The sequence below is a fragment of the Acetobacter sp. DsW_059 genome, from assembly GCF_002153695.1.
In the GTDB taxonomy this organism is placed as follows: domain Bacteria; phylum Pseudomonadota; class Alphaproteobacteria; order Acetobacterales; family Acetobacteraceae; genus Acetobacter; species Acetobacter thailandicus.
Genome location: NZ_JOPI01000036.1, coordinates 1 through 54071, shown reverse-complemented (window position 1 = coordinate 54071; position 54071 = coordinate 1). Strand labels below are relative to the sequence as shown.

The 54071-nt window shown below is 52.4% G+C and carries 45 protein-coding genes, 2 tRNA genes and 1 pseudogene; 21 read left to right on the top strand and 27 right to left on the bottom strand.

The genetic code is table 11. The annotated features are described in order from the left end of the window. Window positions 1-286: 286 nt before the first annotated feature. From tsaE to HK25_RS08705, 6 genes are all read left to right on the top strand, one after another. Window positions 287-757, top strand: coding sequence for a tRNA (adenosine(37)-N6)-threonylcarbamoyltransferase complex ATPase subunit type 1 TsaE (tsaE, locus tag HK25_RS08730; RefSeq protein WP_086635955.1), 471 nt, complete (start codon window positions 287-289; stop codon window positions 755-757). A gap of 3 nt (window positions 758-760) precedes the next feature. Beyond that, window positions 761-3904, top strand: a complete 3144-nt coding sequence (addB, locus tag HK25_RS08725) for a double-strand break repair protein AddB (protein ID WP_086635954.1) — start codon at window positions 761-763, stop codon at window positions 3902-3904. Beyond that, window positions 3901-7467, top strand: a complete 3567-nt coding sequence (gene addA / locus HK25_RS08720) for a double-strand break repair helicase AddA (RefSeq protein WP_086635953.1) — start codon at window positions 3901-3903, stop codon at window positions 7465-7467. Before addB ends, addA begins: the two co-directional genes overlap by 4 nt. A gap of 252 nt (window positions 7468-7719) precedes the next feature. Continuing rightward, on the top strand, window positions 7720-8046 hold the full coding sequence (trxA, locus tag HK25_RS08715; protein ID WP_086553825.1) for a thioredoxin TrxA: 327 nt from the start codon (window positions 7720-7722) through the stop codon (window positions 8044-8046). A 297-nt stretch (window positions 8047-8343) separates the two neighbouring features. Further along, window positions 8344-9279 (top strand): acetyl-CoA carboxylase, carboxyltransferase subunit beta, encoded by a 936-nt coding sequence (accD, locus tag HK25_RS08710; RefSeq protein ID WP_086553826.1) that lies wholly within the window; start codon window positions 8344-8346, stop codon window positions 9277-9279. A gap of 44 nt (window positions 9280-9323) precedes the next feature. Then, the gene (locus HK25_RS08705) at window positions 9324-10631 is read left to right on the top strand and encodes a folylpolyglutamate synthase/dihydrofolate synthase family protein (RefSeq protein WP_086635952.1); all 1308 of its coding nucleotides are present in this window, start codon (window positions 9324-9326) and stop codon (window positions 10629-10631) included. 64 nt (window positions 10632-10695) lie between these two features. On the opposite strand, the gene HK25_RS08700 is transcribed toward HK25_RS08705, so the two are convergent. The 6 genes from HK25_RS08700 to HK25_RS08675 form a co-directional block, all read right to left on the bottom strand. Beyond that, complete coding sequence (locus tag HK25_RS08700) at window positions 10696-11787, bottom strand: glycosyltransferase family 4 protein (protein WP_233127761.1); 1092 nt, start codon at window positions 11785-11787, stop codon at window positions 10696-10698. Window positions 11788-11808: 21 nt separating this feature from the next. After that, window positions 11809-12480: a glutathione S-transferase family protein gene (locus HK25_RS08695; protein ID WP_086553828.1), complete on the bottom strand. Its 672-nt coding sequence runs from the start codon at window positions 12478-12480 to the stop codon at window positions 11809-11811. A gap of 12 nt (window positions 12481-12492) precedes the next feature. After that, complete coding sequence (mnmA, locus tag HK25_RS08690; protein WP_086553829.1) at window positions 12493-13575, bottom strand: tRNA 2-thiouridine(34) synthase MnmA; 1083 nt, start codon at window positions 13573-13575, stop codon at window positions 12493-12495. A 36-nt stretch (window positions 13576-13611) separates the two neighbouring features. Beyond that, on the bottom strand, window positions 13612-13926 hold the full coding sequence (locus HK25_RS08685) for a ferredoxin family 2Fe-2S iron-sulfur cluster binding protein (protein WP_086553830.1): 315 nt from the start codon (window positions 13924-13926) through the stop codon (window positions 13612-13614). 66 nt (window positions 13927-13992) lie between these two features. Further along, complete coding sequence (locus HK25_RS08680) at window positions 13993-15159, bottom strand: cysteine desulfurase family protein (protein ID WP_086635951.1); 1167 nt, start codon at window positions 15157-15159, stop codon at window positions 13993-13995. A gap of 35 nt (window positions 15160-15194) precedes the next feature. Continuing rightward, entirely contained in the window at window positions 15195-16352 is a 1158-nt protein-coding gene (locus tag HK25_RS08675; protein ID WP_086635950.1) for a cysteine desulfurase family protein, read from the bottom strand. A gap of 206 nt (window positions 16353-16558) precedes the next feature. Here HK25_RS08675 and HK25_RS12965 point away from each other — a divergent pair, with 206 nt between their 5' ends. Both HK25_RS12965 and HK25_RS08670 read left to right on the top strand, forming a co-directional pair. Further along, on the top strand, window positions 16559-16729 hold the full coding sequence (locus HK25_RS12965; RefSeq protein ID WP_158092939.1) for a hypothetical protein: 171 nt from the start codon (window positions 16559-16561) through the stop codon (window positions 16727-16729). 85 nt (window positions 16730-16814) lie between these two features. Further along, window positions 16815-17480, top strand: coding sequence for an alpha/beta hydrolase (locus tag HK25_RS08670; RefSeq protein ID WP_086553833.1), 666 nt, complete (start codon window positions 16815-16817; stop codon window positions 17478-17480). Window positions 17481-17533: 53 nt separating this feature from the next. Here the strand turns inward: HK25_RS08670 and HK25_RS08665 are convergent, their stop codons facing one another. Together HK25_RS08665 and cysS are read right to left on the bottom strand one after the other, a co-directional pair. Next, entirely contained in the window at window positions 17534-18310 is a 777-nt protein-coding gene (locus tag HK25_RS08665; RefSeq protein WP_198945969.1) for an RNA methyltransferase, read from the bottom strand. Further along, on the bottom strand, window positions 18307-19653 hold the full coding sequence (cysS, locus tag HK25_RS08660; protein ID WP_233127760.1) for a cysteine--tRNA ligase: 1347 nt from the start codon (window positions 19651-19653) through the stop codon (window positions 18307-18309). The genes HK25_RS08665 and cysS overlap by 4 nt, the downstream gene beginning before the upstream one ends. A 155-nt stretch (window positions 19654-19808) precedes the next feature. On the opposite strand from cysS, the gene HK25_RS08655 reads away from it, so the two are divergent. Next, a tRNA-Thr gene (locus HK25_RS08655) sits at window positions 19809-19883 on the top strand. Between the two features lie 214 nt (window positions 19884-20097). Here HK25_RS08655 and HK25_RS13390 read toward each other — a convergent pair. The 17 genes and pseudogenes from HK25_RS13390 to HK25_RS13500 form a co-directional block, all read right to left on the bottom strand. After that, a pseudogene (locus HK25_RS13390) lies at window positions 20098-20294 on the bottom strand (transposase); the annotation flags it as partial. Window positions 20295-20398: 104 nt separating this feature from the next. Further along, complete coding sequence (locus tag HK25_RS08645) at window positions 20399-21211, bottom strand: glycosyltransferase family A protein (RefSeq protein ID WP_086635947.1); 813 nt, start codon at window positions 21209-21211, stop codon at window positions 20399-20401. Window positions 21212-21575: 364 nt separating this feature from the next. Next, on the bottom strand, window positions 21576-22253 hold the full coding sequence (locus tag HK25_RS08640) for an RluA family pseudouridine synthase (RefSeq protein WP_086635946.1): 678 nt from the start codon (window positions 22251-22253) through the stop codon (window positions 21576-21578). After that, window positions 22250-24844: a DNA translocase FtsK gene (locus HK25_RS08635; protein ID WP_198945968.1), complete on the bottom strand. Its 2595-nt coding sequence runs from the start codon at window positions 24842-24844 to the stop codon at window positions 22250-22252. The genes HK25_RS08640 and HK25_RS08635 overlap by 4 nt, the downstream gene beginning before the upstream one ends. A 122-nt stretch (window positions 24845-24966) precedes the next feature. After that, a complete protein-coding gene (locus HK25_RS08630) occupies window positions 24967-25974 on the bottom strand; it encodes a glycosyltransferase family 2 protein (protein ID WP_086635945.1) in 1008 nt (335 codons plus the stop codon). 96 nt (window positions 25975-26070) lie between these two features. Further along, window positions 26071-26970, bottom strand: a complete 900-nt coding sequence (gene rfbD, locus HK25_RS08625; RefSeq protein ID WP_086635944.1) for a dTDP-4-dehydrorhamnose reductase — start codon at window positions 26968-26970, stop codon at window positions 26071-26073. An 11-nt stretch (window positions 26971-26981) separates the two neighbouring features. After that, on the bottom strand, window positions 26982-27539 hold the full coding sequence (gene rfbC / locus HK25_RS08620; protein ID WP_086635943.1) for a dTDP-4-dehydrorhamnose 3,5-epimerase: 558 nt from the start codon (window positions 27537-27539) through the stop codon (window positions 26982-26984). 43 nt (window positions 27540-27582) lie between these two features. Continuing rightward, window positions 27583-28464 (bottom strand): glucose-1-phosphate thymidylyltransferase RfbA, encoded by an 882-nt coding sequence (gene rfbA / locus HK25_RS08615; RefSeq protein WP_173559278.1) that lies wholly within the window; start codon window positions 28462-28464, stop codon window positions 27583-27585. A gap of 23 nt (window positions 28465-28487) precedes the next feature. Further along, entirely contained in the window at window positions 28488-29543 is a 1056-nt protein-coding gene (gene rfbB, locus HK25_RS08610; protein ID WP_086553841.1) for a dTDP-glucose 4,6-dehydratase, read from the bottom strand. Window positions 29544-29827: 284 nt separating this feature from the next. Next, window positions 29828-29902, bottom strand: a tRNA-Thr gene (locus HK25_RS08605). Window positions 29903-29968: 66 nt separating this feature from the next. Continuing rightward, the gene (gene dksA, locus HK25_RS08600) at window positions 29969-30382 is read right to left on the bottom strand and encodes an RNA polymerase-binding protein DksA (RefSeq protein WP_086553842.1); all 414 of its coding nucleotides are present in this window, start codon (window positions 30380-30382) and stop codon (window positions 29969-29971) included. A 178-nt stretch (window positions 30383-30560) separates the two neighbouring features. Beyond that, a complete protein-coding gene (locus HK25_RS08595; protein ID WP_086553843.1) occupies window positions 30561-31868 on the bottom strand; it encodes an O-antigen ligase in 1308 nt (435 codons plus the stop codon). Window positions 31869-31921: 53 nt separating this feature from the next. Next, on the bottom strand, window positions 31922-32458 hold the full coding sequence (gene ssb / locus HK25_RS08590; RefSeq protein ID WP_086553844.1) for a single-stranded DNA-binding protein: 537 nt from the start codon (window positions 32456-32458) through the stop codon (window positions 31922-31924). A gap of 117 nt (window positions 32459-32575) precedes the next feature. Next, window positions 32576-33175 (bottom strand): 16S rRNA (guanine(966)-N(2))-methyltransferase RsmD, encoded by a 600-nt coding sequence (gene rsmD / locus HK25_RS08585; RefSeq protein WP_086635942.1) that lies wholly within the window; start codon window positions 33173-33175, stop codon window positions 32576-32578. A gap of 2 nt (window positions 33176-33177) precedes the next feature. Beyond that, entirely contained in the window at window positions 33178-33948 is a 771-nt protein-coding gene (locus tag HK25_RS08580) for a pseudouridine synthase (RefSeq protein ID WP_086635941.1), read from the bottom strand. Window positions 33949-34075: 127 nt separating this feature from the next. Then, window positions 34076-35002, bottom strand: a complete 927-nt coding sequence (gene yddG, locus HK25_RS08575; protein WP_086635959.1) for an aromatic amino acid DMT transporter YddG — start codon at window positions 35000-35002, stop codon at window positions 34076-34078. A 400-nt stretch (window positions 35003-35402) separates the two neighbouring features. After that, a complete protein-coding gene (locus HK25_RS13500; protein ID WP_255375959.1) occupies window positions 35403-35537 on the bottom strand; it encodes a hypothetical protein in 135 nt (44 codons plus the stop codon). Window positions 35538-35783: 246 nt separating this feature from the next. Here HK25_RS13500 and HK25_RS08565 point away from each other — a divergent pair, with 246 nt between their 5' ends. From HK25_RS08565 to HK25_RS08540, 5 genes are all read left to right on the top strand, one after another. After that, the gene (locus HK25_RS08565; protein ID WP_086635958.1) at window positions 35784-36218 is read left to right on the top strand and encodes a nucleoside deaminase; all 435 of its coding nucleotides are present in this window, start codon (window positions 35784-35786) and stop codon (window positions 36216-36218) included. 192 nt (window positions 36219-36410) lie between these two features. Further along, entirely contained in the window at window positions 36411-37979 is a 1569-nt protein-coding gene (locus tag HK25_RS08560) for a Do family serine endopeptidase (RefSeq protein ID WP_086553848.1), read from the top strand. Between the two features lie 263 nt (window positions 37980-38242). Then, entirely contained in the window at window positions 38243-39355 is a 1113-nt protein-coding gene (locus HK25_RS08550; RefSeq protein WP_086635938.1) for an efflux RND transporter periplasmic adaptor subunit, read from the top strand. Continuing rightward, window positions 39348-42437, top strand: a complete 3090-nt coding sequence (locus HK25_RS08545) for an efflux RND transporter permease subunit (protein WP_086635937.1) — start codon at window positions 39348-39350, stop codon at window positions 42435-42437. The genes HK25_RS08550 and HK25_RS08545 overlap by 8 nt, the downstream gene beginning before the upstream one ends. Next, a complete protein-coding gene (locus tag HK25_RS08540) occupies window positions 42434-43975 on the top strand; it encodes an efflux transporter outer membrane subunit (RefSeq protein ID WP_233127759.1) in 1542 nt (513 codons plus the stop codon). Before HK25_RS08545 ends, HK25_RS08540 begins: the two co-directional genes overlap by 4 nt. On the opposite strand, the gene HK25_RS08535 is transcribed toward HK25_RS08540, so the two are convergent. Beyond that, complete coding sequence (locus HK25_RS08535) at window positions 43955-44722, bottom strand: Crp/Fnr family transcriptional regulator (protein ID WP_233127758.1); 768 nt, start codon at window positions 44720-44722, stop codon at window positions 43955-43957. The genes HK25_RS08540 and HK25_RS08535 overlap by 21 nt on opposite strands. A gap of 262 nt (window positions 44723-44984) precedes the next feature. On the opposite strand from HK25_RS08535, the gene HK25_RS08530 reads away from it, so the two are divergent. From HK25_RS08530 to HK25_RS08505, 6 genes are all read left to right on the top strand, one after another. Further along, complete coding sequence (locus HK25_RS08530) at window positions 44985-45812, top strand: OmpW family protein (RefSeq protein ID WP_086553851.1); 828 nt, start codon at window positions 44985-44987, stop codon at window positions 45810-45812. A gap of 5 nt (window positions 45813-45817) precedes the next feature. After that, window positions 45818-47200 carry an oxygen-independent coproporphyrinogen III oxidase gene (gene hemN / locus HK25_RS08525; RefSeq protein WP_086635936.1) on the top strand — a complete coding sequence of 461 codons (1383 nt, stop codon included), beginning with the start codon at window positions 45818-45820 and terminating at the stop codon, window positions 47198-47200. A 137-nt stretch (window positions 47201-47337) separates the two neighbouring features. Beyond that, window positions 47338-48015 (top strand): 2OG-Fe(II) oxygenase, encoded by a 678-nt coding sequence (locus HK25_RS08520; RefSeq protein ID WP_086553853.1) that lies wholly within the window; start codon window positions 47338-47340, stop codon window positions 48013-48015. Window positions 48016-48142: 127 nt separating this feature from the next. After that, window positions 48143-49780 carry an electron transfer flavoprotein-ubiquinone oxidoreductase gene (locus HK25_RS08515; RefSeq protein WP_086635935.1) on the top strand — a complete coding sequence of 546 codons (1638 nt, stop codon included), beginning with the start codon at window positions 48143-48145 and terminating at the stop codon, window positions 49778-49780. Window positions 49781-49844: 64 nt separating this feature from the next. After that, window positions 49845-50594, top strand: coding sequence for an electron transfer flavoprotein subunit beta/FixA family protein (locus HK25_RS08510; protein WP_086635934.1), 750 nt, complete (start codon window positions 49845-49847; stop codon window positions 50592-50594). Between the two features lie 2 nt (window positions 50595-50596). Then, window positions 50597-51520, top strand: a complete 924-nt coding sequence (locus tag HK25_RS08505) for an electron transfer flavoprotein subunit alpha/FixB family protein (protein WP_086635933.1) — start codon at window positions 50597-50599, stop codon at window positions 51518-51520. 84 nt (window positions 51521-51604) lie between these two features. Here HK25_RS08505 and HK25_RS08500 read toward each other — a convergent pair whose 3' ends face one another. Then, entirely contained in the window at window positions 51605-52270 is a 666-nt protein-coding gene (locus HK25_RS08500) for a TetR/AcrR family transcriptional regulator (RefSeq protein ID WP_086553857.1), read from the bottom strand. 151 nt (window positions 52271-52421) lie between these two features. On the opposite strand from HK25_RS08500, the gene HK25_RS08495 reads away from it, so the two are divergent. After that, a complete protein-coding gene (locus HK25_RS08495) occupies window positions 52422-53909 on the top strand; it encodes an efflux transporter outer membrane subunit (RefSeq protein WP_086635932.1) in 1488 nt (495 codons plus the stop codon). Window positions 53910-54071: the final 162 nt, after the last annotated feature.

Here is a 54071-nt window from a genome sequence, read left to right as displayed (position 1 = left end):
ATTATTAAGTATTTAATTATTTTACTTTAATTTGATATTTAATGGTATTTTAATATGATTATTATTTTATTAAAACAATATCTATTGTACATTTTTCTTTAGATAATTCAGTGGGTTCACATTGTATGTGCGTAGTTAGCAGGGGGTATAATTTTACCTTTGTTATTGGTAATATGCTCATTTTAATATTATATTTTAGTAAATTGTGTAATTGCTGTGTGCCTTGCAATATCTTCTTAGATATCAGACCTTAAAACAGAAGACTGTCAGAGAAAGCGATTGCAGAATGAGTGCTCAGACTGGCCTTATTACTCTTGGCGATGAAAATGCTACCGGCCGTCTGGCGTGCATTCTGGCTGCTCAGGCACGCCCAGGCGACGCTCTTTTACTGTCTGGTCCACTCGGCGCCGGAAAAAGTGTGTTCTCCAGAGCGTTTTTGCGGGCTGCCTGCCGTGATGAGGCGCTTGAGGTGCCGAGTCCTACCTACACTCTTGTTCAGGCCTATCAGGCCCCTGATTATGTTGTGTCGCATTTTGATCTCTGGCGACTGGGGAGCGCTGATGAGCTTGAAGAGCTCGGCTGGGATGATGCGCGTGAGGGTGTTGTTCTTGTCGAGTGGCCCGATAAGCTTGAAGAGTTTCTGCCAGATAATGCCTTGCATCTGACGTTGTCTGTTCAGGCTGACGGTACGCGAATGGTGTCTGTGCAGGGGTGGGAAGAGCGTCTTTCTCCAGGCTGGCACAGGGCAGGAGGCTGAAACATGGTGCAGGGGAATGTGTCAGGTCAGGCGCGGCTGGCAACGGTTCCGGCGCATCTGCCCTTTCTTGATCAGGTAGCATTACGCTGGTTGCACACTGCGCAGTGGGACCCTGAAAAAATGGGAGAGGGCACTATCGTGCTGCCCGGTCGTCGTGCTGCCCGTGGGCTGACAGAAGCTTTTATGCGTCATATGGACGGCAAGCCGATGTTGCTGCCACGTATTTTGCCAGTTAGTGCGCTTGATGAGGCAGAACTTGGTTTGTCTGGCGGTGTTGGCGGCGGCGAGGGGCTTCTTCTTCCTCCGGCTGTTGATGGCATGACACGCCTCACGGTTCTGACACGTCTTATTTTGCAGGCTGATCAGGCTTTTGGCACCCGCCCGTTGCTTGATCAGGCCTGGCCGCTCGCAAAAGCCCTGGCCGAGCTGATGGATGAAGCTGAGTGGGCTGATGTTAACCTGACTGAGCGCCTGCCGGATGCCGTGCAGGAGGGTTTTGCCGAGCACTGGCAGAAGATACTGCAATTTCTCGATATTGTTACGGCTGCCTGGCCTGCATGGTTGCAGGCGCAGGGGGTTATGAACCCGGTTGCCCGTCAGGTTGCTTTGCTGCGTGCACAGGCGGCATTATGGCGAAAAAAAGCAGCGGCTGATGAGCAGACGCCTTTATGGGCAGCGGGCTTTACAAATATTATGCCCGCAACAGCTGAGGCGTTGCAGGCTATTCTCGCCAGCCCTCAGGGGCGTGTGGTTGTGTCTGGCCTTGATACAGATATGCCTGATGAAATTTTTGCGACCTTACCTGATAGCCACCCGCAGGCCGGGCTGAGTTGTCTGCTGAAAGATCTGGAGGTCAGGCGGAGTGATGTGCAGATCTGGCAGGGTGAGGGAGGGTATCCTGAACGAACGCAGACTCTGGCCCGTGCGCTGTTACCTGCCGCAGCTCTGGAGGACTGGGTTAAGCCTGGACCATCAGCTTTACAGCAGGTTGTTCGTCTTGAAACAGCCGGGCAGCAGGAGGAAGCAGTCGCTGTCGCCATGATTATGCGTGACGTTGTTGCTCAGCCCGGCAAACGTGCCGCCCTTATCACGCCAGACCGCGCTCTGGCTGCCCGTGTCGTGACGGAGCTGAGCAGATGGGGTATTCTGGCGGATGACAGTGCCGGGGCGTCTCTTATCGGTACACCGGGCGGCGTGCTTTTGCGTCACATTGCCCGCCTGGTTGAGAGCCGCTATTCCCCCGTGGCGCTTCTGACACTTCTCAAGCACCCTCTGGTTGCCTGCGGTCTTCCGCCCGGGGTGTGTCGCGCATCGGCCCGTTTACTCGAGCGTTCTGTGCTGCGCGGGCCCGCACCTCCTCCCGGTTTTGCAGCTTTGCGCCATGCTGTTGAGGTCTCCGTTGCTGACTGGGAGCGTAAGGAGCAAAAAGCTGGCAAAATCAGTGCCGGTAATGATGCCGACCGTCCCTTTGGTCCCGAACCTCTGCTGAAATTTATGGATCGGCTGGCCCGTTGTCTTGAACCTGTTATGGCCTGGCCGGACGAAAATGCGGAAGAAACACAGTCTGATGGCCCTGCGCCTGCTCCTTCCTACGGGTTTAAGGCATCTGTTCCTGACCTGCTGACAGCTCTGGTGCAAACAGTGGAGCGTCTGGTCGCAACGGACACGGAGGAGGCCCCCCAGCGTTTGTGGCGCGGAGAGGAAGGAAATCTTCTGGCGCGTAAGCTCACAGATCTGATTATGGCGAGTGATATTTTGCCGCATCAGCCTCCGGCTGTGCTTGACGGTCTGTTGTGTGCCGTGCTGGCCGAAGAGCGTGTTGCCAGTCGTTACGGGGGTGACCCTGCAGCGTTGCATCCGCGTGTGCTGATATGGGGTTTGTTTGAAGCGCGTTTGCAAACGGCTGATACAGTCATTCTGGGCAGCCTGGTGGAAGGGGTCTGGCCCCCTGTGCCTGATGCCGGCCCGTGGATGAGCCGTCCGATGCGACAAAAAGCTGGCCTGCCTTCACCTGAGCAGGAAATCGGGCAGGCGGCACATGACTTTTTCTCCTGTGTTGCTGCGGGGGGAGAGGTAATTTTATCCTGTCCCCGGCGGCGTGAAGGCGTGCCGGTTGTTCCTGCTCGCTGGCTCACCAGGCTGAATGCGTTTCTGGCAGGGCGTCAGATGCACCTGCCTTTTCACCCGGCGGCCCGCTGGCTCGAAGCACTTGATCAGCCCGAAGGTGCTGCTCGCCCTGTGCGTCCACCCGAGCCAAAGCCACCTGTTGCATTGCGCCCGCGTCGTCTGAGTGTGACAGAAATTGAGACATGGAACCGTGACCCTTATGCTATTTATGCCCGCCATGTTCTGAAGCTGGACGTGTTGCCTGAGCTTGAAGAGGCTGCCGATGCTTCAGATTATGGTGTCATTGTGCATGCTGCTCTTGAGCAATGGTTCAGAAAATATGGGGTATCCTGGCCTGTAAACGCTGAAGCCGGGCTTAAGGCGATTTTTCGTGATGTGTTGTATGCGCATATTTTGCGCCCGGCGTTGCGCGCCTGGTGGGAGCCGCGTCTGATGCGTATTGCCTCCTGGGTGGTGCAGGCTGAGGAAGCTCGCCGTGAAGCGGAGGGGAACCCGCAGCGCATCAGTACAGAGCTGCGTGGTAAGGTTGTCATCCCTGATGCGCCGGCCGGTGCTTTCTCGCTCGTGGGGCGTGCTGACCGTATTGACCTTGATGCGCAGGGCCGGGTGCTGGTGAGTGATTATAAAACCGGTACACTTCCAACTAAAAATGAGGTGTTGTCAGGCTGGAGCCCTCAGCTCCCCCTTGAGGCAGCAATGGTGCTGCGCGGTGGTTTTTCTGGTTTTGCACTGGAAGCTGATAAGGCCTCTCCTGAAATAGGCGGGCTGGTGTACTGGCAGCTGACCGGTGGTGCCGAGCCAGGCAAAGAAGTTCTGGTTACAGCCCCTAAAGATGAGTCTCTGACAGATGTTGCTGAGCAGATATGGGAAAAACTGCGTGAGCGCGTTTTTGCCTATGATGACCCTGAACAGCCTTATCTCTCGCACCCGCACCCGGGTAAGGAACCACGTTTTGCTGATTATGCCCGCCTGGCCAGAGTGCCGGAATGGGGGGTTGCCAGCCTGGATGAAGAAGAATGAGTGGCTCTTATAGTATCGCAGAGGTTATCGCTCAGGCAAATGCCCAGCAGGGGCTGGCCTCTGACCCGGCGGCTTCAGTCTTTGTGTCTGCTTCTGCAGGGAGTGGTAAAACAAAACTACTGATCGACCGCCTGTTGCGTCTCATGTTGCCGCGCGAGCTGGAGACTGGTGAGATCGTACCTGGTAGCCCTCCTGCCCGTATTTTGTGCCTGACTTTCACCAGGGCTGCGGCGGCTGAAATGGCTATTCGTCTGCAGCATCGTCTCGGGCAGTGGGTCACGTATTCTGACGAGGCTCTTAATAAAGACCTTGCCGCTCTTTTTGTGCCGTGCACACAGCAGACACGTCAGCAGGCCCGTGCGTTATTTGCTGAGGTGCTTGACCTGCCTGGTGGAATGCGCATTGGCACCATTCATGCGTTTTGCCAGTCGCTGCTCAGGTCGTTTCCGCTCGAAGCCGCGATGAACCCTTATTTTACCGTCCTGGAGGAGACTGATGCCGCCCTGGCGCTGAACGGATGTGTGGAAACTGTGCTGAGTGGACAGAATACCGCCCTGCTTGCCCCGCTGGCCGGAATTATGCGCGCAACAGATTTTGTCGGGCTGGCAGCGTCTTTACGCCGGGATGAAAAAAGCAAAAATCTTTTTCAGTGGGTCTCAAAAAATCCTGACGGTATCCGGTCTGTTTTTGCACGGGTTTTGCGGCTGCCGCCTGAGGCTGTGCAGGGTTCTGATACCGATCAGCTGGAAAAAGCCTGCACCGGTTTTGCCGGTGAAGAAAACCTGCGCTCTTTTCTTGGTGTTTTGTCTGAGGAGGGTACAGAGGCTGTCAGACGTAATACTGTGCAGCTGCTTGACTGGCTTTCACTTTCTGCCAGGCAGAGGGCAGAGCAGTGGGATGTATGGCGTAATGGTTTTCTGACCAGGCAAAATAAGCCGCGTAGTACCGGGCTGATTACGAAAAAGCTGAGTGAAAAATATCCGCAGCAGGCTGAATATCTGTTGCGTGAGGCAGAGCGTATCCTCGCTGTTGATGATGTTATGCTCGGCCGTGAGCTGGTGTCGCTGGGGGCGGCTCTCGTGCAGATGGTCGCTCCGGTTTCTGCCCTTTATACCGAGCGTAAAACCCGTCGTGGACTGGTTGAATATGAAGACCTGATTCATAACACATTGCAGTTGCTGCGTGAGCCCGGCGCCGCATGGGTTATGTATAAGCTTGATGGTGGTATCGACCATCTTCTGCTTGATGAGGTACAGGACACCTCAGCTGAGCAATGGCGTATAGCCGGTGATCTGACAGAGGAGTTTTTTGCAGGTCAGGGCGCGCGTGAGGAGGAGGCTGGCCCGCGTACCGTGTTTGCCGTGGGGGATTATAAACAGTCAATTTATGGGTTTCAGGGGGCTGACCCCGAATCTTTTCGTACCTGGCGTGAGCGGTTTCAGCAGCGGGCTGAAGGAGCAGGACAAACCTGGTATGACCCGGCACTGACGGTTTCTTTTCGTTCAACCTTGCCGGTATTAAAGCTGGTTGACGCTGTTTTTTCTGTGCCAGAGGCTGCTCGTGGCGTGGTTGATGAGGGTGCGCCTCCCATGCAGCATCTGAGCGCCCGGGTGGGGCAGCCTGGGCGTGTGGAGTTATGGCCGCTGACTGAATCCGTGCGTGAAGATGAGGATGAGGTCACCACCCCCTGGGATAAGGTGGACAGAAATACGACACGCCAGAACGCCCGGCAGAAGCTGGCTGATACCCTGGCTCGTCATATTGCTCATGAGCTGGCATCTCCCCCCGCGCCAGGTGAAGAACCTCTGACACCAGGGGATATTCTTATTCTTGTCCCGCGCCGTTCGCCTTTTGTGACAGCACTGATCCGCGCACTGAAAATTCAGAACATTCCGGTCATGACCCTGGTGAGTACAGGACTGGCTGATCAGCTGGCGGTGCAGGACCTTGTTGCGCTGTGTTCGGCGCTGCTTTTGCCGCAGGATGATCTGACGCTGGCATGTGTGCTGACATCTCCTCTTGGCGGTGTGTCAGATGACAGCCTGATGGCTCTGGCTACCGGGCGTAAACCGGGGGAGCCTTTATGGTCTGCCCTGCGTGAGCGCCATGCGCAAAGACCAGACTGGTCACGGGCATGGGCGTTACTCGACAGCCTTTTTCACCGGGTTGATTATCTGACACCGCATGAGCTGCTGTCTGAAGCGCTCGGTCGTGGCGGAGGGCGGGCGCGTCTGCTTGCACGCCTGGGGCCTGAAGCGGCTGAAGCGATTGACGAGCTGCTCTCTGCGGCCCTGCGTTATCAGGAGATGCACCCGCCGTCCTTACAGGGCTTTGTGTTCTGGATTCAGAATTCGCAGGAGAGTGTTAAGCGCATTGCTGAGGCCGGTAGTCAGTCCGTCAGGGTAATGACGGCACATGGTGCGAAAGGGTTACAGGCGCGCCTGGTGATTTTGCCTGATACTGTGAGTAAGCCACGTTATGAAGAGCGGGTTTTGTGGAGCAAAGACAAGCAGACAGGTGTCGATGTGCCGCTTTATGTGCCGCGTAGTGCTCTCTCTACAACTGTGACTCGGTCATTGCGCGCCCGTGCTCAGGCTAAGGCCATTGAGGAATATAACCGCCTTTTATATGTGGCACTGACCCGTGCGGCTGAGAGGCTGATTGTCTGTGGCTGGATGCCTGCACATTCCGTCCCTGCTGAAAGCTGGTATGAGCGGTGTCGCCAGGGGTTTGAAGCTGCCGGAGCCATTTCTCTCCCCTGTGAAACAGGCGACCAGGGCGGTGAAATGCTTGTGATAGAAGAGAACAGAGCAAAGGGTCAGGAAGATTCTTCAGCTGTCGTTTCCGTTCCCCCCTCTCTGCCGCACAAAGCTGAGGCTCCGGTTTTGCCTGGCTGGATGGGCAGTGCCCCTGACTGGAAGCCAGTTTTGCCTGAGGCAGAATCAGCTTTGTCACGACCATTAGCACCCAGCCGTCCTGATGATGTCATGCTGGGGCCGTTGCCAGCGACAACCTCGCCTCTGGATATCACTGGTATTACTCCCGCACAGGCGCGTGAGGCTGCTTTTGCCCGTGGGCGATTAGTACATTCTTTACTGCAGTATCTGCCTGAGCATCCGCAGGAGCAGTGGATGGCTCTGGCGATGAAATGGCTGAAGCGTCCTGTTGCAGCCGGCGGGCAGCCGGATGAGGCCGATACGCTTGCTCGTCAGGTGATAGAGGTGCTGTCTATGCCGGAGCTTGCCCCTTTATTTTCCGGGCAGGCCCGTGTTGAGCAGAGGCTTGCCGGTGTGGCCGGTGGTCAGGTGATTGTAGGGCAGGTGGACCGGATGTGTGTCTTGCCTGACCGTGTTTTGCTGTGTGATTTTAAAAGTGGCCGGCATGTTCCACGTTCTGTTTCAGCGGTGCCTGTGTTGTATCTGCGGCAGATGGCAGCTTACCGGCTTTTGTTGCAGGGGCTTTACCCTGACCGGCCGGTGACCTGTGTCCTTGTCTGGACAGAAGGTCCGCGTGCTGATGTTCTGCCAGACGAACTACTTGATGAGAATATTATTTATAAGTAAAATTTTTTATAACGAATTACGGGATTAAATTTTATTTTATAGTGTGGGATGTTATTATTTGAATAGTTATTTTCTTTTATAATTTTTGCAGGACTGCATGGAAGTATTTTATTTTTCTGGCGGAAGTGTGTGCGGGACGTGAGCACCTTGAACCTTGCCTTAAGCATCCCTAGTGTTAATGAGATGTGAAACTGAAAGTTCAGAATGCTCTGTCTTTTACAGGGCATGGGCGGGGACATACGGGAGAAGATTATGAGCGAACATACTGTTGCAGTGAACGATTCTGATTTTGCCACAAACGTGCTTGGCGCTTCAGGTCTGGTTCTGGTCGATTTCTGGGCTGAATGGTGCGGCCCCTGTAAAATGATTGGTCCGGCTCTTGAGGAAATTGGCAAAGAATATGCCGGTAAAGTCACCGTTGCCAAAATTAATATTGATGAAAACCCTGAAACTCCAACGAACTATGGCGTTCGCAGCATTCCGACACTGATGCTGGTACGCGACGGGAAAGTTGTTGAGACTAAAGTTGGTGCTTTGCCAAAAAGCCAGCTTAAGGCATGGGTTGAAGGCGCTCTCTGAGCAGATTGCTCTTTGCTGAAAGGCTGAGGGTAGTGTTAGCAAACAGGAGGCAGGCAGTTTGTACATGCCTTCTGTTTTGCTTTACCTCTCAGAAGTAAAGATGCTACGATCAGCCCTCTGACGTAGCCTGCAAGACGAAGAATTTTTAAGACAGATTAACGCTGGATCCTGCCGGTGTAACCGGTTTTTTGCCTTCAAAAGCTTGGCAGGGGAGCATAAACGGCGTAATGCTGCGCGCCTGATCTGGTGTACCAGACGAATCATTTAATTTTCACTTTTAAAGTTGCAAGGGTCAATATGAGCTGGATCACTGAATACGTCCGTCCTAAAATTCGTGGCCTTTTGCGACGTGAAGTGCCGGATAATCTGTGGACCAACTGTGACTCCTGCAGCCAGATGATTTTGAGTAAAGAGCTGCACAAAAATTATAATGTGTGTCCGCACTGTGGTCATCATATGAAGGTTCTGGTTGCTGATCGTTTTGCCTGGACATTTGATAACGGAGAGAGCGCACGTATTGATCTGCCTTCTGCTCCGGTTGATCCGCTCGGTTTTCGTGATCAGAAGCGCTATACTGACCGCCTGAAAGATGCCCGTGCCAAAAGCCAGGTTGATGAGTCTTTTGTTGCCGCGCATGGTTTAATTGGTGGTCACCCGGCGGTTGTAGCCGTGATGGCGTTTGAGTTTATGGCAGGCACAATGGGTGCAGCTTTTGGTGAACGTTTTGTCGCCGCTGCCCGCCTGGCTATTTTACAAAAATCTCCTCTGGTTATTTTTACGGCTTCAGGTGGTGCCCGTATGCAGGAGGGTGCACTGAGCCTGATGCAGATGCCCCGTACAACAATTGGCGTGCAGATGCTCAGAGAGGCCGGTCTACCTTATATTGTTGTGATGACAAACCCCACAACAGGTGGTGTGACGGCTTCGTTTGCTATGCTGGGTGATGTGCAGATTGGTGAGCCAAATGCGTTGATTGGCTTTGCTGGTCCCCGCGTTATTCAGGACACGGTACGTGAGAAACTGCCCGAAGGTTTCCAGCGTTCAGAATATCTTGTCGAACATGGTATGCTTGATATGGTGGTGGCGCGTCACGAGATGCGCGAAACACTGGGACGTATCATTGGCATGCTGATGCGTCAGCCTCCGGTCAGTGTAGCTAAAGACGAAGGTCCGTCAGAAGCTGTGCCGCCGGCTGCTGTTGCAGAAAGTGCAGATGTTGCTCCCTCAGAGTGAGTGAGACAGACAAAACTGTGACTTCTTCTTCGTCAACATCGTCTATGGCCGAATTTACAGGCCGCACGGGCGTTATTCTTGAGCGGTTAAATCGTCTGTATCCGGCCCTGATTGATTTATCGCTGGGCCGGCTTGAGCATCTTTTGCAAAAGCTGGGCAACCCGCAGGATCATTTGCCGCCGGTTATTCATGTTGCGGGCACTAATGGTAAAGGCAGCACCTGCGCGACTCTGCGTGCTATTGGTGAGGCTGCCGGGTGGCGCGTGCATGTTATGACTTCGCCTCATCTGGTGCATGTTACGGAGCGTTTTCGCGTAGCCGGGCAGCTGGTCGATGAGACGGTGCTGACAGACGTGCTTGAAGAAATTGAGCGCGTCAATGAAGGTGCTCCTATTACGGTTTTTGAGGTTCTGACAGCCGCTGGTTTTCTGTTGTTCTCACGCACACCGGCTGACCTGGCTATTATCGAGGTCGGGCTGGGCGGGCGCTGTGATGCGACTAATGTGCTCAAAAAGCCGGCAGCCTGTATTGTGACTTCGGTCTCAATGGATCATGAAGCCTTCCTGGGGAATTCTCTTGCTGCGATTGCGGCAGAAAAAGCAGGTATTTTTAAACCTGGTGTGCCTGCGGTTACAGGTGCACAACCTGACGAAGTGCGCCTTGTGCTTGAGGCTGAAGCATTACGGACGGGAGCCTCTCTCAATCGTCGTGGTGTCGAGTGGCAGATTGGCGTATCTCCCTGCCAGACTTCTCTTATTTACTCTGATGCGCAGGGAGAGGTTGTTTTACCACTGCCTTCTCTTGCTGGTGCCTGGCAGGTTGAAAATACAGGTCTGGCAGTTGCTGCGCTGCGCGCTACGGGTCTTACTTTGCCTGAAAAAGCCTGGCAGGGTGTAGGGCAGGTTTTCTGGCCTGCGCGTATGCAGCGTCTTATAGGGCAGCTGGCGCAGCATGTTCCGGATGACTGGGAGGTCTGGCTTGATGGCGGGCATAACCCTGGTGCAGGTCATGCTTTGGCAAAAACACTGCAAAACTGGGATGACAGGCCACTGCATATTCTGGTGGGCATGAAGCAGACGAAGGATGCTACCGGATTCCTGAAGCCTGTTCTGCCTTACGCTACAACTCTCTGGGCTATCCAGGAGCCGGCACAGCATCTGGCATTACCTGTGGCTGACATTATTGCTGCGTCAGGTGGCAAGGCACGTTCAGGACCCGAGCTGGTGCAGGCGCTGGAGGCCTTAAAAGCTGAGGCAGCAGAAGGGCAGAAGCCTGCCCGTGTGCTTATTTGTGGCAGCCTGTACCTGGCTGGTGTGGCCTTAACCCAGGATGGGTGGTCTCCCGAAAGCTGACGTGTGAGCTTTATATTGTGCAGGTCAGGGCGGGCCTGCACAATGAAGAGTATCAGCAGAGTACTTACTGACTGTGTAAAATACTCTGATGTAGCTTTGCGCGCTGCTGCTTTATAGCTGTGACATCAAATGTGCGGGCTCGTTTGAGAGCTGCCTCTCCCATACTCTGACGTAACCGGGCGTCATCTGTCAGGCGCAGCAGGCATTGTGTCAGGCTGCTTACGTCATCAGGGTTGCAGTATAACCCTGCCTCACCGACAACAGCTGGCAGGCTGCCTCTGTCTGAGACAATCAGAGCAGCACCGCTGGCCATAGCCTCGAGTGCCGCCATGCCAAAGGGTTCAGCCCATCGGCTGGGCACAACAACAATGGCCGCACGGGCCATAGCTGTGAGCACCTCGTCATGAGGTTTATAGCCCGGAAGTGAGACGCCTGCCGCTTTCGCCTGCGGCCTGAGCCGGGCAAGGAAAGGGGTTTCTGGCGAGTCGGGGCCAAAACGATCGGCTCCGATAATCTCAGCGCGCCAGTCAGGGCGTATTAAAAGAGTGTCGCGACAGGCTGCGACAAAAGTATCAACACCTTTATCTGCGACCACGCGCCCCGCGAATAAAATGAGTTTATCCCGCACAGGCGGGCGGGGTGGCATGTCTGCTATAGCAATACTGTTTGGTAAGATGCTGACAGAAGCCGTGACATTCTCACTCAGAAATCGATTCCTGATCCATTCAGAGACAGCTACAACCTGTAGAGTGCGGGCCAGCTTAGTGCGCTCTTCAGTTGTACGGGTACACCGCATAAAGCAGGGGTCATTGTGTAAAAGGAGCATAACCGGCACGGACGGGCATAATTTGCGTAAGAGCAAGGCCAGGTCAGGACGATTGTGAACCTCGAGCAGGTCCGGCTTCAGTTTTTTTACAGCGCGGGCGACGGCAACAGCATAGCGTCGGGTCAGACTGTAAGGGCGAAAAGCTGGTGTAACAGGAACAAAATGAATCCCAGGAAAAGCCGCGCCGAGCGGGGGCTGTCCAATAATAGTTTCTGTCTGTGTGGCCATTCGTCGCACCAGTAGTGCGATAGCACCGGCTTCTCCCGCTGCAAAACGCTCTGAGGGCGGGAGAACCGTTATAACATGTAAAGCATCAGCTCCGTGCGGCACAGATCCGGCCTTTATCGCCAGTCAGTCGATCTGCTCATAACGATCAAGCTGCCATTCTTTGGGTTCGCGGGCGGCTTCATCATACCATTGCTGCATCAGCGGGTGCTGTCTGACGGCCTGCATATAGGCTTTGGAGGTTTCTGACAGTTCCGTCACACCATAAGACAGAAAGCGGGAGATAACAGGGGCAAACATCGCATCGGCAATACCAAACTGTGCGCCAAACAGATAAGGGCCACTCTGACCATGCTGGTTACGGCACTGTGTCCATATCTGATCAATGCGGGTTACGTCTTTAATCAGCTCTTCATCTGGTGGTGTGCTGAGTTTTTTATCGTGCCGGCCGAGGTTCATCGGTAAAGATGAGCGCACACCTTTAAAGCCCGAATGCATTTCGGCACTGACTGAGCGGGCCAGCGCACGGGCTGCCCGGTTTGCCGGCCAGAGAGAAGGTTCAGCTTCAGCGCAGTATTCTGCGATGGAGAGGGAATCCCAGACCTGAATACCATTATGCTCAAGATAGGGTACGCAGCCATTGGGTGACAGGCTTTTGAGGGCAATTGTCTGCCCCCCGCCTTTCAGGGGGACGACCTCGATATCGACAGAGAGCCCGGCCAGTTTTACGACCAGCCACCCCCGCAGTGACCAGGAGGAGTAGCGCTGTGTACCAATAACCAGACGTCCCTGTGTCATCTCTTTTTTCCTTCAGGCAGCAGATTCGGTTTCTGTGCGGCAGATAAACCCGCCACCAAGAATACGTGTTCCCTGGTAGAATACGCAGGCCTGGCCCGGGGCGGGCATAGCAGGTTCTTCAAGCTGTACCAGAGCGCCCTGAGGTACAGGCCTGATACGTGCGGCCCGGGGCACTTCGCGTGCGCGCATCTGCACAGCACATTCAATGCCCTCAGGTGGTGCATCAACCAGCCAGTTTACATCTCTGACAAGCAGAGATTCGACATAAGAGTGTGCACGCGGGCCAATAATAACGCGGCGTTTGCCGGGCTCTACGCCCACGACCATCTGCCGCTGCCCGTCAAGCCAGGCGGCATTGCCCAGTCTTTTGCTCTGGCCAACGGTAAAACGCATAACGCCATCATGTTCACCAACGATTTTGCCCTGGCTGTCAACAATTTCACCGGGGCCAGCCATTTCCGGGCGCATACGTTCAACCAGATCAACGTAGGAGCCGTCATTGACAAAGCACAGGTCCTGGCTGTCAGGCTTGCCGGCAACAACCAGGCCATAGCGTTCAGCCTCAGCTCTCACTGCGGCTTTATCGGGCATGTCACCCAGCGGGAAGCGCAGAAAATCAAGCTGATCACGGGTGGTTGCAAATAAAAACCATGACTGATCACGTGCACTGTCTACCGGGCGGTGCAGCTCAGCCCCGTGGGGGCCTTCAACACGACGTACATAATGGCCGGTTGCCATTGCCTCAGCACCAATGTCACGGGCCAGGCCAAGCAGATCAGTAAACTTTACACCCTGGTTACACGCAACGCAGGGCACAGGTGTCTCACCCGCTGCATAGGCATCAGCAAAGCGACCGATTACACTATCCTGGAATCGTTTTTCCGCATCAATGACGTAATGTGCAAAACCAAGCCGGTCAGCAACTGCACGGGCGTCACGAATGTCCTGACCGGCACAGCATGCGCCTTTTTTGGCCGCGCTGCGGGCATCGTAAAGCTGCAGGGTCGCACCCACGACCTCGTGCCCTTCTGCCTGAAGCCGGGCAGCAACGACTGAGCTGTCCACCCCTCCCGACATTGCCACAAGAATACGCACTGGCTGCGCCCTCCTTTTGCTTAAAATTAAAATGCCTCAGGATTTGCGAGGCAGACGAACAACCAGCCCGTCGAGCTCGTCTGTCATAACAATCTGGCACCCCAGACGAGAGGTTTTTTCGAGTCCGAAAGCCAGATCAAGCATATCTTCTTCGTCATCAGTTGGTGTGCTGAGTTTTGCGGCCCAGTCGGGGTCAACAATCACGTGGCATGTTGCGCAGGCCAGTGATCCTTCGCAGGCTCCCTCAAGATCAATATCATGTTTATGTGCAATTTCCAGCACAGAAAGACCAACCGGTGCATCAACTTTGTGCTCAGTTCCGTCCTGTTCGATAAACATCATATGGGGCATTTGTTTTAGTGTCCTGCCAGTATTTTGTTGCTACGCGCTGTCACTCTGACGCGTTATGATTACACTTCAGATACGCTTGTGCGTACCTGTTTTGTGGGTAGCCTGTGCCAGTAGCCTGATGGCATTTTCCACCTCGGCTGTTGAGGTAAAGCGTCCGGGGGAGAGACGCAAGCTTCTTCCCGCTTCTTCATGTGTTAAACCCATGGCTTCAAGCACGTAAGAAGGGGCCAGATCTGCTGATGAGCAGGCTGAGCCGAGAGAGGCTTCGACTCCTGTTGCGGTTTCCAAGACATGCAGCGCACTGATGCCGGGGGGGAGCCGGACGCTGAAAATACCGGGCAGACGTGGTGCTGCTTCAGCGTTGAGCTGTGCCTCAGGTAGTAATGAGGCAAAGGTTTTCATTGCGACAGTATGTAAATGTGAGAGATGTGCCGCGTCCTGCTCCTGGCGGTGCAGGGCAATGCGGCAGGCCTCTCCAAAGCCAGCCAGTAAAAAACCAGGCAACGTGCCTGAGCGCATGCCGCGTTCCTGTCCGCCACCTGAAAAAAGCGGCATAATCCGTACACGCGGCCTGCGCCTTACATAAAGTGCCCCTGCGCCTTTGGGGCCGTAGATTTTATGTGAGGAGAGTGATGCCAGAGACAGACCATATTTGTTAACATCAAAGGAAATTTTTCCGGCTGTTTGTGCAAGGTCAGCGTGAAGAAGTGCGCCCGCCTGTTTTACCAGAGGGGCCAGGGTAGCGTAGTCATGCAGTACCCCGGTTTCATTATTGGCACCCATCAGTGAGACGAGAGCTGTGGGGACCTCCAGAGCGCGGGCCAGCGTGTCAGGGGCCAGGCGGCCGTCAGTGCCAACTGGCAGAATAACAGGTTCAAACCCCTCAGCGGCCAGATCAAGCACACTTTCAATGACACATTTATGCTCAGTGGCAGCTGTAATAATACGCTTTCGCGGGTTTTTCTGTGAGGCCAGATAGCGAGCGGCCCCTTTAATGGCCATATTATTGGCTTCTGTCGCACCAGACGTAAAAATAATTTCTCTGGTGTCGGCACCAATCAGACGTGCAACATGCTGCCGGGCCTCTTCAACCAGGGTGGAGGCACGTCTGCCGCTTTCATGCAGGGTGCTGTGGGGGTTGCCGTTGTCATGTAGCAATGCTGCCTGCATGACGTCCATCACGCCTGGGTCACATGGCGTTGTGGCAGCATGATCAAGATAGAGGGCTGCCATTTTGTTTCCTTACGGTTTTACTCGTGTTCCTTGGGTTATATCAAAGTTGAAAGTTTTAGCCCTGAAGCGGCTTTCCGGGCCATATTTTCATAAACCTGAATAAAACGTGTGACATCTTCTTCCTGCACATTCCAGGGCAGTGACACACGCAGGGCCTGTCCGGCCTGTGCTTCAAATCCCATTGCCTGCAACACGTGAGAGAAGGCGACTTTGCCGGAAGAACAGGCAGAGCCGGCCGAGACACAAATGCCTTCAAGGTCGAGTCTCATAAGCTGTTCCTGTGCCAGGCGGCCAGGCAGAATGAGGGAGGATGTATTATGCAGGCGTGGTGCCTGTGCGCCTGATACAACAGCACCCACAGCACAGGCAGCGTGTTCAATACGGTCGCGCAGAGGGCTTAAGTTACGCGGAGTTTGTAAAGCTGTACGCAGGGCTGCTGCCATGCCGGCTATTGCGGGTAAAGGTTGTGTGCCGCCCCTGCGCCCCTGTTCCTGCCCGCCGCCTTCAAACAGAGGAAGAACCCGGCCCGGGGCCGGGCCCGCCAGTAATAAAGCGCCCGCCCCTTTGGGACCGCCGGTTTTATGGCCTGAAAGAGCAAAGCTGTTGACCCCTGATGCCGTGACCGAGAAAGCTATTCGTCCGGCAGCCTGCACGCCATCTACATGCAGATGCGCACCATAACGCTGGCATAACGTAGCAATATCAGTAATCGGGTGCAGCACGCCGGTTTCGTTGTTGGCCAGCATCAGGCACACAAAAGCTGGCGTATCTGAGGCATTCAGGGCCTGTTCCAGTCTGGCGAGGCTTACTGTGCCGTCTTTTTCAACTGCGAGCCAGGTGACGTCTGCCCCTTCAGGAAAGCCCTTGCGTACAGCATCATGTTCTGTCGCACCGACAAGGAATCGTCTTCCGGCACTCAGGCCATGCATGGCCAGAACATTTGCTTCTGTACCGCCTGAGGTAAAAATGCAGTTAAGGGGGGCGACCTCAAAAGCCTGGGCTACGTCATCACGGGCCTGTTCGAGCATAGCACGGGCCATGCGTCCGGCCCTGTGCACAGAAGAAGGGTTGCCGGTCAGCTCTGCCGCTTCAAGAAAAGCATCGCGTGCCTCGGGGCGCAACGGTTCGGTTGCATTGGCATCTAAGTAGATAATGGGTTGACGCTGTGGGCTGCCTGCTGAAGTGGAAACCATTTTTTACGCTCCTGCTGTGACAGCTGTTTTATCTGATCTTGCAAAAACACAGCAAGACTGACGATTTGTGTGGAAATCTGAGGGGCGTACACGCTATAACCGGCCCGGTAGGTCGCATCTTACAGAGCGGTAATAACTGTTGTGATGCAACAGAGAAACATTTTCTGCGTTCTTATCATAACGGCGAAGAGAGGAGGAAAGGCGTGATGAGTGTATCAGATACGATCAGCACCGTTCTCTTTAATCTCCCGCCTTATTGCCGCGGCACTATACGTCGCATGCTGTTTTTGCCTGTGTCTGTTTGTGTACCGGCAGGTAAGGGGCGGGTTTATCGCCCGGTAACCTGGTCTGAAGGCTGCCTCCTCCGAAGTGTATAACGTGGCATCGTATCATTTCGGGGTCAATGAATTAACCTGAATATACCGTGCCCCCGGGTATATTCACAGCATATACGGAAGATTAATGCCTGAGGTTATGTTTGCCGGTCCTGACGGCCGCCTTGAAGGGCGCTATTTGCACTCTAACGAACCCAATGCGCCTCTCGCACTCGTGCTGCACCCGCACCCGCTGCACGGTGGCACAATGAACAACCGTATTACCTACGCTATGTATCGCTCATTTGAAAAAATGGGTTTTTCGGTCATGCGTTATAACTCACGTGGTGTCGGCCGCTCACAGGGCCGCTATGACGGTGGTATTGGTGAAATTTCTGATGCGGCAGCAGCCCTTGACTGGATGCAGAGCATCAACCCCAATGCCAGTGGTTTATGGATTGCCGGTTATTCTTTCGGTGCTTTTGTTGGCATGCAGCTCCTGATGCGCCGCCCTGAAATTACCGGCTGGATCAGTGTCGCACCACCCGCCACACATTATGATTTTGGTTTTCTGGCACCTTGCCCCTGTGGTGGTCTGATGATTGCCGGCGGAAAAGATGACATGGCACCTGAGCCTGCCATTCATAAACTGGTTGATAAGCTCAACACTCAGAAAGGTGTTGCTGTCGATTACCGTATTTTCCCTGATGCAGATCATATTTTTGCAAAACAGGCTGACAAAATTACGGATGCGCTTGAAGATCACGTTAAGACAGCTATGGGCACACGCACTATGCTGCTTGCTGCTGACTAATGCCTGCATCTTTCGGACAGGCCTTATAACGGCCTGCCCGAAAAGGCATAGTGCTATTTTTCGCTCGTTTTGCGGCGGTTTGCCAGTTCGCGTACAACACCATGCAGGGTTCTGAGTTCCTGCTCTGTGACTTCCCCTCTCGTGAAAAAATGACGCAGGTTTCTGACCATGCCAGGGCGCTTTTGTTCACTGCGCCAGAACCCGCACTCATCCAGTTCGCTGATAAGATGCCCCATAAAATTTTCAAGCTCACCCTTGGTGGCAATATGGGTTTCGTTCGTCATCAGCTCGCGGGCATCTGTCTGATCATTTATCATCCACCATTCGTAAGCCATAATCATAACGGCCTGTGCGAGGTTAAGTGACATAAACGCAGGGTTAAGCGGGTAACGAATCAGCCCGTCAGCTCTTGCCATGTCCTCCGTGTCCAGCCCAGCCCGTTCTGGGCCGAACATCAGGCCAACTTTCAGCCCCCGGCCTGTTGCAGCGTGTAATTCAGCAGCACCGCCGCGCGCCGTCATGATCGGTTTAATCACATGGCGCGGCCTTGGGCAGGTGGCATAAACATGGTGCAGGTCAGCCACAGCGTCATCAACTGTTTCATAAACCTGTGCCGCATCCAGAATACGGTCTGCACCTGACGCAGTGCGCCATGCACGTTCCTGCGGCCAGCCGTCGCGCGGGGCTACAAGGCGCATGTGAAATAATCCGCCATTCGCCATGGCACGGGCAGCTGTGCCGACATTTTCAGCCAGTTGTGGCCGCACAAGAATAACTACCGGTGTGTTACCTTGTGGGACCAGAGGGGGCCCGCCGTCACGGCCGGTCATGCGCGCCTCCATTCGGTGCCGTCTCTGGTGTCTTCAAGTATGATACCCATGCCCTGGAGCTGCTCACGCAGAGCATCGGCCTTTGCAAAATCACGTTGTTTTTTTGCCTCAAGACGCAGGGTAATCAGAGCCTGGATTTCGGTATCCTCATCTGAGGATTCACCCCTGAACCATTTTTCGGGGTCTTCATTAAGCAGGCCAAGCATGTCTGCACCTGCTTTGAGTGCGCCTGCGGCAGTGCGGTCACCTGCCAGAGCTTTACTGGCAAGTGCATGAAGCTCAGCAATGGCAGCGGGTGTGTTCAGATCGTCGGAGAGGGCTTTAAGAACGCCTTCGGGTGCTTCTGTGCGGGGTACCGGGCCAGCGGCCAGAGCACGGTAAAAACGGTCAAGCGTTTTGCGTGCCTCAAGAAGGCCAGCCTGCGTATAGTTGAGTGTTGAGCGGTAATGTGCGCTTAGCAGCAGCAGACGCAGAGCTTCAGCCGGGGCCTGCTTCAGGACATCGCGAATAGTGAAAAAATTGCCCAGTGATTTAGACATTTTTTCGCCTTCGACCAGAAGCATGGCATTATGCACCCAGTAATTAGCGAACTTGCCACCAGGAAAGCAGCACATGCTTTGTGCACGTTCATTTTCATGATGAGGGAACATCAGGTCAGATCCTCCACCATGAATATCAAAGCTTTCACCCAGATAGCGGTGTGACATGGCTGAGCACTCTATATGCCAGCCAGGGCGTCCCCGGCCCCATGGGCTGTCCCAGCCGGGCTGATCTTCGGATGAAGGCTTCCAGAGGACAAAGTCACCCGGATGTTTTTTATAGGTTGCAACCTCGACACGTGCCCCGGCGACCAGTTCTTCAGGGTTGCGCCCGGATAAGGCACCATAAGAGGGAAATGATTCGACCGAAAACAACACATGACCATCGGCCTCGTAAGCATGTCCCTGAGCAACCAGACGCGCTATCAGGTTTTGCATCTCGTCAATATTATGTGTCGCACGTGGCTCGATATCAGGGGGAATAACATTCATCGCAGCCAGATCAGCGTGGAACTCATGTGTCGTGCGTTCGGTCAGGGTTGCGATATCTTCATTATTATCGCGGGCCCGAGCGGTAATTTTATCATCGACATCGGTGATGTTGCGTACGAACGTCACGCGCGGGTAAAGATGACGCAGTGTGCGTACCAGTACATCGGCCGTTAGCATGGCCCGCAGGTTACCTATATGCGCCAGGTCGTACACTGTCGGTCCACAATAGTAGATTTTGATGTGTTCGGGGTCGAGAGGTACGAAGGGAACAGTCGCACGACGCTGGCTGTCATGCAGGGAGAAATGTGACATGGATCCTGGCTCTGAATACGGCATAGTCTCCCTTGATGCGTCAGTCATTAACGGGATGCAATATCGAAATTTTTTAAAATTCTCAGATAAAGCGTAAACTCTCTCTTGACTCAGATGCAAAATTACAGTTTTAATCCGCCCGCAAGAGCAAATGTGCCCTTATAGCTCAGTGGTAGAGCAACCGCCTTGTAAGCGGTAGGTCGTGGGTTCAAATCCTACTGAGGGCACCATTTTTCACACAAAATACTATAATAAATTTTTTTGGTTGTGACTTAATAACCAGTAAAAATTTCAATTTTTATAGTTTGCCATCTAGGCTCAGGACTCATTCTTTAATGGTATAAGATGAAACGTGCTGCGATATGAATTGCGGACATGGAAGTATGAGCCCCACGGTTATATCTGGTGGCCCCTGATCATCGCACAAGACATGAAGTTTTGCGAACCATACGCTTTGGGGGCATTTTTCCACTTAAGCACGTTGCGGATCACATAAACGATCCCGCTCAGAACTCGCTGGTCATCCACGCGTGGCACGCCGTGCGCCAGAGGAAAAACGGCTCAATCCGCTCCATCTGGCTTTCAGACAGCAATAATACGTCACTCACAGGCTCTCCTTCATCGGCAAGTTTGTGAATCATAACCTCTCGCTCAGTTCAGGAAATTAAAAGGTCCTGAGCCTGAGATTCTCTAACTGTTTAAATTAAAAAGAATAGAAGTATTTAAAAATACCTTTTATTGAGCACTATGAACTTTTTTTATTCGTTTTCCATGGCTGTTCACGCAGGCGATGAAAGAATAAACCTTTTTGTTCAAAGCGAGACCACAGATAAGTATAGAAGAACCATTTTTTCATAAAAAATGGTGTGTAGCGATATAAAATTTTATCTGTTTTTGTCCATGTTACCCGGCAGCGATCAGCACGACGGGGTGATGTCAGGCACCAGAATCCGACGGGGTAGCGTACGCGGCCTACTTTTAGTAAACATTCAACAATTTCATGGTCTTCGAGAACATAGGGCCATCGTACAGGGTCGAATCCCCCAACTTTACGAAACAAGGCTGTACGAAATGTTTCGGCATATCCTCCGGCATGGCATTCAGAAGAGAAGAGAGTGGCCAGAGTTTGTATTTTAAAAATGCGAAACAGGCTTTTAAATGATGAGAGCGGGCCTTTAATGTTCGTTGCCATGACAGCAGCGACACATGAACCTTTTCTGCCCTGATATCCTGTATGTGCTTTTGTCAGGTAGTCAGGTGGATAATATGTGTCTGCATCCCAGGTGGCGAAATAATCAGTGCGTACCAGTGCAGTACCTGTGACAAGAGCATGTATTTTGCCAGGTTTTGGTTCATCAATAAGCACTATTTCGAACAAATGACCAAATCGCTCTTTGAATTCTCTGGTCAGAAGAGGGGAGCGGTCAGTTGAGGCATTATTGACCAGGATAATCTGACTGGGTCTTTTTGTCTGGTGAAGCAGACAGGACATACATTGTTCGAGGCAGTCTTCTTCATTGAAGTAAGGAATTACGACAGCCCAGTTTTGTTCTCTCATCGATATTCTATCCGGTGGGGGGAGGAGTGGCTGTCTGGTTAAGCTCTGATGTTTACCAAAAGTTGTAAGAGAATGCTTTCCTCGGGACAAAAAGTGGCGTCTTTAAGGTCGCGTATAACATTCCGCATCAGAGACTAATATATTTGTGTTTGTAAGAATGGCCGCCGCGCCGTGTTATCGTGGCGCAGGGGCAGTTTATTACAGAATAACCTGACCGTGATGCCCAGGGGTTTCTGAGAGAATTATATATTTAAATCAGGCGTTTGCATGCATGTTTTGAGACGATGCTGCGCTTAGAAAACCGGCTTCTGGCTGATGTCTGTTTATCTTTACGCTCTGTATATTTATGACAAAGAAAAAATATTTATGTTTCTTCTTTCCAGCCACATTGAACGAGGGCGGGCTGCATCGCTGCCCTGGGTGGTGCTGTAACTGCAATGCGCGGTGTGAATGGTAAAACAAGGCTCTGCGCCAGAAGATGTAGCCCGTGTTTGTGTTCTGTACCATAAAGGTTGTCACCTGCAATTGGCCAGCCCATTGCAGCACAGTGCACCCGCGCCTGGTGTGTGCGGCCGGTGTGCAGCGTCAGTTCAAGCCAGGTCAGTGTGTCACTACGCCCGAGAACGCGCCAGGAGGTTGTCGCCGGGCTTCCTTTCGGGTCAGTGATGATGCGCCAGCCTTTATGGCGGTCATTTTGTTTGAGCAAAGGCAGAGAGATCGTGCCTGATTCTCCTTCAGGGTGCCCCTGAACCACAGCCCAGTATGTTTTTAATGCAGTTTTGTTAGCAAAGGCTTCCTGCATGGCAATCAAGGGTTGCTTACGCAGCGCAATAGCCAGACAGCCTGATGTGTCGGTATCAAGCCGGTGAGCAAGCCAGGGGCCATCCCTGCGTTTTGAAAGCGCAGGAAAGCAGCTTTCTATGCTGATAGTACCCGCTACATTGCTATGTACAGGAATACCTGCCGGCTTGTTGATGATAACAATCCGCTGGTCGTTATACAGAATATCCAGCGGAAAAAGAGAAAAAGACTGAGACATCATTCGTCGCGATGCGCCCCTATCAGCACTTTGCGGCGGCCAACATGGTCAGCCGGGCTGATGATTTTTTCCCGTTCCATTTGTTCAATCAGTTTGGCTGCGCGGTTATAACCAATAGATAAATGGCGTTGCACAAAAGATGTCGAGGCTTTGCCTTCACGGGTGACGATTGATACCGCTTCGTCGTACAGGTCGGACTCTCCGCCATCACTGTTGCCGCCTGAGCGACCTGATGAGCCGGTAGTTGTTTCTTCAGCTGCTTCGGTCAGCACATCATCATCATAAACTGGTTCTCCCTGTTCTTTAAGGAAGTTGACCACCTGTTCTACTTCGCTGTCCGCAACAAAGGGGCCGTGCACACGTGTAATGCGCCCCCCACCCTGCATAAACAGCATATCACCCTGGCCCAGAAGCTGCTCGGCCCCCTGTTCTCCCAGGATAGTCCGGCTGTCAAATTTGCTGATGACCTGAAAGGAAATACGGGTTGGGAAGTTGGCTTTAATAGTGCCGGTAATCACATCAACTGACGGGCGCTGTGTGGCCATGATGACGTGAATACCAGCTGCACGGGCTTTTTGTGCCAGTCGTTGCACACAAACATCAATCTCTTTACCGGCTGTCATCATCAGATCAGCCATCTCGTCAATAATGACCACGATGTAGGGCATCGCGTCGAGCGTCATAGACTGCTCTTCAAACACAGGTGTGCCGGTTTCGGGATCAAAACCTGTCTGCACACGTCTGACAACAATTTCGCCATCAGCGCGGGCTGCTGCTGCACGTTCGTTATAGCCCGCAATATTACGGACCTGCATATGCGCCATTGTCCGGTAACGGCGGTCCATCTCCCGCACAACCCATTTCAGGGCGTTTACTGCTTTAGCCGGTTCAGTCACAACAGGTGTCAGCAGGTGTGGAATGCCATCGTAGATCGAAAGCTCAAGTACTTTCGGGTCTATCATGATCATACGGCATTCATCTGGTGACATACGGTAAAGCAGAGACAGGATCATGGTGTTGATCCCCACTGATTTACCAGACCCGGTAGTACCCGCAACGAGCAGATGAGGCATACGGGCCAGGTCACTGAATACCGGGTCACCGGCAATATCTTTGCCCAGTGCCAGTGAAAGATGAGCGGGGTCTTTCTGCCAGCCTGGCTGGGTTAGCAGTTCAGAGAGATAAACGGTTTCACGTTTCTGGTTTGGTACCTCAATACCAATCACGTTGCGTCCGGGCACAGTGGCAATACGTACACTCAGCACAGAGAGCGAGCGAGCGACGTCATCTGCCAGCCCGATAACCCTGGCTGAGCGGATACCCGCAGCAGGTTCAAGCTCATAGAGTGTCACGACCGGCCCGGCACTCATGCCGACAATAGTGCCCTGCACGCCGTAATCGGCCAGAACCTGCTCAAGCAGGCGAGCATTAGCCGTCAGCATTTCCTGCGAAGGACCAAGCTGTCCTTTGGGTGGTGCCGGCTTAATCAGGTTAAGAGGAGGGAGCTCCCAGCCGCCTTTTCTGTTGGGTGCAAGTGCGGCTCCCTGGCTGCCGGTACCTTCTTTACCTGCAAACAGGCGCCCCAGCAGGCCAGATTTATTCTGTGCTGTGTCAGCAACCTGAGGTCTGACCGGGGCCGGAGCAGGAGCTGGCTGTACGGCGGGCGGAGGTGGTTCAGCAGGTCTGAAGGATTCGGCCTGGTGTGTTTCAGGTTCCTGCTCATGATGATGGTGAGGCGTGCCAGGGGGGGGCTCTTCAGAGTGTGTTTCTGTCAGCTCATCGTCATAAAATTCGTCTTCAAATAATTCATGACTGACATGGCTGCTTTTCTGAAATGGCTGCGCTTCATCCCTCACATACTCATCGTGTGTACCGTGTGCTGTTATGTCGCTCTGGTGTTTGCGGCTGGCATAATAGCGAACAAAGCGGGTTGCCAGTTTACCAGGGACGCGGCTGACCATGACAAAACCGCGCCAGAGGGCCATCCATTCCTGGCGGCGCAATCCTGTAGCAAGCGCCAGTAGCAGCCCGGCCAGTAACAGGCCCAGCAGCCAGATCACCATGCCGCCGGCAGGGCCTATTGCCGCCGTGCCGGCTGAGAGTGAAGCCTGAGCGATAGAAAGCCCGATGCCTCCACCGATGCCAGCCCTGGCAGGCCATGCGGGAGTGGGCAGAGCTGTAAAGAGGAGGGGAATGGAGGAGAAGAGGGCGCCGCCAACGGGTAGCAGGCAGAGAAAGGCAGCTACTCTGAAGCCAAAAACAGGCAGTGTTTCATAGCCAATCAGTCTGTGGCTCATAAAGCGCCAGCCCCAGGCCATAAGAATAAAAGCCGGAAGAATGGCTGCAAGACCGACACTTTGCAGCAGGGTATCTGAAAATATAGCTCCGGGCAGCCCGAGCAGGTTGGTGGGTGCCTGGCCGGTTGCTGTGTTCAGGGACGGATCATCAGGATTATAAGACACCAGCGCAATGAGCAGGGCGCAGGCGAGAAGGCACAAAACTATCCCCCCGGCTTCTTCAAGGCGCATGCGCAGGGGACTTTTATAGGGTGAAACAGCGTAGTCGGATGAATGGGGAGGGCTTACTCGCACCAAGGGGCTGAATCCTGTCTCTGAATAAATCTGAAAAACAAGGTCAGTGATATGGCAGGGTTACTGACCAGTGAGAGGCAAGTGTATCGTGAAGCGATGTGTCAGATAAGGTCTAAGGACCTTTATTATCTCTTTTTAGGCAGTTTTTTATGGGGACCAATTAAAAACCACAAACAAAACATGAGGTGCTCAGGCAGAGTATGGCGTCGTAGCCCGCTCATACGACATAATACAGAGAATCGGGCCAGTATCCCTCTCAGTCCAGGGCGCAGGCTTTTCCGGAGGGCCTGAAGGCTGGCAGTGTTTTTTGCTGTAACAAAGTGTTTGTGCCTCAGAAGAGCTTCTGTATTGCTGTGAAAAATCCTCATGAACACGTTTGGTCCGCGTTTGATCGCGGCCAGTGCTCTTTTAAAAAATAAGGCCGGTGCACCAACTGCGTTGCTGCTGTGCTGACGATAGAGCAGATGAGGCTGGTTATCGGTTATAATGACGCCACCGGCAGCACTGGTGAGCAGATACGCCCACCAGTCATGCAGAATGTGTGAGAAAGGCGGACTTGCAGCCTTAAGCAATGTACAGGCAGCAGGTGAGAGCATGATGCTGCAGCCTGTGGCAATATTTTGTGTCATCGCAGAGAGAAAGCGGGGATGTTGTGGCAAGGCGGGAGAGAGACCCGTGTAGCGCAGATGGCTGTCTGTCAGAATCTGGCGACAACAATAGAGTGCGGGCCTGTCTTTCCGGGTGCTTTTCAGGGCCTTCAGGCCGGTTGCAAGTTTTTCAGGCAGCCAGATATCGTCCTGATCGCAGAAGGCGATATAGGCACCAGAAGGAACTGCCGATAAAAGCATCGTATAGGAATTGCATATGCCAATATGTTTACCGTTATCCTGCGACAGAAGAACGCAGCGTTCGGGGCCATGCTTAAGTGTGAAATTTTCCATCAGCTGGCGGGTGGCATCTGTTGAGCCATCATCGCGCCATAACAATACCCATGATGTGCAGGACTGGTTTTCGAGCGAGGCAAGCTGCTCTTTCAGATACTGCTCGCCATTATAAACGGAGAGCAGGATAAAAATAATATCTGAAGGGTCTGGTCGCGCAGAAAAGAACTCTGTGTCATTACCCTGACGCATTTTCTGCACGTACAAACCTCTGTTTTTTTCTGTTGGATGGGATAACACAGACCTCATCACAGGGTCGTGTTACGCCCTCCTTTTACAGCGTTGGCGCTATTGTGCAAAAATTTTCTTTACAATTTGTTTAATACTTTTTTCCCAGTGAGGCATTTTGATACCGAATACTTGCTCTAATTTACTGTTATCCATTCGGGAATCAGCAGGTCTTTTGGCAGGAGTTGGCCAGTCCTCAGTGCGAATAGCGGTAACTTCCGGGCTTTTCTGACCGTAGTGTGCAGCTTCCTGCAATGTTGCTACAGCAAGGCCGTGCCACGTTGTGTCACCCGTACCGCATACATGATAAATGCCTGCAAATTCATCTTTCCAGCCATCTTTTTCAATAACAGCGAGTGTTGCCAGAATAGCGCCTGCCAGATCATCAGAACTGGTCGGGTTTCCTTTCTGGTCGCCGACAACTTTCAGAGCCGGGTTTTTAGCGCCGGCATTGATCATGGTGCGCACAAAGTTTTTGCCATGAGCTGAGTAAACCCATGAGGTGCGAAAAATAAGAGTTTTCGGGTTGGCTGCTAAAGCCAGCTTTTCGCCTTCGGCTTTAGTGCTGCCATAGACTGTCTGAGGAGAAACAGGGTCAGACTCGGTGTAAGGCTGACCTTTTTCACCTGAGAAAACGTAATCAGTTGAAACGTGTATTAGTGGAATATTCCGCTCGGCACACAGGCGTGCAAGTTCTGCCGGTCCGCTGGTGTTGGCCCGGGCTGCGGCTTCACTTTCACTCTCAGCCAGGTCAACAGCTGTCCAGGCTGCAGCATTAACCACAGCAACAGGCTTAACGCGTTCGAGCGTGCTGGCGAGCGTTTCCGGGTGGTCAAAGTCAAAGTCAGGGCGGCCTGTACGGTGGATACGTGACCCGCCGAGATTAACCAGAGATGTGGCCAGCTGGCCGGTGCCACCCGTTACCAGAATGGGGCCACCGTTTTGCAGCAGAATATCCACCAGATTACTCCTCAGATATGAAACCAGCCCTTAGCGGCTGAAAACTCAGGTGCCAGAAGGTCTTTTTCTGACAAAACGGCATCTTCTGCTTTGACAGGCCAGTCGATAGCCAGTTCAGCGCTGTTCCAGATAACGGCGCGCTCAGAAGCTTTGTCATACAGGCCTGTGCATTTATACTGCACTTCAGCATCTTCAGTCAGTGTGCAGAAGCCATGCAGAAAGCCCGGTGGAACCCAGAGCTGAGACCAGTTTTCTTCAGAGAGTTCAGCACTGACCCATTTGCCATAAGTTGGCGAGCCAACACGGGCATCAACCGCGACATCCCATATTGCACCTTTGGTGCAGCGTACCAGCTTACCCTGTTCGTGTGGAGCGAGCTGGCAATGAAGGCCGCGAATAACACCCTTCTGACGTGACAGACTTTGGTTATCCTGCACGAAGGGCTGTGTGATGCCTGCATTTTTCATGTGGTTGATGTTGTATGTTTCTGAGAAGAAACCCCGGTTATCACCAAAGCGTGGTGGTGTGACAAGGATAACATCAGGAATAGCGAGACGTTCGGCTTTCATACACTCAAGGTCCTGTTAAAAAGATATGTAAGGGCGCGAGTTATCAGGATTGATCCGGGACTGTGTCAGCCAGTTGCATGAGAAGCCGGCCCAGCTCTGTTTTAATCATACGCTGCGCATGTGCCCGCAGCTGGTCTGCGTTAATGTAACCCATACGATAGGCTACCTCCCCGGGGGAGCCAACCAGCATACCCTGGCGGGCCTGAATGGTGTGAACAAACTGCCCGGCTTCCATCAGGCTGTCAGGCAGACCGGCATCAAGCCATGCACAGCCGCGGCCAAGACGTTCAACCTGCAGGGTGCCTTCGTCAAGGTAGAGACGGTTGAGATCGGTAATTTCGAGTTCGCCACGCGGAGAAGGTTTGACTTTTTTTGCAAAGTCGACCACCCGGTGATCATAGAAATAGAGGCCGGTAATAGCCCAGTTTGAAGCAGGGTCCGTTGGTTTTTCAACAACTGTCAGGGCTTTACCCTGCTCATTAAAGCTGACCACACCATATCGTTCAGGGTCCCGAACCTGGTAAGCAAAAACGGTTGCACCGCTTGAGCGTTTTGCAGCGTGCTGCAGAGACAGGCTGAGATGATCGGCAAAAATCAGGTTGTCACCCAGCGCCAGAGCGCATGGAGCACCATCAATCCAGTCTTCAGCAATCAGGAAGGCCTGAGGAATGCCATCAGGTGAGGGCTGAACGCGATATTCAAAGCGCACACCATACTGGGATCCATCACCCAGCAGGCGTTTAAACTGCGGAAGATCAGCCGGTGTGCTGATGATCATAATATCCCGGATCCCGGCCAGCATCAGCGTAGACAGGGGGTAATAGACCATAGGTTTGTCATAAACCGGCAGCAGCTGCTTGCTGGCAGCCAGTGTCATGGGGTGCAGGCGTGTGCCTGACCCCCCGGCGAGAAGAATGCCTTTCATAGGCTTTACTGAACTCGTGGTCATTATGCAGAAGTCCCCAGGCGGTTGCCTGTATAGCGGCGGGCACGAATACCTTCCCACCAGGTTTTGTTGTTCAGATACCATTCAATGGTGAGGCGGATACCCGTTTCGAAGTCGTGTTTTGCCTTCCAGCCGAGCGCGCGTTCTGCGTGGGAGGGGTCAATTTCATAACGGAAATCATGGCCGGGCCGGTCGCTAACGTAGCGAATAAGCCGCTCACGCGGACCCTGTGCATCTGGTACCAGCTCATCGAGCACAGAACAGATAGTTGTCACAACATCAAGGTTCGTGCGGGGCTGGCGGGCACCGATAGCATAAGTCTCGCCAGGTTTGCCTTTTTCAACGGCTTTGACCAGGGCCTCGGCGTGGTCTTCGACAAACAGCCAGTCACGCACATTGTCACCTTTGCCGTAAACCGGCAGCTCTTTGCCCTCAAAGGCATTGATGGTGATCAGTGGAATGAGTTTTTCAGGGAAATGCCATATGCCGTAGTTATTTGTCGTATTTGAGACAAAGGTTGGCAGACCGTAGGTATGATACCATGCTCTTACCAGATGGTCAGAGGAGGCTTTGCTGGCCGAGTAGGGACTGCGTGGGTCATAAGGGGTTGTTTCAGTGAAGGGCGGATCGTTTGCTTCGAGTGCGCCAAAGACTTCATCTGTTGAAATATGATGAAAACGGAAGGTCTCGCGATCCTGTTTATCGAGCGAAGACCAGTATTTTCTGGCGGCTTCAAGCAGAGAATATGTGCCAACGACGTTGGTCTGAATAAAAACGCCAGGCCCGTCGATTGAACGGTCAACATGGCTTTCTGCTGCCAGATGCATAACAGCATCAGGGCGAAATTTTTCAAACAGGGTGTTGAGCGCTGCGGTGTCGGTAATATTGACCTGAGCGAACTCATAGCGTCCGGTTGACGCCGCATTTTCTATTGTTTCGGCTGACGCTGCATAGGTCATGCAGTCAACATTGAGAACAGAGTGCTGAGTGGCACGCATTATGTGACGAATAACTGCTGACCCGATAAACCCGCATCCGCCTGTTAGTAAGATTCGCATCGACACCCCGTTAAGTAAATTATTGGTAATTAACCATAGTAATTTAGACTTTGTCTTATAGCGTATAAGAGCGGGGGGGGCCAGAATGTAAAAATATTCGGTGCTAATATTTTGCGATATACAGGGCTGATTATAATTTTATTTTTTATTTTTCAGGTAGTGCAGAGCGTATGTAATAGTCTGTCGCAAAGAAACGGATGTAATTTTTTACAGAAACAGAAGCAGGTATCTCAGAAATTTATGGAAAATTTCATAATACTATAATTTTTTGGTAAATAATGACCTGGTGCTGCTGGCGAGGATTGAACTCGCGACCTCTCCCTTACCAAGGGAGTGCTCTACCACTGAGCTACAGCAGCGCTCTGGCCGGTTTCTAGCGTTTTGCGCTGCTTATCGCAAGCCTGAATTTCGCTAAAAACCAGAAATTAATCGTCGCGGTGTATTTTTTCCATGCGTTCGTGCTGCTCCTGCGCCTCAATTGAGAGGGTCGCTATGGGGCGGGCTTCGAGACGGCGGAGCGAAATCGGTTCGCCTGTTTCTTCGCAATAGCCATAGCTGCCATTTTCAACGCGCTGCAGAGCAAGGTTGATTTTACCAATGAGTTTGCGGGCCCTGTCACGCGTACGCAGCTCAAGTGCACGGTCAGCTTCAACACTGGCGCGGTCGGTAATATCCGCTTCATGAATGCCGCCTTCAGACAGGCTGGCAAGAGTATCTCCGGCCTCCTTGAGAAGGTCTGCGCGCCATCTGGTGAGTTTTTGTCTGAAATATTCAGTCTGAAGAGGGTTCATGAACTCCTCATCTTCAGAAGGTCGGTAGTCATGAGGTAGAGTGATCATTGTCAGCCTTTGCAATGACAGGTAGCTGCCCTGAAAGAATGCGCGGCTTATAGCGGCGCTCTCGCAGGAAGCCAAGTGCATTCTATAATTTTCATTTAAAAAATATATTTTTTCTGTGAATTGTGATCACAGGAGAAGTAATTTCAGGCCAGTACCAGAGTTCGGTGTTTCCGATATTTTAATTATATTTTTCTCGTGTGGTACGCTCAGAAAAACCGGCAGAGCCAGGATATGCAGCGCTGGCGGCCATCATCCACCCTGCAAACAGAAAAATCCATCCGGCCGTCGGGAAGGTAAATAAGGCACTTGTTGAAGTGACAGGCCAGAGCACGACGCAGCATACAACGAAAAGCATAGTATGCTGAGCATAAGGGGTGCTTAGCAAACCTCGTGCACCGGCTTTAAGCCAGCACACGACCATGAGGCAGAAAGCCAGAAGACCGGGAAGACCAGCTGTTGTTGAAACCTGCAGATAGTAATTGTGAGGGTGAATATTGCACCCTGCGCCTGCGGGGCTTTCAAGCGCTGGCAGGTTAAAGGCTTTAGGAAAAGAGGAATGCATGCTTTCGTGGCAAAAATGACGAAAGCCATCCATCCCCAGACCCAGAGCCGGATGATTCAGCGTCATAATCGTTGCTTTTTTAAAAAGCTGTCCATAATCGCTTGTTGAGAAATGTCTGAGCTGGTCAGAAAATTTTATGACAAGTTTTGCGTATGTTGCCGGTGAGATAACCGGAAGCAAAGCCAGTACAATAGCAGCACAGACGCCTGTAATAACGAAAGGCCAGCGGAACTGCCTGATAAGCAGGGCGGTCAAAAACAGCCCGAACAGCATCAGCACGGTGCCCATGCGCTGGCCTATCAGAATCATTGTGACCACAGAGAGTAGAAGCAGCCCGAGGCCGCAGCACCATAGTAAAGGTTTTTTGCTGCGCAGAGAGGTAATAACAACGGGCATAATGCCCGGGAAGAACAGCATCAGAAACATAAAGCTGGCACGGGGTTTGTAAAAAGGTCCGGTGAGGGAACCATCCACCCAGGGGTGCGAGCCGGTCAGATTGACGCCGGTAAAATACTGCTCCCAGCACTGACTTATGAGCCAGAGTGCCAGAACAAACAGGATACCACCCAGTACAAGTCGCCGTTTATTTTGTGTCAGGATCCAGTTTTGCGCTGCTGCAGTGATCAGAAAAAGGCGTGGCAGACACAGGGCCTGAGCCAGAGCACCTCTTTCATGAACATGCAGAGAAGAAATCAGGCTCAGCACACAGAGCGCCGCTGCCGGCGTGACCCATGGGCTTTGCAGCCAGCGCCAGTGGCGGGTAATTGCACAATGCAGCAGAAAGAAACAGCCAAGTGTGGTGGCAGTAATATCGCTTAGCGCACGGCTGTAGAACATAAACAAAGGCAGCATCATAATGCACAGGGTGCCCCCTGTTGTCAGCCAGGCAGGCAGCTGTGAATGCTGCAACTTTGTAAGGGGCATGTTCTGTACTTTAAAAAAAGCTGCGCGTTATACCGAACAGAGAGAGCTGAGAATCAGAACGGGATTTCATCATCCAGGTCATTGTTGCCGCCGGGGGCATCCCATCCACCTTGTGCAGGGGTATTCTGGCGTGGGGCCGGGTTATTCTGGCGTGGGGCTGAATACCCGCCGCTGTTGCCACCACGGTCATAACCGTAACCACCGCCCTGAGATGAGCCGTCATCATCATCACCGCCTGCGCGGCTGTCGATCAGTACCAGTTCGCCACGGAAACGCTCAATTACAACCTCTGTTGTGTAGCGTTCCTGACCGTCCTGGCCGGTCCATTTGCGGGTTTGCAGGGTGCCTTCAAGGTAAACTTTACGACCTTTGCGCAAAAAGCGCTCTGCAACATCAGCCAGACGTTCGTTGAAAATGACAACACGGTGCCACTCGGTACGCTCACGTCGCTCACCAGACTGACGATCATTCCATGTGTCACTTGTTGCCAGAGAAAACGACACAATTTTCATGCCGTTCTGGCTTGTGCGTACTTCCGGGTCTTTGCCCAGATTGCCAACCAGAGTAACTTTATTGACGCTGCCAGCCATCAGTGACCTCGTGAAGTTGTAAAAAGAAAAATGTCTGCCTCGTGTAGCGCACTCCGTCTTTTTCTTCTACCCCTCACGGTGAGTGGAAGAAGAGAAAGACCTGCGCCCTGGCAGATATTACAGCTGCCAGACAGAGAGGCGGGCAGCCCCATGTTTGCGTTCTGCCAGCAGGGTTCCGTTGAAGGTCACCTGTTCTGGTTCGCTTTGTGGTGCAGGATGCGCAGGGTCTGTGAGCGGAAGAGGTTCATTATCCGCTGTTTCAATAACAGCTATAGCTCCCGGAGCAATCCATCCGCCTTTTGACAGAGCAGCAAGCGCGCGTGCTGGCAGCCCCTGTCGGTAGGGTGGGTCAATAAAAAGCAAAGAGCAGGGTTTTCTTGCTTTTGTCGGGCTGGTGACATCCTTTGCCAGCACGGTGCAGCGCTCCTGCCAGTTACAGTCAGCAATGTTTTTGCGTAGTGCCGCCAGTGCAGGACGATCTGTTTCGAAAAAACAGGCGGTTGCTGCCCCGCGTGAAAGGGCTTCAAGCGCGAGCGCACCTGTTCCGGCAAAAGCGTCGAGTACACAGGCTTCGCTGAGTAACCCGGCGCCACCCCATGGCGCATGCACCAGCATATCAAACAAAGCCTGCCTGACCCGGTCTGCCGTGGGTCGGGTGGTTGTGCCGGCTGGCGCTGTCAGCTGCCGCCCTTTGCGTATGCCTGCTATAATTCGCACGTTTAGTTGCCTGTACGTGGTTTGCGTGTGGCCGGTTTGGCTGTCGGCGCAGCGGGAAGCTGGTCACGGATAATGCGGCTTTGCACTTCTTCCAGTTCTCCCCGCAGGAGTGTGCCAAGCTGAAAAGGTCCGTAATTTGTACGAATCAGGCGGCTGACATGCAGGTTAAGACCCATCATGACTTTTCTCACTTCACGATTTTTGCCTTCGCGCAGAGAGACCGTGAGCCAGGCATTGTCGCCTTTTTTAGAATCGAGCTGTGCATCAATGGGGCCATATTTGACACCTTCAAAGACGCTGCCTTCTGCCAGCTGTGCCAGCCGGGCCTCATCAACCACGCCAAAGACCCGTACCCGGTAGCGTCTGATCCACCCATTGGAGGGGAGTTCGAGGCGACGTGCCAGTTCACCGTCATTTGTCAGCAAAAGCAGCCCTTCGCTGTTGAGGTCAAGGCGACCAATGCTGATAACGCGGGGCATACCTTCAGGCAGTGACTCAAAAACAGTCTTGCGGCCTTCCGGGTCTTTATGAGTGGTCATAAGCCCGTCGGGTTTGTGGTAGCGCCACATGCGTGTGCGCTCTGGTTCTGCAACAGGTGCATTATCGAGTTGCACCAGGTCATGTTTCCGGACGAAAGTGGCTGGGTGTGTAACCGGTTGACCGTTTAGTTTGACGCGCCCCTGAGCGATAATCTGTTCTGCATCGCGGCGGCTGGCAATACCTGATCTGCTCAGCCATTTTGCAATGCGCTCTCCGCGTTCTTCTTCTGTCACCGTGCTGCTCCTGCCGTCTGGACATCATCATCAAAAATTATGATAGAAAAGATATGCCAGAATCAGAGGCGTTTTGCACTCTCTATACAACCGATAATATGCTTCTTTTTAAGGTTTTTCAGCTTTTTCAGGCAACAACTGAAGTCTGGTGCGTTGAAAGCCAGCAGATCAGAGAGCCTGCTGTGACCAGCAGTGAACCAAGCCAGAAAGTATGACCAGGCATCATGTGCAGTAGCAGGCTTGTCATGAGTACAGAAAGCACTGGTGAGAAGTAAGACGCCGTTGCCATAAGGGTCAGGTTGCCGTGCATTACGCCATAGTTCCAGGCTGAGTAGGCAAGTGTTGTTAGTACACCAAAGGTAAGCACCATAATGGCACCGTTAAAATTAAAATGCAGGGGCGGCTGGCTGGTGCTGAAATATTTGATCCATAATACGATGGCTGTCAGTGTCAGAAAGACAGGCACGCCGTTTTTACCCTCAGATATGGCGCGTGTTATTATAGTGTACACTGGCCAGGCTGTGGCTGCGATAAGTGCCAGCCCGTAAGCGACTGGGTTTGTGCCGATATTATGAATGATATGTGTGAATGAAATGCCCCTGTCACCCGATGACACCCACAGAATACCTGTAAGGCTGAGCAGCAGACCCGGGATCATACGCCAGTCAGCGCGCTGGTAGCCCAGCCATACAGCCAGAGCGATTGTAAAAGAAGGCCACAGATAATTCACCGTGCCGACTTCAAGGGCCTGCTGACGGGTCGTGGCATAGCCAATGGCCAGTGCAAGAGCTGTTTCATAGGTGATAAACAGTCCGCCGCCGATAATAAGATAGCGTTTTGAGAGTGCGCTAAAGGCAGACGGGCCGGTACAGAGCACAGCAATAACAGCACTGACTGTGAAGATCAGCGCTGAGCCACCAACAGCCCCAAAGGCTTCAGAAATGCCACGATACAGGCCAACAGTAGCGCTCCACATAAAGACAGCGCTTACGCCAGTCAGCGTTGGGAGTTCGATTGTATGACGGGGTAACTGCCCGGATGTCTGAACAGACATAACCACACTCCATGACCATGCGGCGGTCAGTGAAAAGATGGGGTATATGCTGGTTTCTGTTGTAGGATGCAATAGCTTTCTATTGCATCTGTATAAGTATTGTTCTCGATTTTATTTTTGGTGATGTGGTCTTTTATTGTTTTAATATCGAAATTAATTTTTACTCTGGTGAATACTTTAAGTATTTTTGTAGATTTAAAAGGGATGCAACCCCTGGTTTATAGCACACGGCAATGCAAAAACCTGCCTGATATGCTCAGATATAATGTTACGAGAGCAGAAGCTCTGACAATATTATCGCAGTGTCTGTGGCAGCACGCATTATTCAGCTGGCGTACAGTGCCTTTATATTACGCCGCTTCAGAGTAGCAGATTCTGTTATTAGCCCTGATACAGGAAATTAGTTTCCCGCGAGAAAAATACTGACAGAACGTGTTGTGATCGGACTGACCCAGTGATCTTTTTTGGTATCATGAGCAATAGAAAGGCTCAGGCCTAAAGCTGCTGCAGTAAGAACGAGAGTAAGACTATGCATGAGGAAGACCCCTTTCACGGTCGGCTTGTTTTGCCAGATATTCTCAGTTTCCAGCCTGTAAGAGTGGCCGGATGCTCAGGTATCAGCTCAACATTGAGTTACGGTATCTGCATAGCAGGATGACAGAAGAAGCAAGGCAGATGCAAGGAAAATATTGCCTTATTGTTGTCATAATTTGACAGTCATACTCGCCGGCAGCAACAGGCGTAAGGAGACATTTTGCCGAAAGATATCACGGCTGATGCGATGGAGCGCGCTGTTATGCTGGCGCACGAAGCCGCAGCCGCGGGCGAAGTCCCTGTTGGTGCTGTTGTTTTTTCTGCTGATGGTACAATGATCGGGCAGGCGCGTAATTGCGTTGAAGCCTGGCATGACCCTTCGGCTCACGCTGAAATGCTGGCAATGCGCGAAGCTGTGCAAAAGCGTGGCGGTCGCAGGCTGTCAGATTGTACACTTGTGGTAACACTTGAACCTTGCCCGATGTGTGCCGCAGCTTTGGCGCACTTCAGAATCGGGCGGGTCGTTTTTGGTGCCTATGACAGCAAAGGTGGCGGGGTTGAGCATGGCCCGCGTCTGCCTTACCGGGCTGAGACGTTGCATAAACCCGAGGTTGTTGGCGGTGTCAGAGAGCAGGAGTGTGCTGAAATGCTTAAAATTTTTTTTCAGACCTTGCGAAGGTAAAGCTGAGTCCAGATATCTTTTGGTGTGCAGAGTTTCTTTGTGCAGGGAATTACCTTTTTGCAATGACAGGCTCTTGCCTGCGAGAATCGGATAGTTCTGCGTGACAGCAAGGTCAGGCCGGGCTGAGTGTTGAAGATCGCGTTCGGGTGGCAGACGCAGGCCCGGGCCATGTAAAGGACAGTCAGAAACATAATGTCGGAAAAATCTGCATCAAAATTTTTCGGGCGGTTTCGCCGCAAGCATCTTTTAACTCTTATGGCCGGGGTCGCACTGGTGACCGATGCTGGCGCTGGTTTCGGGCTGGCTGCACATAATGCAGCCTATGCGCAAACTGTTCAGGGAGGGCTTATTACGCCGAGCAGCCCTGATCAGAAAATCCCTGATTTTGTGCATCTGGTGAAACAGGTCAAACCTGCTGTTGTTTCCATTACCTCTACCATTAAGGCTGATGCTGCCGCTGAAGAAGGTGGCGGTATGGGCGGTGGTGGCATGCCATTCCCGTTTCCGTTCCCGTTCCAGATGGCGCCTCAGAACAGCCGTCAGCTGATTGAAGCACGAGGTTCAGGCTTCCTTATTTCGCCCGACGGGTATGTGGTGACGAACAACCACGTCGTTAAAGGGGCGACGAAGGTTAAGGTTACGCTTGATGATGGCACGACTCTTCCCGCGAAGATTGTTGGCCGTGACGGTAAAACAGATATTGCTTTGCTGAAAATTACGTCATCGCAGAAGCTTCCTTTTATTGAACTGGGGAACTCTGATGATGTGCAGCCAGGTCAGTGGGTTGTTGCCGTTGGTAACCCTTACGGGCTCGGTGGTACGGTAACAGCGGGCATTGTTTCAGCGCGTGGCCGGGATATTAACGAGGGCCCTTACGATAATTTTATCCAGGTTGATGCCCCGATTAACCGCGGCAACTCAGGTGGACCGCTGTTTACGCAGGATGGTAAAGTTGTCGGGGTAAATACGGCGATTCTTTCTCCATCGGGTGGCGGGTCCATTGGTATTGGTTTTGCTATTCCGTCTGATACGGTCAGAAGTGTAACGGACCAGCTGCGTAAAACCGGTCATGTTGTGCGTGGCTACCTGGGTGTGAACGCGCAGAATGTTTCTCCGGCGATGGTTAAAGCACTTGGTCTGCCACCCGCTGCTGATGGTGCTGCGCCAGCGGGTGCTCTTATTGCGAGTGTCAGCTCAGATAGTCCGGCAGAGAAAGCCGGCCTGAAGCCTGAAGATGTTATTGTTAAATTTAATGGTCAGAAGGTCGCAACACCCCATGACCTGGCTGTGCGCGTTGCTTCTATCGCACCGGGGGAAAAGGTCGCAGTTGAGTATGTGCGTGCAGGTAAACCTGCAACAGCAACGGTCACCATTGGTAACCTTGCCAGTGCGTCAAATGACAGCGGTATCAGTGGTTCTGCGCCAGGACCTCATCTTGGTGTGGCACTGACGCCGCTGACTGGTGACATTCGTCGTCAGCTTGGTGTGGGCGATGGTGTTAAAGGGGTTGTTGTAAAAGATGTACAGCCAGGGTCAGCGGCCAGCATGGCTGGTGTGGCTCCGGGGGACATTATTCAGTCTGTCGGTGGCAAGGCCGTTGATACGCCGCGGGCTGTCGTGACGGCAGTACGCTCAGCTCTTGGTGCGAAGAAGCCTGTTCTGCTGCGTATTTTGCGTGATGGCCAGTCGCTGTTTGTTGCTATCTCAGCTGATGGTGATGACAGTAGTTCATCAGATAACGGTGATGATGACGATAACTGACACTGGCGGTTTTCTGGTCGTCTTTTCAAAAAAGAGCGTCAGCCTTCGGGCTGGCGTTTTTTTTATGATGTTTTGCTGGTCGAATATAAGCCTTATTTGCAGGGTAGAGAAAACGCGCCTGTCAGGAAAAGAATATCATAATGATGTAGCAGGCGTGTTATTCCTGCTTATGGTAGTTTATACCGTTTCTTTCTCTGGTATGAAGGCCGGGGCAGGGTGAGTATCGTGCAGTGCCTGGTGTGAGAAGGCCGGTAAGAAGTAGAATGATGTCTTTTGTTTTCAGGTCTGTGACCAGAGCTCTTTGTTATACGGCCGTTTCTCTGGTGTTGTATGCTTCCTCAGCGCAGGCTGCGTCAGGCTTTGTTGCCGGTAAGGATGGTATGCTGAGTGTACCTGAGGCTTCGCCTCTGCGCTCTCAGATACAGGTGGCTGCTGTTCAGGTCGGAATGCCACGCGACACACTGACTGTGCCAGGTAATATCGCTGCTGAACCAAGGCGTATTTTTCCTCTTCTTCCACCGGTAACCGGGCGTATTTTATCGGTGTCGGCCACACCTGGTCAGCATGTTGTACGTGGGCAGGAGCTGGTTCGTATTATGTCGGGCGATATGGCTCAGGCAGTGACAGATCAGGAAAAAGCTGAAGCTGGCTTACTGATGGCGCGCAGTGCAATGGTGCGTGCCCAGGAGGTCAGAAAGGCTGGCGGTGCTGCCACAAAAGATGTCGAGGCTGCTCATGCGGCCCTGCTGGATGCTGAGGCTGAAGAAGGGCGTGCCAGGCTGCGTTTGCTTTCCTTAACTGACAAATATGGCGGTGAAGGTGGCGTGCTGGTTTTGCGTGCTCCGGCAAGTGGTGTCATTGCCAGCCTTTCAGCCGCACCTGGTGTTAATATTACAGATATGACTGCACCGCTGCTGGTGATGGAGGATCTGTCAGAGATCTGGGTCGTTGCTAATATCGCCGAGGTTGATGGTAACGATGTTCAGGTCGGGCAATCGGTGGTCGTGAGCTTGCCTGCACGTGAAGGTATTGCAATTCCGGCGCAGGTTTCATCTGTCGAGCCGGATTTTCATGCCGATACCCGCAGGCTGCAGGCTATGATTGTGCTTGCCAATCCTGATGAAGATCTGAAGCCGAACATGTTTGCCTCAGTGGCTATTCAGATCAAACAGCCGGTAGGGCTGATGGTTCCTCAGTCAGCTCTGCTGATGAATAATGATACCGTTACAGTATTTGTCGAAACAGCTCCCTGGGTTTTTCAGCGCCGGGTCATTACGATTTCTTATGATGAGGGTGAGAATACACAGGTTCTCTCCGGGCTCAGGATTGGGGAGCGCATTATTGTTCGTGGCGGGGTGCTGCTGAACGATGATTGAGAAAATTATCGCTGCCTGTCTGCGCGAGCGTCGTATTGTCTTTTTTGCAATGGCACTTCTGGCTCTGTGGGGAGGTATGGCATGGAAAAACCTGCCTGTAGAAGCCTATCCGGATCTTGGGGCTGTTTCTGTTCAGATCAGTACACAAAGTCCCGGGCTGGCAGCTGAGGAGGTAGAGCAGCAGATTACCGTTCCGCTCGAGCGGCAGTTGTCGGCAACGCCAGGTCTGGTGAGCGGGCGCTCAAGCAGCACGTTTGGCCTCTCACTGATTAACCTGATTTTTAAGGACGGCATGGATGTTTATGCCGCCCGTCAGCGTGTTACTGAGCAGCTGGCACAGGTTAATCTTCCGGCGGGTGTAACGGCAAGTATGGGGCCGGTTACGAGCCCCTCTGGTGAGATTTATCGTTATACGCTTGAGTCTGACAGAAAAAACCTGATGCAGCTCTCAGAAGTGCAGAACTGGTTTGTTATTCCTGCTCTTCAGAAAATACAGGGTGTTGCCGATGTTACCAATTTTGGTGGCTTTACCCGGGAGTATGAGCTGCGCCTTGATTCGCATGCGCTGTACCGCTTTCACATTGGTATTAATACTGTGCTGGATGCGATTCGTAACAGCAGTATCAATGCTGGTGGCGGGCGTGTAACACGAGGGGAGCAGTCTTATATCGTCAGGGGCGTTGGTATGATCCATACCCTTGATGAGATGGGTGATATTCCTGTTACACAGCATGATGGTGTGCCTGTGTTCCTGCGTGAGCTCGGGCGGCTGCAGCTGGGTCACCAGGTGCGTGAGGGTATTCTGGGTAAAAACTCTAACCCTGATACTATTGAAGGCATTGTGTCGATGGTATCGGGCGAGAATGCGTCGCACGTTCTTGCATTGCTGCATACCCGTGTGCAGGAGCTGCAAAAGCAGCTTGATCCGCAGGGTATCCGCATAGTCCCCTATCTTGATCGTGATAACCTGGTGAGTGCCACGACTGAGAAGGTTACTCACACGGTGCTCGAAGGGGTCGGGCTGGTTTTTGTTATTCTTATTTTGTTTCTTGGCAGCCCGCGCAGTGCGATTGTTGCAGCGGTTACAATTCCGCTTGCGCTCGCATTTGTTTTTGTCGTGATGGGTTTGCTGAATATGCCTGCCAACCTTTTTTCACTGGGGGCGATTGATTTCGGCGTTATTGTCGACGGGGCAATTGTTGTAACTGAAGCGATTTTATGTCTGAGGGAAGCCCGGCCTGACCATACAATGACCTTGCAGGATGTGCAGGGGTTAACAGGGCATGTCGGGCGCGCCATTGTTTTCGCGACACTGATTATCATTGTGGCTTACAGCCCCTTATTTGCTTTTGTCGGGGCTGAGGGGCGTCTGTTCAGGCCAATGGCATATACTGTCAGCTTTGCTTTGCTGGGTGCATTGCTTTGCGCGATTGTGCTGACGCCTTCTCTGGCCTTTATTGCCATGCGCAAGCCGCATCGTATTTTCCACAATAAACCGCTTGAGAAACTCCATTGCTGGTTTCGGGCAGGCCTGGCGCATAGCATGAAACGCCCTGCTATAGCTTATTGCAGCGCACTTTCGGCTTTTGGTCTTGTTGTGGTGCTTGGTATGTATACCGGCCGCGAATTTTTGCCAGATATGGATGAAGGTGCTTTGTGGCTTCAGGTGCAGTTGCCTTCAGGGCTGTCGCTCCAGAAGGCAAGCGATATGGCAGATGAAGTGCGTAAAGCGGTTATGTCTTTTTCTGAGCCTTCTTACGTTGTTACGCAGCTGGGGCGCAATGATTCCGGCACAGATGCCTGGACCCCTTCTCATATTGAGGTGCCTATCGGGCTGAAACCATATAGCGCCTGGCCGAAAGGCGAGACCAAAGCGCAGTTCATCAGCAAACTACGTGATAAGCTGAACACTATTCCTGGTATAGAGTTTGGTATAAGCCAGCCAATTGCCGACGGTATGAATGATCAGGCCGGAGGGGCCCATTCTGCACTGGTTTTGCGTGTTTATGGCCATGACCTGCGTGAGCTGCGCAATATTGGTAAGCAGATTGTCGCGGTTCTTAAACAGGTTCCTGGCACAAAAGAAGCTTCGATTTTTCAGGAACCTGAAATTCCCCAGCTGAATATTACGGCAAACCGGCGTGCGGCAGCCCGTTATGGTATTTCAGTGTCTGATATTATGACGCTGGTTGGCAGCACGATTGGCGGCTCTGCCGTTTCGCAGATTTATATTGCCGACAGAACGTATGATGTCACAGTTCAGATCCCGCATGCTGATGTCGGTAACCTGCGTTCTTTAGGCCATTTGCCACTTATGGCTGACAATGGCGCGCTGGTGCCGCTTGAAATGGTGGCTTCTATTGCCTTGAAAACAGGTGAAGGCACAATTTCCCATGAGATGACACAGCGGCAGATCACTCTGCGCGTGGATAATGGTAAACGCCCGCTTTCTGAATATATGGCAGATGCGCAGGCACGTATTGCAGGTCAGGTGCATTTTGACCCGAGCTTTTACCGGCTTGAGTGGGCAGGTGAGTTTGAACAGGCTCAGCGTGCTGCGTCTCGTCTGGTTGTTGCTGTTGCGATTATGCTGGCGATTATGCTGGTGCTCTTATTTGGTGAGTTTCGTAAATTCCGTCAGGCTGCACTGGTGCTTGCTGTTGTGCCGCTGGCGCTGCTGGGTGGGCTTGTGGCTTTGCAGCTGCGGGGTGAAACATTGAATGTAGCAACAGCGGTCGGGTTTATTGCCTTATTTGGTGTTGCTGTGCAGAACGGTATTATCATGGTTTCTAACATCAACCGGCATCGTCGGGAGGGGGCTACGTTATACAATGCTGTGCTTGACGGGGCAGGGGAGCGGTTCAGGCCGGTGCTGATGACAGCGACGGTTGCCAGTGCAGGCATGTTGCCGGCAGCGGTTGCTACCGGCATTGGCACAGATGTGCAGCGCGGCCTTGCAACAGTCGTCGTGGGCGGACTTGGCATTGCGACATTACTGACCCTGTTTATTCTGCCTACATTTTATTACAAACTAGAGGCCTGGTATGAAAAACGGGCCCCTGAAAATGAGCCTGCTGCATGATGCGCCGTTTTTTTATGACAGGATGCGCACTAAGCGTTTTGCTTCAGGCCGGGTGCGCCGTCGGGCCTGATTTCAGAAAACCCGCTGCACCGGCTGGCGAGCAGTATGGTCAGGCAGGGCGCTCTTCACACGTGGCAGGTGTCACGGGGGAGGCAGAGCAGGCTGCCAGTGGTAGGCAGGGTGTCGGGCAGGTTTTTCATGTCGGGCAGGATATTCCCGCACAATGGTGGCGGCTTTTTCACTCTGAAGCACTGAATGCACTGGTGCAGAAAGCGCTTGATAATAATCCGTCACTTGAGTCTGCACGTGATGCGCTCTCAGCGGCACAGCAAAATAAGCTGGCGCAGCAAAGTGCATTTTATCCCAGCATTTCTGGTAGTTTTAACCCGACACGGAACAAAACGTCGCGCACGTACTCACCGGTCCCTAATAATAACTCGTGGCTTTATACGGTTCATACAGCTCAGCTGAATATCTCTTATGTGCCCGATTTCTGGGGTGGGGTACGTCGTGGGGCAGAGGCAGCTAAAGCACTGCGTAATGCACAACGTGATCAGCTTCGTGCTGTGTATCTGACACTGACCTCTTCGGTCGTTCAGGCCGCGATTGATTATGCTGCGATCAAAGCTCAGATTGAGACGACCCGTTCGCTCGTCACGCTCCAGCGTGATTTGTTAGAATCGGCTCGCATGCAGGAAAAAGCCGGCGAGTTCTCACGTAATGATGTCGCATTGCAGCATACGGCTCTGGCTCAGAACGAGGCGACACTGGCCCCGTTACAAAAGCAGCTTGAGCAGCAAAAGCATCTGATAGCAGCGCTTGTGGGTGATTCTCCGGATGTGCCTCAGCCTGAATTTACTTTTGATGAGCTGACATTGCCTGCAGACCTGCCGGTGAGTGTACCGGCTCGTCTTATTGAGCAGCGCCCGGACATTCGTACAGCACAGGACAACTGGCATGCAGCCTGCGCGCAGGTTGGTGTTGCTGTGGCCAATCGTTTGCCCAATATCGAGCTGGGAGCAACGCCCGGGTTTGCGGCGGCCTCTATCGCGAAAATGGCCGCTCCCGGATATGGTCAGTGGCAGATTGCCGCTATGGTAACGCAACCATTGTTTGATGCAGGTTTGCTCAGGCACCAGGAAAATGCAGCCCGGGCGGCTTATGACCAGGCGGCGTCAGAGTATCGTTCCACCCTGATCACCGCGCTGCAGGATGTTGCTGACACTTTTACGGCCTTACGCCTTGATGCCACAACCCTGGCAGATAATGCTGAGGCAGCTACTGCGGCTGGTGAAAGTCTTAAAATCTCACTGGCACAGTACAAATATGGTGCTATCAGTCAGATCGTGATGCTGAATGCCCAGCAGGCTCATCTGGAGACAGAGCTGGCTCTGGCGCAGTCACGTGCTGACAGGTTGTCTGATACAGTCGCTCTTTTTCAGGCTCTGGGTGGCGGCTGGTGGAATAATCACGAGTCTGATGCTCCGCATCATCCATCCTGGCATCCTGATAAAGGCCTATCCGTGCTCCTGCCCTGAGGCCAGTTTTCTGAGTGTGTCCGGAGCCAGAATATTGATACTGTGGTGTGAGGTGACAGCAATGATTTGCTCGCGCCGCAGGTTGCTTAGCGTACGGCTTACAGTTTCGATAGTCAGCCCCAGATAGTCAGCAATGTCTGAACGGTTCATTGGAAGTGACACCGGGATTATTGTTGTGTCAGCAGTGCTGTGCTGATGGAGGATACGTGACAGCAAAAAAGTTGAAATTTTTTCGCGTGCAGTTTTTCGCCCCAGTAGCAGCATCTGCTCCTGTGCCTCGGCCAGTCTGAGAGTGAGGCGGTTCATCAGCTGATGTTTGAAGGCCGGGTGGCTGGCCAGCAGATGGTCAAGTTGTGGGTGGAAAAAACGGCAGACTTCCACCGTATCAATGGTTTCGGCCCCAAAGTTGCAAATATCGGAGGATGTCAGGTCGAGAAAATGCCCTGCGTCTGCGAAGCCAATAATCTGGCGTCTTCCATCGGGCAGGGATTTGAACAGCCTGATTGTACCCGAAACGATATTGAAAGAGGCTAATGGTGTACTGCCTTCCTCGATCAGTGTCATTCCGGGAGGGAGGCTCAGTTTTTGTGAAGCATCGGCAAAAGCCGCAGGTGTGTTTTCGCTCGCTGTGATACAAACACTGTGCTGGCGTGTCTGGCACATCATACATTTCTGAGGTGTAACATCAGGCGTGAGAGAGCTCAGAGGCTGTAACGCCGGGGTAAACGGATGAATGTAAGATGCCATCAGAAATCTACCCGATCAAATGCACTCAGAAATGTTAATACTTTCTTAAAGAGTAACAGAGGAATAAAGCCATTATTGTAGAAAACTCTAATGAAACTATTAACTTTTAGTAAAAAACCAGAAAACTGTGACTTCTAAATCACACTCCCTGAATCAACATATGGATTATGGCATAATTTTGATCTGTATCAAGGTGTGGAGATTTGATGCGTGATTGTAGCAGACCATCACGTAGCGCATTTCAGGGAAACGTATAATAGCCATGATTAAGATTCGTTCTTTATTTACCGCAATGATTGCCGGTGTGGCAGCGTTTTCCGGCGCAGCAGGCGCTAAGGCGGCTTCTGCTAATGCGCAGTATGTTAATGCTCCTGTTGTGAGCACACTTCCTGCCGTGCCCCGTTCTCATGAGCATTGTGGTTTGTTTCAGACCTGCGCCAGCACAAAAATTGGTCTGGGTGCGGGTGATTTCATGATCCGCCTGTCCGGTGTTGGTGTTCTGCCACAGGATCGTGACAGTAATGTCTCTATTACGGGTGGTGGCTTCAGCCGTCATACCCCGCTGAGCCATACGCATATTTCTACGACAAACGCAGCAATGCCTGAGCTGACGTTTGAGTATTTTATTACCGACAACCTGTCTGTTGACCTCATTGCAACCAGCACGCGCCATAAAGTGTCAGCTGTCGGCAGCGATCTGCCAGCCCTGGGTGGTCCGCACAGTCTTAGCGTGGGTAAAGCCTGGGTTCTGCCTCCTACGCTGACATTCGCATGGCATTTCCGTCCCCATAAGCGTTTCAACCCTTATGCCGGCGTTGGTGTTACGGCAATGTGGTTTCATAACATGAAGGGTAACCAGAACGCTTTTCTGGGGCTGAACAAACTTAATGCCGGTTTTACCGGAGGCCCTTCTGTTAATGTCGGTTTTGACTATCAGCTGGTGGGTAACTGGTTCTTTAACGCCGATGTTAAGCAGATGTTTGTGCGTATGCATGCATGGGTGCAGAACACACCAGAAACCATTCGTGTGCGTGCGCATGACTCGCTTGACCCAACCGTTGTGTCAGCAGGTATTGCTTACCGGTTCTGATCCTTATGGCAGTCACCTCTGTTACTGAGCTGATTGCACGATATAGCGGGAATTTACCCCGCTATACCAGCTATCCGACAGCAGTCAGCTTTACTGAAGCTGTCGGACCTGACCAGGCTGAGGTCTGGCTGAAGCAGCTGCCTGAAGCTGCGCCCCTTTCTTTTTATTTTCATGTGCCATTTTGTGATGAGCTTTGCCGTTTTTGTGGCTGTAATACTTCAGTCATGCGGCAGGAAAGCGGACGCGCAGCGTATGGCAATCTGCTGACTGAAGAGTTTTCGCGTATCATTGCTCTCGTGGGTACGCAGCATAGTGTCCGGCATATTCAGTTTGGCGGGGGAACACCCTCTACACTGCCACCCGCGACTTTGCGTCTGATTATGTCAGATATTCTGGCTTCATGTCGGGTTGAGGATGGTGCTGAGCTATCTATGGAGCTTGATCCACGCCATGTGCCGCAGGATTATCCTGCCCTGCTGGGTGAGCTTGGGTTTACCCGTATCAGTATCGGTGTGCAGGACCTGAACGAAAAGGTGCAGCAGGCCTGCGGGCGTATTCAGAGTTTTGAGCAGACTGAAGCCTGTGTTTCTGCCGTGCGTCAGGCCGGTGTGCAGGGCGTGAATATTGATCTGATTTATGGTCTGCCGTTTCAGACGCAGGAGAGAGTGGCTGAAACGGTCAGGCGCATTGTTACGTTACGACCCGACCGTCTTGCTGTGTTTGGTTATGCTCATGTGCCGTGGAAACAAAAACGCCAGACCCTGATAGCAGAGGAAAGTCTGCCAGGAGCGCAGGAGCGGCTGGCGCAGCGTGCAGTGATGGATGAGGTGCTTTGCGAAGCGGGTTATGTGCCCGTTGGTCTTGATCATTATGCCTTGCCAGAAGATGCTCTGGTAAAATCTGCTCAGTCCGGCACTTTGCGTCGTAATTTTCAGGGCTATACCGTCGACTCGGCTGAAGCTCTTATTGGCGTTGGTGCCTCAGCAATTTCGATGCTGCCTGATGGTTACGTACAGAATATAACCTCAGCGGCGGCTTATGCTCGTGCGCTTTCAGAAAATGCTACTGCCCTGCCTGTGGTCAGAGGGGTTGAGCGGACATCAGATGACCGTCTGCGTGGTTACCTGATTGAGCGGCTGATGTGTGATATGCAGGTTGACCTGGCGACATCCGGCTTAAATCCTGAATATTTTTCTGCTGAAGTGGCAGCACTTGCTCCGATGGTTAAGGATGGCCTGGTATTGTGTGAGGGCAGCATGATACAGGTGACGAACAAGGGGCGTCCGTTTTTGCGTAACATTGCCGCAGTGTTTGATGTACGTCGTCAGAACCTGCCATCTGCCGGGGCTGTGCAGGCCTCATCTCCTCGATTTTCATATGCGATCTGAACTTTTTATTTGATATCTGCCCCTGACATGTGTTGATTGCACAGCAATTTTGTCCCACTTTGCACCGGATGGCTGCCTTTTGCTGCCGTTTTTGTTATCGTGATGCTGTGTTGTGTTACCGTTAAAGGATAAGGCAGATGCTTTCTGATGCCCCGCTCACCGAGATGGACTCTGCTTCGGCATTTGTACAAATGCTTGCTGAGACCCCCTGTGAACCTTATCCTTATGACCACTGGTCACTGAAATCTGTTCTTCCCTCTGATGCATGCGATGCTCTTGTGGCCTGGGACCCGGGGAGTGATGCCCTTGCAGGAGATGTTGCAGGCCGGCGTGAGACCCGCAATAAATTTCGGATTTTTGTGGATGAGACAACACGTGCCCGTGACAGCCGTCTCGATCGCCTTGCTCATATTATAGATAGCCCTGAGGTCCGGCAGGGGTTTGAGCGTTATTGTGGTGCGAGCCTTGAGGGGACGGCGCTGCGTCTTGAGCTGTGCCTTGATACTGAGGGGTTCTGGCTTGAGCCGCATACAGATATTGGTGCAAAAAAACTGACATTGCTTATTTCGCTTTCGCAGGATGAAAACGCGAAAGACTGGGGCACCGATCTCATGTCGCCAGAGGGGGACTCTCTTGTCCGGGCATCAGGTCTTTTTAACACCGGGGTCTTATTTATCCCTTCAGATAAAACCTGGCATGGTTTTGTCAGCCGCCCTGTGACAGGAGTGCGGCGTACGCTTATTGTTAATTTTGTTGACTCCAGCTGGCGTGCGGTTCACGAGCTGGCGTTTGGTCCGGCCCGCTCAGGGCACTGAGACCAGGCAAAAACATGCGATAAGGCACCCGTCTGTGCGTCACTGATAAGCCAGTTTTTTGCAATTTTTGTTGCATCTGGCTTATGGAGTGGGTGCCCGATTTTTTTTCAGAGAGGACAGAGCAGGAATGAGTGAAGCAGAACGCGAATCTATGTCGTTTGACGTCGTGATTGTCGGCGGCGGACCGGCCGGTCTGGCTGCGGCTATTCGCCTGCGTCAGCTTTCTCCGCAAACCAGCGTCTGTCTTATCGAAAAAGGAAGCGAAATCGGCGCGCATATCGTTTCCGGTGCCGTTATTGAACCGCGTGCTCTGAGCGAACTGCTGCCTGACTGGAAAGAGCGCGGTACTCCGTTAAACACACCGGTTGCGACTGAGGATATGCTGTTTCTTACTGAAACACGCAGTTTCCGAGTGCCGGCACTTGATAAATTCATGCCGCATATGGCTAATCATGGTAATTATATTGTCAGTCTTGGTGAAGTCTGCCGCTGGCTGGCCGCACAGGCAGAAGAGCTTGGTGTCGAAATTTATCCCGGCTTTGCTGCATCTGAAGTGCTGATAGAAAACAACCGCGTTGTGGGTGTCGCAACTGGCGATATGGGCATTACGCGTGATGGCAAACAGGGCCCGAATTATCAGCCTGGCATGGAGCTGCGTGCAACATATACGCTTTTTGCTGAAGGCTGCCGTGGTTCGCTGACCAAGCAGGTCATGCAGCATTATGACCTGCGTAAAGGTGTTGATCCGCAGACTTATGGCCTTGGTATTAAAGAGGTCTGGGAAGTGCCGCCTGAGAAACACCGCCCGGGTCTGGTTCAGCACAGCTTTGGCTGGCCACTGGATGATAATACGTATGGCGGTGCCTGGCTTTACCATTTTGGTGAAAATCTGGTGTCTTATGGTTTCGTAATCGGGCTTGATTACGCCAACACCTGGCTGTCACCGTTTGATGAGATGCAGCGTGTGAAACTGCACCCGGCTTTTCGCAAACATCTTGAGGGCGGGCGTCGTATCAGTTACGGGGCCAGAGCGCTGTCAGAAGGCGGGTTGCAGGCTATTCCGCGTCTGACCTTCCCTGGTGGAGCACTAACCGGCGATTCTGCTGGTTTTCTTAACGTGCCAAAAATCAAAGGCACACATACAGCAATGAAGTCAGGCATGCTTGCAGCTGAGGCGCTTGTTGATGCTATGAGCACAGAGCGTGTTGAGCCGGCTTCTTACGTACAGCTTATTAAAGAGTCATGGTTGTGGGATGAGCTGAAGTCAGTGCGTAACATACGCCCGGCTTTTGCCCGCTTTGGCATGAAAAAAGGCGCTGTCTATTCAGCGATTGATGCCATGCTGCTGAAAGGGCGTGCCCCCTGGACCCTGCATTTCCGTCATCAGGATAATGAAGAGCTTCTGGCGGCTTCTTTGTGTGAAAAGCCAGCTTACCCTAAGCCGGATGGCAAACTGACATTTGACCGTCTTTCCTCTGTATTCCTGTCAAACACAAACCATGAAGAAGATCAGCCTGTTCATCTGCGCGTGAAAAATCAGGGGTTGTGGAGAACGGTGAACTGGGATGTTTTCCACTCACCTGAGTCGCGTTATTGCCCGGCAGGTGTGTATGAGGTTGTTAATGAAACCTCAGAGCCTGCCCTGCATATTAACGCCCAGAATTGTGTACACTGTAAAACCTGTGACATTAAAGATCCGGCCCAGAACATTGACTGGACTGTGCCAGAAGGGAGCGGCGGGCCGAACTATCCTGCGGGCATGTGATTTTTTTTTTAAAATACGGTATGTCTGGTAACGAATAACTCTGCATTTCCAAGCGAAAGAAGCCATGAAGATTGTAGTACCGATCAAGCGGGTTGTTGACTACAACATTAAACCGCGTGTTAAGCCTGATGGTAGTGGTGTTGAAACCACTGGCGTTAAGATGTCTATGAATCCTTTTGACGAAATAGCTGTGGAAGAGGCTGTTCGTTTAAAAGAGAAAGGCGTGGCCACTGAGGTTGTTGTGGTCTCTGTCGGTGTGCAGCAGGCACAGGACACTCTGCGTACAGCTATGGCAATGGGTGCAGACCGCGCCGTTCTGGTGCTGTCAGAGGAAAGTCCTGAGCCCCTCGCTGTGGCAAAAGTGCTCAAAGTGATCGTTGCGAAAGAAGAGCCAGGTCTGGTTATTCTGGGTAAACAGGCCATTGATGATGACATGAATGCAACCGGTCAGATGCTGGCGGGTCTGCTTGGCTGGGGTCAGGGCACTTTTGCCGGTAGTGTTGAGGTTGCTGACGGCAAAGTGAAAGTCAGCCGGGAAATCGATGGTGGCACAGAAGATGTCTCCCTCGTGCTGCCAGCAATTGTCACTGCTGACCTGCGCCTGAACGAGCCACGTTATGCGTCTTTGCCTAACATTATGAAGGCAAAGAAAAAACCGCTCGAAACACTGAATGTGGCCGACCTGGGTGTGGATACGACTCGTCGCCTGACGATTGTTTCAGTTGCTGAGCCTGCTGAGCGTAAAGCTGGTATTAAAGTCGAAACGGTGAGCGAGCTGGTTGAAAAGCTGCGTAATGAAGCAAAGGTGATCTGATTATGACAGCTCTTGTTCTTCTGGACCATGAAGACGGTCGGATCAAACAGGCTGCTCTGTCTGCCGTAACAGCCGCCACACAGTTTGGTGACGTGCATGTTCTGGTAACGGGTGAGCGCAGCGTTGCTGAGGCAGCCGCTAAAATTTCTGGTGTCACGAAAGTTCTGCATGCAGCAGATGCTCTTTATGCCCATGAAATGGCTGAACCACTGGCTGCATTGCTGGTGTCACTGGCCGGTTCATATGATCAGATTCTGGCATCAGCCAGTGCTGTTGGTAAAAACGTGCTGCCACGTGCGGCGGCTCTGCTTGATGTGCAGCCGGTGCCTGATGTGGTTCGTATCGTTGATGCAGACACATTTGTACGTCCGATTTATGCGGGTAATGCTCTGGCAACTGTTAAATCATCTGACAGCAAAAAAATTCTGACAGTCAGAAGCTCAGCATTTGATGCCGCTCCGGCTGAAGGCGGTTCAGCTGCAATTGAAGAAGTTGCTGCTGTTGAAAACCCGAATGTGTCAGAGTTTGTTGCGGTTCATCTCTCAGCTTCTGAACGTCCGGAACTTGATTCAGCCCGTGTGGTTGTTTCTGGTGGCCGTGGTCTTCTTAGCGAAGAGAAGTTCCGTATTCTTGAGCCGCTGGCTGATACACTGGGCGCTGCGATTGGTGCTTCCCGTGCTGCGGTCGATTCTGGTTTCGTTTCAAACGAATATCAGGTTGGCCAGACAGGTAAGATTGTCGCCCCTGAGCTGTATATTGCGTTTGGTATTTCTGGTGCCATTCAGCATCTTGCCGGCATGAAAGACAGCCGTGTGATTGTTGCTGTGAACAAAGACCCTGAAGCACCAATTTTTCAGGTCGCTGACTACGGTATTGTTGGTGATCTGTTTGAGATTGTCCCTGAGCTGACAGAAAAACTAAAATAATTTTTCGTTTTTCGGTTACCTGAAAAGCCTGTCTGCGCCGCAAGCGTATGGCAGGCTTTTTAGTATCAGGAGAGTGCGCTCCGATCAGACTCTGGCAGGCTGAGAGTTTTTTTCATGCACAGACAGAAAAACATCAACAACCGTGTGTATGACCTTCTGGCGCTCAGCTTCTTCATTTTCAATAACCATATTGAAGCGCTTTTTGTGTGTAATGCGCGTCTGACACATGGTGAAAAAAAGCTCGGCCGCAAAAACCGGATCTTCAACCTGTAGCAGGCCCTGCCTCGCCTGGGCTGATAGCCACTCAGCAAGTGTTTCAATGGCAATTTTGGGTCCGTTTTTCCAGAAAACATCTGTCAGTTTAGGAAAGTGAGGCGCTTCGGAGATAATAATCCGGTAAAGCATCAGGCTTTCTGGCAGCGTAGTCAGGTTAATAATTGCCTGTGCAATGGCGGTCAGCGTTTCACGAACAGGCTGGTTGCGTTTTATAGGCTCAAGGGCTGTAGGGAGCTTTTCACGGCAGTTTTGCTCGACAAATGCTTCAAACAACTCAGCTTTGCAGGTGAAGTAATTATAGAGTGTCCCTTTGGAAACATTGGCCTCACGGGCAATGGCAGACATGCTGGCCCCTTCAAAGCCATGCTGAGCGAAAACAGCTCTGGCACCATCCAGAATTTGCTGGCGTTTGGCTTCAGACTCCCCTGTAAGAGAACAGGTGTCTGAAGGGGGAGAGCAGGGCAGGGCAGGCATTGTCTGTAATTATTTCCTTTATCCTGACGATTGACGTCATAGTGAAAAACGGTAGGTTACCATGCTGACCGAACCGATCGGTCAGAGCAAGAGAGAATTTTAGTTTAGGAGCAGACAGGTGGCAAAACGGTACAGATTAAAGGCGGCTACGATGCTGTTTCCGGTTTTGCTAAGTGGTTGTGCGGTTGGGCCTGACTTTAAAAAACCTGAAACATGGACACCAGCCCAGTGGCAGCATGCCAGCCTTGAGCAAACGTCCCGCGCGCTGAGTGTTCCGGTTAACCAGGCTCCTGATCCGCAGTGGTGGTCTGTATTTCATGACCCCGAGCTGGTTTCGCTTGAGCAGAGACTGGCTACACAGAATCTGGATATTCTTCAGGCAACGCAGCAGATGGCTGTCAGTCGAGGGCAGTTGCTTCTGGCCGGGGCTGAGCGTTTTCCTGATCTGGCAGCTACAGGTTCATACCGGCGACAACAGTACAGCAGCAAGCAGCTGGAATCAGTTATTAAGCGTATTGGCAAAAATGCTCCTGAGGGGTCAGATGCTCTGCTGTCTTCTCAGGCTGCAAACGCGTCTATTCCATTGCTTAATCAGTGGCAGGATGGCCTTCAGGCGAGCTGGGAAGTTGATCTGTGGGGGCGCGTACGTCGTCAGTATGAGGCTGCGAAGTCTTATTTGCAGGCAACGGTTGAGCAGCGACGCGGTATCCTTATTGCACGTCAGGCTGAGCTGGCTCAGGATTATTTGTCTTTGCGTAGCACACAGGAGCAGCTGCGTATTACCAGACGGAATAAAGAAGTCGCGGTTCAGATGCTCGATCTTAGCCGGAATCGTTATAATAGTGGTCTGGTTAGTGAACTTGATGTTGAGAGTGCCCGTTCGCAGGTTGAAGACACCAGCGCCCGTATTCCTCAATATGAGCAGCTTGCTGAGCAGCAGATTAATGCGATTAACCTGTTGATGGGAGCGCCCCCTGGCGCGCTGAATGCTGAACTGCAAACGCCATCCGTCATTCCGTCTTTGCCACCCGTTGTGCCTGTTGGTGTACCTTCAGAGGTGGTGCGCCGCCGTCCTGATATTCGTCAGGCTGAAGCTGAGCTGCACGCAGCAACAGCTGAAGTGGGGCAGGCTGAGGCTGACTTTTACCCCAAAGTCACCATTGATGCCGGGTTTGGTATGCAATCCTTCTCTTTCCGTGATCTTGGGATGTGGGGTGCACGCGCCTGGAACGTCGGCCCATCTATCAGTATTCCAATTTTTCAGGGCGGGCGTTTGGTTGGGCAGCTTAGGATGAAGAAAGCGTCTCAGAAGACGGCGGCTTTGCGTTATCGCAAGACGGTTCTGACGGCCTGGAGTGAAGTCGATAATGCACTGACAAAATATGAAGCAGAGCAAAAGCGTAATATGGCACTGAAAGCACAGGTTGCTGCTGACCAGCGCTCACTTAGCCTGTCACGTGATTTATATCGTCAGGGATTAAGAACTTTTCTGCCGGTGCTGGATGCAGAACGTCGCGTCTTATCTTCTCAGACGGCTTTGACGACCAGTAATGAAACGATGTCAGAGAATCTTGTGCGTTTATATAATGCGATTGGTGGTGGCTGGGAGGAAATCTATCCTGAGGCGAAGAACGGCTGAAATAAGCGCTGTTTTTCGATGAAAATTTCCTTATGAAATTTTCATGATTTTTTTAATTTTTATGATTGACGTTACGGTTTTGTGTCTGTAGAAGGGGGTCATCGAGAGCGGATGGGGCTCTGGAGGCTGAGGCTTCCGGGGTTTTTTCTGACTTTAGCGGTC

What these genes read in the sequence shown, in the direction of transcription:
- HK25_RS08515 (WP_086635935.1), top strand. Translation starts at nt 48,143, where the DNA reads ATGAGTGAAGCAGAACGCGAATCTATGTCGTTTGACGTCGTGATTGTC.
- HK25_RS08680 (WP_086635951.1), bottom strand. Translation starts at nt 15,159, where the DNA reads ATGGCAGCCCTCTATCTTGATCATGCTGCCACAACGCCATGTGACCCA.
- HK25_RS08520 (WP_086553853.1), top strand. Translation starts at nt 47,338, where the DNA reads ATGCTTTCTGATGCCCCGCTCACCGAGATGGACTCTGCTTCGGCATTT.
- accD (WP_086553826.1), top strand. Translation starts at nt 8,344, where the DNA reads ATGAGCTGGATCACTGAATACGTCCGTCCTAAAATTCGTGGCCTTTTG.
- HK25_RS08630 (WP_086635945.1), bottom strand. Translation starts at nt 25,974, where the DNA reads ATGCGTCAGGGTAATGACACAGAGTTCTTTTCTGCGCGACCAGACCCT.
- trxA (WP_086553825.1), top strand. Translation starts at nt 7,720, where the DNA reads ATGAGCGAACATACTGTTGCAGTGAACGATTCTGATTTTGCCACAAAC.
- dksA (WP_086553842.1), bottom strand. Translation starts at nt 30,382, where the DNA reads ATGATCACTCTACCTCATGACTACCGACCTTCTGAAGATGAGGAGTTC.
- rfbB (WP_086553841.1), bottom strand. Translation starts at nt 29,543, where the DNA reads ATGCGAATCTTACTAACAGGCGGATGCGGGTTTATCGGGTCAGCAGTT.
- rfbA (WP_173559278.1), bottom strand. Translation starts at nt 28,464, where the DNA reads ATGAAAGGCATTCTTCTCGCCGGGGGGTCAGGCACACGCCTGCACCCC.
- HK25_RS08495 (WP_086635932.1), top strand. Translation starts at nt 52,422, where the DNA reads ATGCTGTTTCCGGTTTTGCTAAGTGGTTGTGCGGTTGGGCCTGACTTT.
- HK25_RS08560 (WP_086553848.1), top strand. Translation starts at nt 36,411, where the DNA reads ATGTCGGAAAAATCTGCATCAAAATTTTTCGGGCGGTTTCGCCGCAAG.
- ssb (WP_086553844.1), bottom strand. Translation starts at nt 32,458, where the DNA reads ATGGCTGGCAGCGTCAATAAAGTTACTCTGGTTGGCAATCTGGGCAAA.
- HK25_RS08695 (WP_086553828.1), bottom strand. Translation starts at nt 12,480, where the DNA reads ATGACACAGGGACGTCTGGTTATTGGTACACAGCGCTACTCCTCCTGG.
- HK25_RS08540 (WP_233127759.1), top strand. Translation starts at nt 42,434, where the DNA reads ATGATGCGCCGTTTTTTTATGACAGGATGCGCACTAAGCGTTTTGCTT.
- addA (WP_086635953.1), top strand. Translation starts at nt 3,901, where the DNA reads ATGAGTGGCTCTTATAGTATCGCAGAGGTTATCGCTCAGGCAAATGCC.
- HK25_RS08645 (WP_086635947.1), bottom strand. Translation starts at nt 21,211, where the DNA reads ATGAGAGAACAAAACTGGGCTGTCGTAATTCCTTACTTCAATGAAGAA.
- HK25_RS08595 (WP_086553843.1), bottom strand. Translation starts at nt 31,868, where the DNA reads ATGCCCCTTACAAAGTTGCAGCATTCACAGCTGCCTGCCTGGCTGACA.
- HK25_RS08665 (WP_198945969.1), bottom strand. Translation starts at nt 18,310, where the DNA reads ATGACCGGCCGTGACGGCGGGCCCCCTCTGGTCCCACAAGGTAACACA.
- yddG (WP_086635959.1), bottom strand. Translation starts at nt 35,002, where the DNA reads ATGTCTGTTCAGACATCCGGGCAGTTACCCCGTCATACAATCGAACTC.
- HK25_RS08705 (WP_086635952.1), top strand. Translation starts at nt 9,324, where the DNA reads ATGGCCGAATTTACAGGCCGCACGGGCGTTATTCTTGAGCGGTTAAAT.
- HK25_RS08505 (WP_086635933.1), top strand. Translation starts at nt 50,597, where the DNA reads ATGACAGCTCTTGTTCTTCTGGACCATGAAGACGGTCGGATCAAACAG.
- cysS (WP_233127760.1), bottom strand. Translation starts at nt 19,653, where the DNA reads ATGTCACATTTCTCCCTGCATGACAGCCAGCGTCGTGCGACTGTTCCC.
- HK25_RS08640 (WP_086635946.1), bottom strand. Translation starts at nt 22,253, where the DNA reads ATGATGTCTCAGTCTTTTTCTCTTTTTCCGCTGGATATTCTGTATAAC.
- HK25_RS13500 (WP_255375959.1), bottom strand. Translation starts at nt 35,537, where the DNA reads ATGCATAGTCTTACTCTCGTTCTTACTGCAGCAGCTTTAGGCCTGAGC.
- hemN (WP_086635936.1), top strand. Translation starts at nt 45,818, where the DNA reads ATGGCAGTCACCTCTGTTACTGAGCTGATTGCACGATATAGCGGGAAT.
- HK25_RS12965 (WP_158092939.1), top strand. Translation starts at nt 16,559, where the DNA reads ATGAGTGTATCAGATACGATCAGCACCGTTCTCTTTAATCTCCCGCCT.
- HK25_RS08675 (WP_086635950.1), bottom strand. Translation starts at nt 16,352, where the DNA reads ATGGTTTCCACTTCAGCAGGCAGCCCACAGCGTCAACCCATTATCTAC.
- HK25_RS08545 (WP_086635937.1), top strand. Translation starts at nt 39,348, where the DNA reads ATGATTGAGAAAATTATCGCTGCCTGTCTGCGCGAGCGTCGTATTGTC.
- HK25_RS08535 (WP_233127758.1), bottom strand. Translation starts at nt 44,722, where the DNA reads ATGGCATCTTACATTCATCCGTTTACCCCGGCGTTACAGCCTCTGAGC.
- HK25_RS08670 (WP_086553833.1), top strand. Translation starts at nt 16,815, where the DNA reads ATGCCTGAGGTTATGTTTGCCGGTCCTGACGGCCGCCTTGAAGGGCGC.
- HK25_RS08685 (WP_086553830.1), bottom strand. Translation starts at nt 13,926, where the DNA reads ATGCCCCATATGATGTTTATCGAACAGGACGGAACTGAGCACAAAGTT.
- HK25_RS08530 (WP_086553851.1), top strand. Translation starts at nt 44,985, where the DNA reads ATGATTAAGATTCGTTCTTTATTTACCGCAATGATTGCCGGTGTGGCA.
- HK25_RS08550 (WP_086635938.1), top strand. Translation starts at nt 38,243, where the DNA reads ATGATGTCTTTTGTTTTCAGGTCTGTGACCAGAGCTCTTTGTTATACG.
- addB (WP_086635954.1), top strand. Translation starts at nt 761, where the DNA reads ATGGTGCAGGGGAATGTGTCAGGTCAGGCGCGGCTGGCAACGGTTCCG.
- tsaE (WP_086635955.1), top strand. Translation starts at nt 287, where the DNA reads ATGAGTGCTCAGACTGGCCTTATTACTCTTGGCGATGAAAATGCTACC.
- HK25_RS08565 (WP_086635958.1), top strand. Translation starts at nt 35,784, where the DNA reads ATGGAGCGCGCTGTTATGCTGGCGCACGAAGCCGCAGCCGCGGGCGAA.
- HK25_RS08510 (WP_086635934.1), top strand. Translation starts at nt 49,845, where the DNA reads ATGAAGATTGTAGTACCGATCAAGCGGGTTGTTGACTACAACATTAAA.
- HK25_RS08500 (WP_086553857.1), bottom strand. Translation starts at nt 52,270, where the DNA reads ATGCCTGCCCTGCCCTGCTCTCCCCCTTCAGACACCTGTTCTCTTACA.
- rfbC (WP_086635943.1), bottom strand. Translation starts at nt 27,539, where the DNA reads ATGAAAGCCGAACGTCTCGCTATTCCTGATGTTATCCTTGTCACACCA.